The sequence below is a fragment of the Frigoribacterium sp. PhB118 genome, from assembly GCF_003751725.1.
Lineage (GTDB): Bacteria > Actinomycetota > Actinomycetes > Actinomycetales > Microbacteriaceae > Frigoribacterium.
The window spans coordinates 1-56,677 of the sequence record NZ_RKID01000005.1 but is presented as its reverse complement, the minus strand read 5'-3'; the positions used below and the strand labels follow the sequence as shown (position 1 = coordinate 56,677).

The window sequence follows — 56,677 nt, the reverse complement described above, 5'->3', positions numbered from 1 at the left end:
GGCGCCCGCCGGGTCGTTCACCGCTCCGGTCGGGGGAGGCGTCGCTCCGCCGGGACGTCCCGTGCCGGGGACGGTCGCCCCGCCCCCGGACGATCCACCACCCCCGGACGATCCGCCACCTCCGGACGATCCGCCACCTCCGGACGATCCGCCACGTGACGGCGCCTTCGCGGCGGCGGCGGCCTGGGCCTTCGCCGCGGCCTCCTGCGCCGCGTACGCCTGCTGCGCGGCGACCCCGGCCCGGTACTGCTGTTCGAGCTCCGCCGTCGAGTCCTTCAGGGCGGCGAGCTGGGCGTAGAGGTCGGTCGACCTCTGGGTGGCGCTGGCCACCTCGGCGTCCGCGGTCGCCTGCGCCGCGGCGGCCTGGTCGGCCGCGGCCTTGGCGTCGCGCGCGAGCGAGTCGCGCCGGTCGGCCGCGGTCGTCGCCTGCTCGCTGAGGGACGACACCGTGTTGCTCGCGGTCGTGGCGTCGGCGAGCACCGTCTGCCACCGGTCGCCGAGCTGCGTGAGCGAGCCCAACTGGTACAGCGCGGCCCCGGGGTCGGGCGACGTGAAGAGGTCGGTGCCCAGGGTCTGCGTGCCGCCGGTGCGGAACAGGCTGCCGGCGAGCTGGCCGGCCTCCCGCTCCGCCGTATCGGCGGTGGCCCGCGCACGCTCGGCGTCGGCCGAGAGCTCGTCCGCTCGCTGCGACGCCGCCGCGAGGTCGGATTGCGCCGCCGCGTCGGCCCGGTCGGCGAGGACCGCCTCGTCGCTGCGGTCGGACGCGGCCTTCTCGAGGCTGTCGAGCGACGCGTCGATCAGGTCGACCTGCGCCTGGGTCGCCGCGGCGTTCCCCTTCGCGGCCTCGACCTGGGCCCAGGTCGGGTACCCCGCGGCGGACGCGGCGGACGGCGCCACGAGCGTCGTCAACACGAGAGCCAAGGAGGCGCCGGTCGCCACCGCGAGGCGGCTCGCGCGACGATCCCGGCCGGACCTGTCGTGAGCACGCATGGAGACGACCCTAACGCCGTCCCCCCGGCACCGCGCCTCCCCGTCCGGGCGACACCCGCGTCGCGGACCCCGGCCGGACGGGTCCGAGTGCTAGGATCGCGCTCGGAGCAGGCCGGTACGGCTGCTGGTCACCGGTGGTGACAGGCGGAATGCCCCGACCGACGCCGAGCGTCCGGGTCGGGTGCGGGGTCCGACCGTTTCTACTGTTGGCCAGACGTGCCACCGCCTCCGTCGCGTTGTTGCACGTGCATGTCGCCATGCCGTCCACGCCGCCCGCTCCGGTACACATCGATGCCCACACGGGGCCTCGATGCAAAACAAAGAGGAGTAGCCCCCACATGGAGGGTCCAGAGATCAAGTTCGGCGAAGCCGTCCTCGACAACGGCAAGTTCGGCAAGCGCACCATCCGATTCGAGACCGGTCGTCTCGCCCAGCAGGCTCAGGGAGCCGTCGCTGCCTACCTCGACGAAGACACCATGCTTCTGTCGGCCACGAGCGCCAGCAAGAAGCCGAAGGACAACTTCGACTTCTTCCCGCTCACCATCGACGTCGAAGAGCGTTCGTACGCCGCGGGCAAGATCCCCGGCTCGTTCTTCCGCCGCGAGGGTCGCCCCTCGACCGAGGCCATCCTGGTCTGCCGCCTCATCGACCGGCCGCTGCGTCCCTCGTTCGTCGAGGGTCTGCGCAACGAGGTCCAGGTCGTCATCACGGTGCTGAGCATCGCTCCCGACGAGTTCTACGACGCCCTCGCGATCAACGCGGCCAGCGCCTCCACCCAGATCTCGGGTCTGCCGTTCTCCGGCCCCATCGCCGGTGTGCGTCTCGCCCTGATCGGTGACCAGTGGGTCGCCTTCCCCAAGGCCAGCCAGCTCGCGGACGCCGTCTTCGACCTGACCGTCGCGGGCCGTGTCGTCACCGACGCCGCCGGCAACGAGGACGTCGCGATCATGATGGTCGAGGCCGAGGCCACCGAGCACGCCTGGGGTCTCATCCAGGGCGGCGCCACCAAGCCCGACGAGGCGATCGTGGCCCAGGGCCTCGAGGCCGCCAAGCCCTTCCTCAAGCAGCTCGTCGACGCCCAGGCGACGATGGCCGCCCAGGCCGCGAAGGAGATCGCCGACTACCCGGTGTTCCTCCCCTACACCGACGAGGTGCTCGAGGCCGTCACGGCCGCCGCCGGCACCGAGCTCGCCGAGGTGTACAAGATCGCCGGCAAGATCGAGCGCCAGGACGCCGACGACGCCCTCAAGTCGCGTGTCAAAGACGCGATCGCCGCCAAGGTCGACGCGGGCGAGCTGCCCGACACGGCCCTCGGCCAGGTCGGTGCCGCCTACAAGTCGGCCACGAAGAAGGTCGTCCGCGACCGCATCCTCACCGAGCAGATCCGCATGGACGGCCGCGGCCTCGCCGACATCCGTCCGCTCGACGCCGAGGTGCAGGTCATCCCGCGCGTCCACGGCTCCGCCATCTTCCAGCGCGGCGAGACCCAGATCATGGGCGTCACCACGCTGAACATGCTCAAGATGGAGCAGCAGATCGACTCGCTGAGCCCGGTCACCAAGAAGCGCTACCTGCACCACTACAACTTCCCGCCCTACTCGACCGGTGAGACCGGCCGCGTCGGGTCGCCGAAGCGTCGCGAGATCGGGCACGGCTTCCTCGCCGAGCGCGCCCTCGTGCCGGTGCTGCCCAGCCGCGAAGAGTTCCCCTACGCGATCCGTCAGGTGTCCGAGGCCCTCGGCTCCAACGGTTCGACGTCGATGGGTTCGGTCTGCGCGTCGACCCTGTCGCTGCTCAACGCCGGTGTGCCCCTCAAGGCCCCGGTCGCCGGCATCGCCATGGGACTCGTCTCCGACACCGTCGACGGTCAGACCCGCTACGCGGCCCTGACCGACATCCTCGGTGCCGAAGACGCTCTGGGCGACATGGACTTCAAGGTCGCCGGCACGAGCGAGTTCGTCACGGCGATCCAGCTCGACACCAAGCTCGACGGTCTGCCGACCGCCGTGCTCGACGCCGCCCTCAAGCAGGCGAAGGAGGCGCGCACCGCCATCCTCGGCGTGCTCAACTCGGCGATCGACGCCCCCGACGAGATGGCCCCGACCGCGCCCCGCGTGATCTCGGTCCAGATCCCGCAGGACAAGATCGGCGAGCTGATCGGCCCCAAGGGCAAGACGATCAACGCCATCCAGGACGAGACCGGCGCCGACATCAGCATCGAAGAAGACGGAACCGTCTACATCGGTGCCGTCGACGGTCCCTCGGCCGAGGCCGCCCGCGCCCAGGTCAACGCGATCGCCAACCCGACCAACCCCGAGATCGGCGAGCAGTTCCTCGGCACGGTCGTCAAGATCGCGTCCTTCGGTGCGTTCGTCTCGCTCCTCCCCGGCAAGGACGGCCTGCTGCACATCAGCGAGGTCCGCAAGCTCGCCGGCGGCAAGCGCGTCGAGAACGTCGAGGACGTCCTCGGCGTCGGCCAGAAGATCCTCGTCGAGATCACGAAGATCGACGACCGCGGCAAGCTCTCGCTCGCCCCGGTCGTGGCGGAAGAAGCCGACACCGACTCGAGCGGAGCGACCGAGCAGTCGACCGACGAGTCCGTCGACGCGTAGTCACCGCACCACGAAGGGCCCGCCCCGACCTCGGTCGGGGCGGGCCCTTCGCCGTCCCGGCGTGGCTCCCTGGTCGCTGCCGGAGCAGGAGGCGCGTCCCCCGGATCGGGGCGGCGACACGGCGTAACGATTGGGTGCGGCGGCGGCGGAAACCGGGCGCGTGGCCGTATTCTTGATCGTGGAGGGCGAACCATACCCCATGCGATCGCACAGAGTCGCATCGGGAACTCGCGACGAGGAAGGAACGGCGTGACCGAGACGACGGCCGAGCTCGCCCGTTCTGCCACGTCCGACGTCGCCGCCGCAGCCGCCATCGCGGCCGCCGCCGCCCGGGCGTCCGCCGCCCAGCCCACCGTTCCCGTCGATCTCGGCATCATCCAGCCGCGCCGCCGTCTGGGCCTCTCCGACCTCAAGGTCTTCCCCTTGGCCCTCGGCGGCAACGTGTTCGGGTGGACGGCCGACCAGGCCGAGACGACCTCCGTGCTCGATGCCTACTTCGATCTCGGCGGCAACTTCGTCGACACGGCCGACTCCTACGCCGGGGGTCGCAGCGAGATCATGATCGGATCGTGGATGCGCTCCCGTCGATCACGCGACGACATGGTCGTGTCCACCAAGGTGGGCAAGAGCGCCGACAACCCCGGTCTGACCCCCCGCGCGATCGAGCGGGCCGTCGACGCGTCCCTCGAGCGGCTCGGAACCGACCACATCGACCTGCTCTACCTGCACGTGGACGACACCGAGGTGGCGTTCGAGCGCACCCTGCTGGCCGTCGACCACCTCATCCGGGTGGGCAAGGTCCGATGGTTCGGTGGTTCCCATCACTCGGGCAACCGCCTCTACGAGGCCCGCATCGCGGCGGGGATGCTCGGAATCGCCCCGATGGTGGCCCTGCAGAACCAGTACAACCTCCTCGACCGGTCCGAGTACGAGAAGGGCCTGGCGCACGTCGCCGCGCAGCAGCGACTCGCCGTCATGCCGCGCTTCGCCCTCGCCAGTGGGTTCCTCGCGGGCAAGTACCGTTCGCGCTCCGACTTCGCCCACAGCCCCCGTCGCCGGGCGCTCGCGAAGTACTTGTCCAAGAGGGGCCTCAGGGTCGTGCACGAGCTGGACCGCATCGCGTCCGTCCACGAGGTCTCGAGTGCTGCGATCGCGCTGGCCTGGTTGCTCGCCAAGCCGAACGTCGTGGCACCGGTGGCCAGTGCGACGAACGCCAAGCAGGTCTACGAACTCGCCCAGGCCGCGCGGGTGCAGCTCACACGCAACCAGGTCCTCGACCTCGACCGCGCCTCGGCCTGACCGCCAGGCGACGTGGTCGGCCCGTACCTGGGGGTACCCGACGACGACGTCCGCGGGGACGGCGCCACGGTGACGCGCTGCCGGGACAGCGCCCATGGTGACGTCGATGTGCTGCGTCGTCCGCCGATGACCTAGGCGGCGACGAGGAGCCGCTCCGCCGTGCGGCGCAGGGAAGCCGCCGCGGCGATGGCGTCGCCGGCGTAGGCGCCCACCTGGGCGCCGTCGAGGGCGAGGACGAGATCGTCCGCTGCGTCGCCCGGCAGGGGGTGGCCCGCGACCTTGAAGAGGGAGACCATCTCGGCCGTCAGCCACTCGCGGTGCTCGGCGATGGCGAGACGGACGGGGTGGGTCGGATCGCTGAACTCGGACGCCGCGTTGGCGAAGGCCGAGCCTCGGAACGACACGGTCTGGAGTCGGGCGCCGACCGCCTCGAGGTACGCCTCGAGGGTCGCGCGGCCCCCGTCGTGGGCCTCGACCAGGGCGGACAGCTCGGCTGCCTCGAGGTCGTGACGACCGGCGAGGTACTCGAGCACGAGGGTGTCCTTCGCGCCGAAGTGCTTGTAGAACGTCGCCTTGGTCACCGACGACTCGGCGATGAGGCGGTCGACGCCGACGACGCGGACGCCCTCGTCGTAGAACAGGCGATTGGCGGTCGTCAGGACGCGGGATCGGGCACCGGGGACGGGGGAGTCGGCGCGAGGGCGACCAGGGAGACGCTGGACGGCCGGTTGGGGGGAATCGACCGTCACAGCGTGGCTCCTTGGGACGTCTCGGCTAGAAGCCGCGTGGGGGACGCGCGCTCCGGACCTTCTGACGACGTCCGACCAGCCGCCGACGACGACCATCAGGGGGGATGGGGTCGTCGTCGGTGGTCTGACTCTAACACCGATGAGGACAAACAGAGTTGTCTGTTTGTCCTCAGAATCGTCCCCCAGTTCGGGTGCCAGCCGTCCCGTGGGGCTCACGGACTACCGCAGGGGAGGTCGCCTAGGCTCGACATGATGAACGGCCCTGTCTCCTTCCCGCTCGACGAGGTCGAGATCTCCTTCCGCGCCACGGGCGACGCGCTGGTGAGGCGCACCGTGCTGCCCTCGGGCGTCCGGGTGCTCAGCGAGCGCATGCCCGGGGCGCGCAGCACGACCATCGGCCTCTGGGTCGCGGTCGGGTCCCGTGACGAGTCGGACGCCGAACGGGGGTCGACCCACTTCCTCGAGCACCTCCTCTTCAAGGGCACCCCGACCCGGTCCGCCCTCGACATCGCGGTGTCGTTCGAGTCGGTGGGTGGCGAGCACAACGCCGCGACGGCCAAGGAGTACACCTGCTACTACGCCCGGGTGCGCGACGTCGACCTCGACGACGCGATCGACGTGCTCACCGACATGGTGACCTCGTCGACCCTCGACCCGGCCGAATTCGAGACCGAACGAGGGGTGATCCTCGAAGAACTCGCCATGGCGGAGGACGATCCAGCCGACATGGCCGGTGAGCGGCTCTTCGAGTCGGTCTTCGGCGACCACCCGCTCGGTCGTCCGATCGGGGGGTCGCCCGAGAGCATCCGTGCTGCGGCCCGCGACGACGTGGACCGGCACTACCGAGCGAACTACCGTCCGCAGGATCTCGTCGTGTCCATCGCCGGGGCGGTCGACCACGACCGAGCACTCGAGCGGTTGACGGCGGCGCTCGACCGGGCCGGGTGGCCCACCGAGTCGGCGTCGCCCGTGCCCCGTCGCGACGACGCACCCGTCGGGCTCGTCGCGGGTGAACCGCTCCAGGTGATCCGGCGTCCCCTCGAGCAGGCCACCGTCCTGCTGGGGCTGCCGGGCATCTCCGTCGGGGACGACCGCCGACCCGCCCTGGCCGTGCTGAACTCGGTGCTCGGCGGGGGCATGTCGTCTCGACTGTTCCAAGAGATCCGTGAGCGCCGTGGACTCGCCTACTCGGTCTACTCGTTCGCCCCGAGCTACTCCGACGCCGGTCTCTTCGGGCTCTATGCCGGGTGCACGCCCGCCAATGCCGGAGAGGTCGCCCGGCTCATGCTCGGCGAGCTCGAAGGCCTCGCCACCGACGGCATCACCGACGACGAGCGCCGACGAGCCCTCGGCCAACTCGGAGGGGCGGCGGCCCTTGCCCTGGAGGACAGCGACACCCGGATGAACCGCCTCGGTCGGGCCGAGATCTCGACGGGTGAGTTCGTCGACCTCGACACGTCCCTCGCCCGGGTCGAGGCCGTGACGTCCGACGACGTCCGGACGTTGGCGGACCGTCTCCTCTCCGGCCCCTTGTCGACCGTGCTGGTGGGCGAGGTCGACGAGACGTCCTTCCCGATCCCGATCCCGACGACGACGTCGGGAGCGACCCCTCAATGAACCAGGAGACGACGGTGTCCCATTACCTCTACCTCGTCCGGCACGGCGAACAGCAGGACGCCGAGCACGGACTGCCCGACGGTCCACTGAGCGAACGGGGCAAACGCCAGGTGCGCCTCCTCGCCGAGCGCCTCGGGGGAGTCCCCTTCGACGCAGCGTGGCACTCCCCGCTCGAGCGCGCCGAAGAGACGGCCGCGATCATGACCGAGCGCATGCCGGCCCTCGAGTCACAGCCGTCGACCCTCCTCTTCGACTGCGTGCCGTCCGGTCCGACGGCCGACATGCCGTCGTCCTACAAGCCGTTCTTCGGCGGGGTCACGGACGAGCAGATCGAGGCCGGGCAGGCCCAGATGTCCGACGCGGTCGCCGAGTGGCTCACCCCGGCCCGAGAGGACCGCCACGATCTCCTCATCACGCACAACTTCGTGATCGGGTGGTTCGTCCGCGAGGTGTTCGGAGCGCCGGACTGGCGGTGGATGGGCGTCAACCAGGCCAACGCCGGGCTGACGATCATCCGGGTGCGATCGGCGAAGCCGCCGGAGCTCGTGACGCACAACGACCTCGGGCACCTGCCCGTCGAGCTGCGCACCGGCCTTCCGGTCGAACAGCCCTTCTGAGGTCTTCGTCCGCCGGAGGCACCGCCCTCAGGCGGTCCCGCGCGGGTCCTCTGCCCGGACGGCCTTGCCGTACCACGTCGTGGCGTTCGGGTTCGCGTTGTAGGGCTCGATCGTCGCGTACCCCGCGCTGCGGTAGAGCCCTCCGGCAGCCGCCAGGCTGTCGTTCGTGTCGAGCACGATCTCGTCGGCCCCGAATGTGGACGCCCGACGTTCGAGTTCGTCCAACAAGGCCCGACCGAGACCCAGTCCCCGGCCCGCGGGACGCACGTAGAGGTGCTTGACCTCGTACCGCACGGCCCCCGAGGCCGAGGGGGCGATGAGTCGGATGCCGCCGCACGCGGTCGGCTCGGAGGCCCGGCCCGCGTCGGCCGGTTCTGCCTCGACGACGACGAACACGCCGCTCCGCGGCACGAAGGCCGTGGCGTCGGGCAGGGTCGTCGTGTACGTGCCCTGTGCCGAGGGGAAGGTGCTCTCGCGCTCGGTGAAGTACTCGGTCAGGAGGGCGGCGGCATCGGGGGAGGAGACGCTCGTCTCGCGGAACCTGGGCATGCCGTCCATGCTAGGTCGCGGCGCGGCCCGGTCCGTCGTGGTGCCCCCGGTAAGTTGGACGGCATGACTTCGCGCATCGCCGTGGTGGGAGCCACCGGCACCCTCGGTTCGTTCATCGTCGACCTCGTCGAGCGCACCCCGGGGCTCGAGCTCCACGCCGGTCTCTCGTCCCGCGACGATCTCGACGACGTCCTCGGGGCCGACCTCGTCGTCGACGTCACGCACCCTGCCGTCAGTCCGGGGATCGTCGAGCACGTCGTCCGCGCGGGCATCCCGGTGCTCGTCGGGACCTCGGGCTACAACGCCGAACGCCTGGCCCGTCTCTCGACGGTCGTCTCCGACGCGGACGGCCCCGGCGTCCTGGTGGTGCCGAACTTCTCGATCGGTTCGGTGCTCGCGACGCGGTTCGCCACCCTCGCGGCGCGCTTCTACGAGTCCGTCGAGATCGTCGAGGCGCACCATCAGGGCAAGGTCGACTCGCCGTCGGGCACGGCCGTGCGCACGGCGGAACTCATCGCCGAGGCTCGTCGGGACCTCGGCCCGGTGTCGGCCCCGCACGCGGACCAACGGGCCAGGGGTCAGCAGGTGGCGAGTGTGCCGGTGCACAGCATGCGCCTGCGCGGCGTCGTCGCGAGGCAGGAGGTCGTCTTCGGCGGTGACGGCGAGACCCTCACTCTCACGCACGACACGCTCTCGCAGCGCGCGTACGAGAAGGGGCTCCTCGTCGCCATCGAGGCCACCCCGGGCGTGACCGGGGTCGTCGTGGGGCTCGACGCCGTCCTGCCCCTCGAATCGTGAAGGGGCGTGCGGCCGCGCTCCTGATGGCGCTGCTCCTGCTCCTCTACGTCGTGCTGGTCGGTCAGCGGGCCGTCCTCTTCCTGTCGACGGGCGAACCGGTCGCCATCGCGCTCGGCGTCGCCCTGCTCGTCCTCCCCCTCCTGGGACTGTTCGCCCTGGTGGTCGAGCTGCGCTTCGGTCTGCGTACGCAGCAGATCGTCGGGCAACTCGCGGCCGAGGGCGGATTGCCGGTCGACGACCTGCCACGGCGTACCTCCGGTCGGTACGAGCGCGAGGCGGCCGACGCGGCGTTCCCCGCCTACAAGACGGCCGTCGAGGCGGCACCCGACGACTGGCGCGCGTGGTTCCGCCTGGGCCTGGCCTACGACGCCTGCGGTGACCGCCGACGAGCTCGTCAGGCCCTGCGCTGGGCCATCAAGCTCCGGCGCGAGACGGCCGGCTGAACCCGCCCACCCGAGTCGTGCGCGTGCTCAGAGCGCGTCGACGAACGCGGTCAGCGCGTCCTCGACCGTGCGGTGCCTGAAGGTGAAGCCGTCGCGCTCGAGCACCTCGGGCACGACCTGCTGGCTCGGCAGCAGCATCTCCCGCCCGGCCTCCTGCATGGCGGTCGAGATGACGGCCTCGGGAACGCCCAGCAGGTAGGGACGGTGCAGGTCGGCCGCCAGGGTGCGCGTCACGAGGTCGCTCGTCGCCGGCGTGGGGCCGACCAGGTTCACGGGTCCCGAGACGGACGACGTGAGGAGGTGCACGATCGCGGCGGCCTCGTCGTGCAGGCTGATCCAGGGCCAGAACTGGTCACCGGTGCCGAGTCGTGAGCCGAGCCCCAGCTTGGTGAGCGGCAGCAGGGGCTTGAGCGCGCCTCCTCCGGGGCCGATGACGATGCCGGTCCGCAGCATCACGACGCGCGTGGCCTCGGGGGCCCTCCGGGCGGCGGCCTCCCAGGCGACGACGACGTCGCTCAGGAACCCCTCACCCCGGCCGCTCGACTCGGTGAGTCGTTCGCCGGGCCGATCGCCGTAGACGCCGACGGCCGAGCCGCTGAGGAACGTCGAGGGCGCCGTGGACGCCGCCGCCATGCCGTCGACGAGCGTCGACGTCGCGGCCAGACGTGACTCGAGGATCTCGCGCTTGTACCCGGCCGTCCAGGGCAGACGACCCAAGGAGGCGCCGGCCAGGTTCACGACGGCGTCCGCGCGGGCGATCAGGTCGTGGTCGACGATGCCGGCGCTGGGCACCCAGGTGTACTCGTCGTCGGCCCGGGGTTCGCGACGCACCAGCGAGAGCGGACGGTGGCCTGCCTCGCGCAGCTGGCGGGTGAGTTCGGTGCCGATCATGCCGCTGGCGCCGGAGATCAGGACGGTGAGTGCGTCGGTCATGGGGACACCGTATTCCGGCCCGCTGGGGGAGCGTCCGCCGGTGGCGCGGGCGCTTCCCGTCGGGAGCGCCCTGCGAGGTAGAGTCGACGCCGTGCCCGAGACCGAAGCCACCCCCGCCGTGCCCGCCGACAAGACCCCCGAGTTCCGTTCCGACGTCACCGTCGAGCTGGTCCGCTCGAGTGCCCACGACTCCGACGTGCTGTTCGCGGCCCGGGTCTCCACCATGGGCGAGCTCACACTCGACGGCGCGCAGGCGTCGGCCGACGGGGCCCAGGCGACCAAGGGTGCCGGCCTGATCAACTACCTGATGCGCGACCGTCACGGCTCGCCGTTCGAGCACAACTCGATGACCTTCTACGTGCAGGCGCCGATCTTCGTCTTCCGCGAGTTCATGCGTCACCGCATGGCCAGCTACAACGAAGAGAGCGGTCGTTACCGCGAGCTGAACCCGGTCTTCTACGTCCCCGCTCCCACGCGCAACCTGCAGCAGGTCGGCAAGCCCGGCGCCTACGACTTCCTGCCCGGCACACCCGAGCAGTCCGCGCTGGTCGACGAGGCCACCCGCGCCGCGTCGGTGCAGGCGTTCGAGGCCTACCAGCGCATGCTGGACGCCGGCATCGCCCGCGAGGTCGCGCGGATCGTGTTGCCGTTGAACATCTACTCGTCGATGTACGTGACCGTGAACGCACGGTCCCTGATGAACTTCCTGAGCCTCCGGACGAAGCGCGAGGGCACCCACTTCCCGTCGTTCCCGCAGCGCGAGATCGAGATGTGCGCCGAGAAGATGGAAGACCTCTGGGCCGAGCTCATGCCCCTCACCTACGCGGCGTTCGGGGCGAACGGGCGCGTCGCCCCCTGACGGCCGTCCTCGCCGACGCGACCGGCGCCTCCTGACCGGGGCGTCCGACGCCTCACGAGGAGGTCGGGCCCGACGCGAGCCAGTACGCTGGAGGGCGTGTCGAACATCAGCAACCCCTTCGGTCAGGTCCTCGTCGCCCTCGTGACGCCGTTCACCGCTGACGGCGAGGTCGATTGGCCTGCTGTCGAGAAGCACATCGACGACTGCATCAGCGCCGGGGCCGACGGCATCGTCGTCACGGGCACGACGGGCGAGACCAGCACGCTGACCGACCCCGAGAAGCTCCGACTCGTCGAGGTGGGCAAGTCGGTCGCCGCAGGCCGGGCCAAGATCATCACGGGTGGCGGGTCGAACGAGACGGCGCACGCCATCCAGCTCTACAAGGCCAGCGAGAAGGCCGGCGCCGACGGCGTCATGATCGTCACGCCTTACTACAACAAACCCACGCAGGCCGGTGTGCTCACGCACTTCCGCATGATCGCCGACGCGACCGACCTGCCGGTCATCCTGTACGACATCCCGGGCCGCACCGGCATCCCGATCAGGTACGAGACCCTGCTCCGGGCCGCCAAGCACCCGAACATCGTCGCCGTGAAGGACGCCAAGGGCGACTTCGCCGAAGTCAGTCGCGTCCTGAACCAGACCGACCTCCTCTACTTCTCGGGCGACGACGCCAACGTGCTGCCCCACCTCGCCATCGGCGCCTCGGGCCTCATCGGCGTCACCGCGAACATCGCCGCGGCGCCGTACCGCACCATCGTCGACGCCGTGAACGCCGGCGACCTGCACACCGCGACCGAGGCGCACCAGATGCTCGAGCCGCTCGTGCGCGCCGTCATGACGCACGTGCCGGGCACCGTCGCGGCGAAGTACATCCTGCATGGCCTCGGTCGCATCTCGAGCCCCCGCGTGCGCCTCCCCCTGGTCGGCCCGGAAGACAGCGAGGCCGCCCTGATCGAGGACGAGCTGTCGCACGTGGGCTCGATCCCCGGCCTCGACCTCAGCCGCTTCCGGCCCGACCGCAACGCGGCGGCCGGCGGTGCGCTGCCCAAGGTGCACGGCACCACGCGCTGACCTCCTGATCCCCGCCGACGACGACGTCGGCCGCAGACCTCCCGCACAGAGGGGCACGAGCCCCACGCCAACCGAAGGAACAGATGCCCACGACAATCCACGCCCCCCGAGAACTCGCCAAAGGCACGCTCCGCGTGATCCCGGTCGGCGGGCTCGGCGAGATCGGCCGCAACATGACGGTCTACGAGATCGACGGCAAGCTGCTCATCGTCGACTGCGGAGTGCTCTTCCCCGAAGAGCACCAGCCCGGCGTCGACCTGATCCTGCCCGACTTCTCGCCCATCCGTGATCGCCTCGACGACATCCTCGCCGTCGTGCTGACGCACGGCCACGAGGACCACATCGGCGCCGTGCCCTACCTCCTGCGTCTCCGCAAGGACATCCCGCTGATCGGTTCGCAGCTGACGCTCGCGCTGATCGAGGCGAAGCTCAAAGAGCACCGCATCACGCCTTACACCCTGGCCGTCAAAGAGGGTGGGCGCGAGTCGCTCGGGCCGTACGACCTCGAGTTCATCGCGGTCAACCACTCGATCCCGGACGCTCTCGCCGTCGCCATCCGCACGTCGGCCGGCACCGTGCTGCACACCGGCGACTTCAAGATGGACCAACTGCCGCTCGACGACCGCATCACCGACCTCCGGGCGTTCGCCCGCCTCGGTGAAGAGGGCGTGGACCTCTTCCTGCCCGACTCGACGAACGCCGACGTGCCCGGGTTCACCGCGCTCGAGCGGGACATCGGGCCCGTGCTCGACGACGTGATCCGCCGGGCTCCGCGTCGCGTGGTCGTCGCGAGCTTCTCCAGCCACGTGCACCGCGTCCAGCAGGTGCTCGACGCGGCTCACGCCAACGGCCGCCGCGTGGCCTTCATGGGCCGCTCGATGGTCCGCAACATGGGCATCGCGGCCGACCTGGGGTACCTCAAGGTGCCGGACGGCGTCCTGATCGACGCCAAGAAGGCCAAAGACCTTCCCGACGACCGCATCGTCTACATGAGCACCGGGTCCCAGGGCGAGCCGATGGCCGTCCTCGCCCGCATGGCGAACCTCGAACACCAGATCGAGATCGGCGCGGACGACACGATCATCCTCGCGTCGAGCCTGATCCCCGGCAACGAGAACGCGGTCTACCGCGTCATCGACGGCCTCACCAAACTCGGGGCTAAGGTCGTCCACAAGGGCAACGCCAAGGTCCACGTCTCGGGGCACGCCTCCGCCGGCGAGCTGTTGTACTGCTACAACATCCTGCGGCCGAAGAACGTCATGCCCGTCCACGGCGAGCACCGGCACCTGTACGCGAACGCGGCGTTGGCGGTCCGGACCGGCGTGCCGCAGAAGAACACCATCCTCGGCGAGGACGGCATCGTCGTCGACCTGCGCGACGGAGTCGCCGAGGTCGTCGGCCAGCTCGACATCGGTTACGTCTACGTCGACGGCTCGACCGTCGGCGAGATCACCGACGCCGATCTCAAGGACCGCCGCATCCTGAGCGAAGAGGGCTTCATCTCGGTCTTCATCGCGATGGACGCGTCCACGGGCCGTGTCGTGGTCGGACCCGAGATCCAGTCGCGTGGCTTCGCAGAAGACGAGCGGGTGTTCGACGACGTCAAGCCCAAGATCATCGCGGCCCTCACCGAGGCGGCGGAGAACGGCACGCGCGACACGCATGCCTTCAGCCAGGTCGTGCGGCGCACGGTCGGTCGCTGGGTGAACACGCAGCACCGTCGTCGTCCGATGATCGTGCCGGTGGTCATCAGCGCCTGACGCGCAGGCACACGACGACGGCCCACGGGAGACCCCGTGGGCCGTCGTCGTACCCCGGGCGCGAGGCCGGCACTCTGATGGTCCTCGAGGAGGACATCGCGGGCCCGCAGTCATCCTCGGGGGTGAGGCGGCGACACCCGGCGCGTCGATACGGTGACGTCTGACACGTCAGTACATCGACCGGGGGTAGCCGTGCGCATCGCCAAAGTCTGGGTCTTCCCGATCCTGCGCATCCTGATCTTCGTCGCCATCGCGGCGGCACTCGTCAAGCTCGCGTTCTTCGCGGCGCCGGCCGTCGGCGACGACACCGTCGCCGTGCCGACCGGCGAGCTCGTCGAACCACAGGTCGCCGTGGCCGTCGGCACCATCACGAACGACGTGGTGGTGGACGCGAGCGTCGTCGCCGACCCCGCGGCTCCCGTGCCCGCGACGCTGGCGGGCACGGTCACCGGCGTCGACGTCGTCAAGGGACAGGCGGTCGCGGCGGGGGACCGACTCGCGACGCTCCGGTCCGAGACGCCGCAGGAGCCCCTGGTGGCCGCCGACGGCACCGTGACCGAGCGCAAGCCGATCGTCAAGACGGCCGTCATCACGGCACCCGTGGCCGGGACGATCTCGGCCGTCGCGGTGATCAAGGACCAGACGGTCGTCGTGGGTGACGCGGTCGCGCAGGTCGCGCCTCCCACCTTCCACGTGACGGGGTCGCTCGCCGCGGACCAGCTGTACCGTCTCGTCAGCCGCCCGACCGAGGGTTCCGTCGCGATCACCGGGGGACCGGCACCGTTCCCGTGCACGGCGCTCACCGTCGGGGGGAGCACCTCGTCGTCCGCCGGGCCGGACGACGGCGGGGACGCCGGGGCGCCGACGGGGGACTCGTCGGGCCAGAGCGTCTCCTGCGTCGTGCCGGGCGACGTCACCGTGTTCAGCGGACTCGCCGCCAGGCTGACCATCCCTGCCGGTGTCGCCACCGACGTCCTGACCGTGCCCCTCACGGCCGTGGAGGGCGCGGCGGGCAAGGGCGTCGTCTCGGTCGTCGGAGCGGACGGTTCCACCGAGGAGCGCGACATCACGCTCGGCATCAACGACGGCACGATCGTCGAGGTCACGGGTGGCCTCGCCGAGGGCGACCAGGTGCTCGAGTTCGTCCCGGGTGCCGCCGCCGCACCACAGGGCGACTGCGTCGACCCGGCCACGGGCGCGGACCTCTGCGGCTGATGGCGCTGATCAGGCTCGAGGCGGTCACCAAGACGGTGCCCCTCTCCGACGACCGGACGCTGGACATCCTGACCGGCGTCGACCTCGAGGTCGACGCCGGCGAGCACGTGAGCATCGTGGGTCGTTCGGGGTCGGGCAAGTCCACGCTGCTCAACATCCTCGGGCTCATCGACGAGCCCACCACGGGGACGCACTGGTTCGACGACGTCGACGTACGCTCGATCCGGCGCGGACGGCGCGACCGGCTGAGGGGTGCCCAGGTCGGGTTCATCTTCCAGCAGTTCAACCTGCTCCAGGGGCGCTCGGCCCTCGAGAACGTCATGACCCCCCTGCTCTACTCGTCGGGTTCCGAGTTCTGGCGTCGCCGGTCCATCGCGGGCGAGATGCTCGAGCGCGTGGGTCTCGGTCACCGGGCCGACTCCATGCCCCATCGCCTGTCGGGTGGCGAACAACAGCGCGTCGCGATCGCCCGCTCGCTCGTGCGACGGCCGCGCGTCATCCTCGCCGACGAACCCACCGGCGCCCTCGACGTCGAGACGGGCGCCGGGGTGATGACGCTGCTGGACGGCATCGCGACCGAGAACGAGGCCGCCCTGGTCACCATCACCCACGACCTGGCCGTCGCCGCCCGGGCCTCGAGGCACTACCAGCTCGACACCGGTGTCCTCTCGGCGTCGGTCGACGGAGCTCTCGGAACACCGACGTCGACGTCGTCGTCTGCCGCGTCGACGTCGTCCTCGCGGGACGAGGTCGACGCGTGAAGCGTGTGGTGGCCGACGTGGTGGGGGCTTTCGCCGAGGCCTGGGCCGAACTGCGCGTCAACAAGCTCCGCGTGCTGCTCAGCCTGATCGGGGTCGCAGTCGCCGTCGCGGCCCTGACCGGCGTGGTCGCCCTCGGCGGGCTCGCCGAGCAGTCCTCCCGCGAGAACGCGGAGCGGTTCGGTGGCCGTCCCGCGAACTATTACGTCAACGCCTACTCCAACGGTGCCACGTCGCCGAGCACCGAGGCGATCGCGGACGCCTTCGCCACGACGACGGCACGCTACGGAATCGAGCAGACCAGCCGCGTCGTGTACGGCAATCGAGCCGTCCAGCTGCCGGACGGAGTGACCGAGGTCGGGGCCGTCACGGTCGACGTCCCCTACGGCGAGATGCACCGGGTCGTCATGACGGAGGGGTCGTGGTTCACCGACGGGGACGCGTCACGTCTCGCGCCGCCCGTCATCGTCAACGAGGTGCTCTGGGGGCAGCTCGGTTCCCCACCGTTGTCGTCGCATCCGACCCTGCTGGTCCGAGGGGCGGATTCGGCGACGCTCGTCGTCACCGGAGTCTCGGCCGCGACCGAGTACGACGGTCCGCAGATGTACCTTCTGCCGATCACCGACCACGACCTCGCCCTGGCGAGCTACGGCGCCGAGACCCCGCAGTACGAGATGTGGCTGCCGCCCGAGACCAGCGATGCCCTGAGTGCTCAGGTGGCGTCCGACATGGGGGCCAGCCTCGGCGACGACGTGCAGGTCGACGTGTCGCGACAGGACTACGCCGCAGGCGGCGACGCCGACCCCTTCGGTCCCATCAAGCTGATCATCACCGGGGTCGGTGTGCTGGTGTTGTTGCTGGGCGGTCTCGGCCTCGTCAACATCGCGCTCGTGACCGTCCGTCAGCGCATCCGCGAGATCGGCGTGCGCCGGTCCTTCGGGGCCACGGCTCCTCGGGTCTTCTTCTCGGTCATGCTCGAGAGCGTCGTCGGCACGGTCGTCGCGGGAGCCGTCGGCGTGATGGTGGCCGTCCTGGTCGTCGAGAACCCGACGGTCCAGGGCTTCATCGCGCAGGGCGCCGTCAGCGATCTCCCGCCGTTCCCGGTCGAGGCGGCCCTGATCGGTCTGGCGTCGGCCACGGCGATCGGAGCGGTGGCCGGTCTCCTGCCTGCTCTCGTGGCGATCCGCGTCAAGGTGATCGACGCCATCCGCTACTGACACACACCGGAGCACCTCCGGCCGCTGTCCGTGCCGAGAGGTACCTTGGAGCCCATGGCCACGCCCACCAAGTCGACCGCGCGCGCTCGCTCGTCGTCGCGAGCGTCGCAGACCTCCGGCGTCACCAACGCGACCAAGAAGCTGCCCGCTTCCCGTCAGCCCGACCCGGTCCCCGACGGCCCAGGGCCGTTCGTGGCGGCGTGGATGGGGCTCGCGCACCTGACCGGGGGCGCGTTCCGGCTCCTGGGCAAAGAGTCCCTGGCGAAGGACGAGCGGCGAGACGGCGTGCCGTTCCTGCTCGTGCTGCTGGCGATCGCCGGGGCCGTCGTCGAGTGGCTCAACCCGACCAGCCCCCTCGCGGTCGGCTTCGACGCCTACACGTTCGGCGGGCTCGTGGGGCGCGTGGCCTACGCCCTGCCGGTCATCATGATCCTCTTCGCGGGCTGGCTCTTCCGGCACCCGGCGTCCGTCCACGACAACACCCGCATCGGCATCGGACTGGGCCTGTCCATCGTCTCGATCAGCGCTCTGTGCCACATCTTCGGAGGGCAACCCGAGGCCGCTGCCGGGCTCCGGGCCCTCGCCACCGGTGGCGGCGTGCTGGGTTGGGTCGTGGCGTCCTGGCTCGTCGCTCTCGCCACCGAGTGGGTCGCGGTCCCTCTCGTCGTCATCTTGCTGGCGTTCTCGCTGCTCATCATCACCAAGACGCCGCCGAACCGCATCCACCGCCGTCTGGGCGAGCTCTACTCCTACCTCTTCGGCGAGACGACCTCGGCTGCGGACGGGGCCGACGCCGATCCCGACCTCGTCGACCTGGCAGAGTCCGAGTCGTTGCCCTGGTGGCGGCGGAACAAGGACCAGCGCGAGGAGGACCCCGCATACGACACCCCACTCGTGAAGGCGGACGAGTCGTCCGCCACCGAGCCGTCCGGACGACGTCGACGGAAGAAGCCCGTCTTCGAGCCGAGCGTGGACGACGCGGGCAGCGCCGCCGCGGCGGGTGCGGCAGGCTCCGCCGCGCCGACGACGGCTCCGACCGACGTCTTCTCCGCCGACCTCCTCGGCGACCTCGATCGGGCAGAGGACGCCGTCCGTGCCCAGGGGTTCGACGTCCCGTCCGTTCAGCCCACCGCGTCGACCACGGTGCTCCCGGTCGTCCCGGTCGTCCCGGCCGAGCCCGTCGGCGAGAGCGACGCAGCGGCCGACTTCCTGGCGGTCGACCCCGACGAGGCGGCACCGCCCTCTCTCGACGAGGTCGACGACGGTGCCGAGAGCGCCCCGTATCGCCTCCCCGCTGCCTCGAGCCTGTCGGTCGGCGAGCCCGCGAAGGCCCGCAGCGAGGCGAACGACGCGATCGTGGCCGCCATCAGCCAGGTGCTCGACCAGTTCAACGTCGACGCCAAGGTGACCGGCCTCAAGCGCGGTCCGACCGTCACGCGGTACGAGATCGAACTCGGTCCCGGCGTCAAGGTCGAGCGGGTCACCGCCCTGACCAAGAACCTCGCCTACGCGGTGGCCTCCAACGAGGTCCGCATCCTGTCGCCGATCCCCGGCAAGAGTGCGATCGGCGTCGAGATCCCCAACACCGACAAAGAGATCGTCGCCCTCGGCGACGTCCTGCGGTCCTCAGCGGCGAGCAAGAGCGTCCACCCGCTCACGATCGGCGTCGGCAAGGACGTCGAGGGCGGCTACGTCGTGGCCAACCTGGCCAAGATGCCGCACCTGCTCGTGGCCGGCGCCACCGGGTCGGGCAAGTCCAGCTTCATCAACTCGATGATCACCTCGTTGCTGATGCGCGCCAAGCCGACCGACGTCCGCATGGTGCTGATCGACCCCAAGCGGGTCGAGCTCTCGATCTACGCCGGCGTGCCGCACCTGATCACGCCCATCATCACGAACCCCAAGAAGGCCGCCGAGGCCTTGCAATGGGTCGTCAAAGAGATGGACATGAGGTACGACGACCTCGCCAGCTTCGGCTTCCGGCACATCGACGACTTCAACCGCGCCGTCGTCGGTGGCGAGATCGTCCTCCCCGTCGGCAGTCAGCGCAAGCTCAAGCCGTACCCCTACCTCCTCGTGGTCGTCGACGAGTTGGCCGACCTCATGATGGTGGCTCCGCGCGACGTCGAGGACAGCATCGTCCGCATCACCCAGCTGGCCCGTGCGTCCGGAATCCACCTCGTTCTCGCGACGCAGCGCCCCTCGGTCGACGTCGTGACCGGACTCATCAAGGCGAACGTCCCCTCGCGCTTCGCGTTCGCCGTCTCGAGCGTCACCGACTCGCGGGTGATCCTCGACCAGCCCGGGGCCGACAAGCTCATCGGTCAGGGCGACGGGCTGTTCCTCCCCATGGGTGCTTCCAAGGCCATGCGCGTCCAGGGCGCCTGGGTTCAAGAGAACGAGATCGCCCAGGTCGTGGCCCACGTCACCCGCCAGGCGCGACCCGACTACCGTCCCGACGTCGCCGCGGTGGTCGAGAAGCGCGAGATCGACGGTGACATCGGCGACGACCTCGAGTTGCTCCTCGCGGCTGCCGAGCTCGTGGTCAGCACGCAGTTCGGTTCGACGTCGATGCTCCAGCGCAAGCTGCGCGTCGGGTTCGCCAAGGCCGGCCGCCTGATGGACCTCATGGAGTCGCGAGACATCGTCGGTCCGTCCGAAGGGTCGAAGGCTCGCGACGTGCTCGTCACCACCGAGCAGCTCCCCGGTGTGCTCGCGAAGCTGCGCGGGGGTGACGCGGCCTCCGACGCCGGCGCCGGCCGCGCCTCCTCGGGGTCCTCTTCCGCCGCGCGCGCCGACGCCGGTGACTACGACGGCGATCCGGTCGAGGCCATGACCCGTGGGTACGCCGAGGACGACGACGCCGGCAGCGAAGACGCCTGGCACCTGACCGGCAGGGAGTAGACCATGAGCCACGACGACGCCTCCCGCCCGACGGCAACACGCTCGGCCTTCTCGTTCCGAGGGCGGGTGGCCTCGAGAGGGCCCGGGCCCGCCAGCACCGGCAACATCGCGAACGTGATCACCGTCGTGCGCATACTCATGGCGCCGCTGTTCATCGCCTGGTTGCTGATCGACGACGGGGCCGACGGCTCACTCCGCGTCTGGGCCGCTGCCCTGTTCGTCGTCGCGATCCTCACCGACAGCCTCGACGGCATGCTGGCCCGTGGCCTCGACCTCGTGACCGACTTCGGCAAGATCGTCGATCCGATCGCCGACAAGGTGTTGATCGGTGGCGCACTCGTCTCGCTCACCATCCTCGGTGAGCTGCCGTGGTGGGTCACGGCCCTCATCCTCGTCCGCGAGGTCGGCATCACCGTCTACCGCTTCGCCGTCTTGCGTGACCGGGTGATCCCGGCCTCCCGCGGCGGCAAGGTCAAGACCGTACTGCAAGCCGTCGCGGTGACGCTGGCGCTCTTCCCCTTCTGGAACGTCGTCGGAGAAGGCATGCACTGGGTCAACGGCGTGCTCATGACGGCGGCCACGGTCGCCACCCTCGTCTCCGGGGCGGACTACCTGCGCGTGGCGATGAAGCACGGACGAACCTCTGCATGACCGTGGCTGCCGACCTCGTGGCCGAGTTGACGAGCAGGGGGCTGACGGTCGCCGTCGCCGAGTCCCTCACCGGCGGTGCCCTGGTCGCCGAACTCGTGTCCGTGCCCGGAGCCTCGGCCGTCGTCCTGGGCGGGGTGGTCGCTTACCAGACAGAGCTCAAGCACACGCTCCTCGGGGTCGATCCAGGACTGCTCGCACGACACGGACCCGTGCATCCCGACGTCGCCGCGTCCATGGCCGTCGGGGTTCGGGATCGGTTGGCCGCAGGCGGTCACCCAGCCGACATCGGTCTCGCGACCACCGGCGTCGCCGGTCCCGACCCCCAGGGCGGTCACGCACCCGGAACGGTCTTCGTCGGTCTGGCGGTGCCCGGTGACGTCCGCGTCGCCGAGCTCTCGCTCGCGGGCGATCGGCAGGCCATCCGAAACGCCACCGTCTCCGAATCCCTCGCAGCACTCGATCGATGGCTGGTCGAGACGAGGGAATAGCCGGCGTTTCGGTCTCGTTACATCTCTCGAGTTCACAACAGGTGCACAGTCCCCGATGGCTACAGTCGTGGTCAGTCGGTCCGAGCACCACCCGCCGTCCCCCATCTGCAACCATCCCGGCAGATGGGTCGTCCCCGAAGGAGGGTCCCATGGTCCTGGTACGTCAAGAAATCGGCGACGTCCTTCGCGACTTCCGTCTGCAGAAGGGTCGCACGCTCCGTCAGGTCGCGAGCAAGGCCAGCGTCGCCCTCGGTTACCTCAGCGAGGTCGAGCGGGGTCAGAAAGAAGCGAGTTCCGAGATCCTCGCGTCCGTCGCGGACGCCCTCGAGACGCCCATCTCGGTCATCATGCGCGAGGTCGGTGACCGCATGGCCGTCATCGAGGGGCTGAACCCGATCCCCGACACGCTTCCGGACGACCTCGTCGCCGAGTTCGACTCCGACCTCGCGGTCCGCTGACCGTCCTTCGTCGCCACGAACGCCCCCGGCTCCCGCCGGGGGCGTTCGTCGTCCGGGGTACCCTCGCCTGATGCGCAAGAGCGAGTTCGCCCGGGCCGTCGAGGACGAGTTCGGAGAAGCCTACGGTCGGGTGGTCACCCGGGATCTCGTGATCCAGTCGCTCGGTGACAGGACCGCCGACCAGGCGATCGCGCAGGGCGAGTCACCCCGCGACGTGTGGCTCGCCCTCTGCGACGCCGAGGGCGTCCCCATGGGCCGTCGCCACGGTGTGGGGTTGCCCGAACCGACGGACTGAGGCGCAGTCCGGTCGGGCGTGTGTTCGACACGCCGAGGCCGATGGGTCGAACACCTGTTCGGACGGATGGTAGCGTCCTCCACAAGGACGTGGACGAGCGAGTTCTGTACGTCGGGCCCCCACCGCCACTGCGATGTCGGAGGTGGCCCGTAGCGTTTCTCGCATCGACGTCCCGCGTCACCGGCACATGCCGGCGACACCAGCCTTGTCGTAGCGACGACGACCTTGCACCACCGGTCGGCGTCGACGCGACAGCCTACAGGCGCACGGACGACCACCACGAAGGAGAACGACATGCCCTCAGTTGAAAACCGCGAGAAAGCACTCGAGACGGCTCTCGCCCAGATCGACCGCCAGTTCGGCAAGGGCGCCGTCATGCGCCTCGGCAGCGACGAGCGTGCTCCCGTGGCGGTGATCCCCACCGGCTCGATCGCCCTCGACGTCGCTCTCGGCATCGGTGGCATCCCTCGTGGCCGCATCGTCGAGATCTACGGTCCCGAGTCGTCCGGTAAGACGACCCTGACCCTGCACGCCATCGCGAATGCCCAACGCAACGGCGGCATCGCTGCGTTCATCGACGCCGAGCACGCTCTCGACCCCGAGTACGCCAAGAAGCTCGGCGTCGACATCGACGCGCTGCTGGTCTCGCAGCCCGACACGGGTGAGCAGGCTCTCGAGATCGCCGACATGCTCGTCCGTTCGGGGTCGATCGACCTCGTCGTCATCGACTCGGTCGCCGCGCTCGTGCCGCGTGCCGAGATCGAGGGTGAGATGGGCGACTCGCACGTCGGTCTGCAGGCTCGACTCATGTCACAGGCATTGCGCAAGTTGACCGGTGGGCTCAGCCAGACCGGCACCACGATGATCTTCATCAACCAGCTGCGCGAGAAGATCGGTGTCTTCTTCGGCAGCCCCGAGACGACGGCCGGCGGAAAGGCGCTCAAGTTCTACGCGTCCGTACGTCTCGACATCCGCCGCATCGAGACGTTGAAGGACGGTACCGACGCGGTCGGCAACCGCACCCGCGTCAAGGTCGTCAAGAACAAGATGGCTCCGCCCTTCAAGCAGGCCGAGTTCGACATCCTCTACGGTGTAGGCATCTCGCGCGAGGGCAGCCTCATCGACTTCGGTGTCGAGCACGGCATCGTCCGCAAGTCGGGTGCCTGGTACACGTACGAAGGCGACCAGCTCGGTCAGGGTAAAGAGAACTCGCGCAACTTCCTCATCAAGAACGCCGCCATCGCTCAAGAGATCGAGCAGAAGATCCTCGCCAAGCTCGGAGTCGGTGGTGCCAAGCCCGTCGAAGCGCCCGTCGAGTCGATCGAGGCCAAGATCGCCGCTCGCAAGGGCGCATGACCACGCGCGACGACGACGCCACGGGGGCGGGTCCCGCTGTCGACGGCGTCGACAGCGGGCGGCTCGCGCCGGTCACGCCCCTCTTCGGTGTTGCAACCGGATCGTCGACGTCCGGCGAGAGGGTCGCTCCAGCGGCTTCGGACGCTCCGTCCCACGATTTCGAAGCCGTCCTGACGGCCATCAGCGCCCACTGGGTCGGCGACGCGTCCCCGCTGGCCTCGGAGGCCGACCACCCGTCCGCGCGAGGTTCTCGGGCGGGCGCGGCCGGTCGGCCCAAGGCCACCGGGTTCGACGATCAGCCCGATGACGGGCCGGAGGACCTCGACGCGCAGAAGCGACGGGCGGAGAACGTCAGCCTGCACGCCCTCTCGCGCCGTGGTGTGTCCTCTCACGAGATGGAGAAGCTGCTTCTCTCGCGTGACCTCGATGAATCGGTCGTCGCCGACGAGATCGCTCGGCTCGAGCGGGTGGGCCTGCTCGACGACAGCGAACTGGCCGCGACCCTGGTCCGGTCGAAGCAAGAGCGCAAGGGGCTGGGCCGCGGGGCCGTCACGTCCGAACTCCGCGCCCGTGGAATCGATCCGTCGATCATCGACGAGGCGCTGTCCGACACGGACGACGACGAAGAGCAAGAACGTGCCGACGAATGGGCTCGCAAACGGGCCGGTTCGTTGCGCGGGCTCGACCGCGAGACGGCGGAGCGTCGTCTCAACGGGTACCTGATGCGCCGCGGGTACCGGTCCGAGGTCGTGCGTCGTGCCATCGAGAAGGCCCTGCCTCGGGGTGGCAGCGGTCGGGGCGGCGTCCGCTTCGAGTGATCGGCTCGGGGGTGGCGGCGATCTACACTGAGTCACCATGACGACGGTCGCCACCACCAGCATCCCCTCGCCCGTCGACGGCCCGGCCCGCACGTACGAGGTCCGTACCTTCGGGTGCCAGATGAACGTGCACGATTCGGAGCGGTTGAGTGGTTCACTCGAGGCGGCCGGCTACGTGGCCGCCGACGGAGCCGAGGCCGACATCGTCGTCATCAACACCTGCGCAGTACGCGAGAACGCCGACAAGAAGCTCTACGGGACCCTGGGGACCCTCGCCGGCCTGAAGAAGAAGCACGAAGGCATGCAGATCGCCGTCGGCGGGTGCCTGGCCCAGAAAGACAAGGACGTCATCCTCGACAGGGCGCCGTGGGTCGACGTCGTCTTCGGTACGCACAACATGGGTGCCCTGCCCACGCTGCTCGAACGCGCGCGGCACAACGACGAGGCCCAGCTCGAGATCCTCGAAGCGCTCGACGTCTTCCCTTCGACCTTGCCGACCAAGCGCGAGTCCACGCACAGCGGCTGGGTCTCGATCTCGGTCGGCTGCAACAACACCTGCACCTTCTGCATCGTCCCTTCGCTCCGAGGCAAGGAGAAGGACCGCCGCCCCGGCGACATCCTCGCCGAGGTCGGGGCGCTCGTCGACGACGGGGCCGTCGAGGTGACGCTGCTCGGGCAGAACGTGAACTCGTACGGTGTCGAGTTCGGCGATCGACTCGCCTTCGGCAAGTTGCTGCGGGCCGTCGGCGCGATCCCCGGGCTCGAGCGGGTGCGCTTCACCAGCCCGCACCCGGCGTCCTTCACCGACGACGTCATCGCCGCCATGGCCGAGACGCCCGCTGTGATGCCCCAGTTGCACATGCCCCTGCAATCGGGGTCCGACCGGGTGTTGCGGGCCATGCGACGCAGCTACCGCAGCGAGAAGTTCCTCGGCATCATCGATCGTGTGCGCGCGGCCATGCCCGACGCCGCGATCAGCACCGACATCATCGTCGGGTTCCCCGGCGAGACCGAGGACGACTTCGCCGAGACCCTCCGGGTCGTCGAACGATCCCGGTTCGCCTCGGCGTTCACGTTCCAGTACTCGGTGCGCCCCGGGACACCCGCGGGCGAGATGGCCGACCAGATTCCCAAGGCCGTCGTCCAAGAACGGTTCGAGCGGTTGACGGCCGTTCAGGACCGCATCTCGGCCGAAGAGAACCGTCGCCAGGTCGGGCGTCCCGTCGAGGTCCTCGTGGCCACCGGCGAGGGGCGGAAGGACGCCTCCACCCACCGTCTCTCGGGTCGCGCCGAAGACAGCCGTCTCGTCCACTTCGAGGTGCCGACGGGTGCTGCCGTTCCGCGACCCGGCGACGTCGTCAGCGTGAGGATCACCGACGCCGCGCCGTTCTACCTGCTCGCCGATGCGGTCGAGGGGCCCGAATCCCTCTACGAGGTCCGTCGCACGCGCGCGGGTGATGCCTGGGACGCCGCGCAGGCCGCCTCGTGCGGGGTGCCGTCCGGGGGCGACGCGACCCGCGCCTCCTCGGCTCGGCCGGCGAGGGTGAGCCTCGGTCTGCCCACGCTGCGGGTGGCGACGACGCCGATCTACAGCACGACCGACGACCTCCGCTGACGTGCTGGTCGCGATCGTCGGAGCGACGGGCACGGGGAAGTCCGCCTTCTCGCTGGACCTCGCCGAGGCACTGTCGGCCCGGGGCGAGACGGTCGAGATCGTCAACGCGGACGCCATGCAGCTCTACCGGGGCATGGACGTCGGCACGGCCAAACTGCCGGTCGCCGAACGGCGAGGCTTCGCGCATCATCTCCTCGACGTCCTCGACGTCACCGACGAGGCGAGCGTCGAATGGTATCAACGCGAAGCCAGGGACCTCATCGACGGCATCGTCGCGCGCGGGGCGGTGCCGGTCCTCGTCGGTGGGTCCGGGCTCTACGTCTCGAGCGTGTTGTTCGACTTCCGGTTCCCCGGCACCGACCCTGCGATCCGGAGTCGCTACGAGGCGATCGCCGACGAGCAGGGGCCAGGGGCGCTGTACGACTTGTTGAGAGAGCGTGATCCGGCGTCCGCCACGTCGATCGGGCCCTCCAACGCCCGACGTCTCGTCCGGGCGCTCGAGGTCGGGGACCTCACCGGCCGTCCCCTCTCGGGAACGCTGCCCGAGAAGTCGTCACCGTGGCGGCCGTCGATCGTCTTCGGCGTGGCCGAGGAGCGCCCCGTGCTCGTCGAACGTCTCGACCGACGCGTCGACCAGATGTGGCGAGACGGCCTCGTCGACGAGGTGCGGGGTCTGCTTACCCTCGGGCTCGAGCGAGGGGTCACGGCGAGCCGGGCGATCGGTTACGCGCAGGCCGTCGCCCAGATCCGGGGTGAGCTCGGCGAGGGGGACGCCATCGATGCCACGGCAGCCCTCACCCGTCGCTACGCCCGCCGCCAGGCGAGCTGGTTCCGCCGGTACGACGACGTCGAGTGGTCCCGCTCGGGCGACGCCCAGGCGGTCGACCGGGCCGTGGCTAGAATCCTGGGGTGACCACCACGCTGCAGTTCACCAAGGGGCACGGCACGGGCAACGACTTCGTCTTGTTCACCGATCCCGATGCGGGCACCGACCTGAGCCCTGCCATGATCCGGGCCCTGGCGGACCGGAGGTTCGGGGTGGGCGGGGACGGGGTCATCCGTGCGGTCCGCACGGCGGCGTTGTCCACCGAGGCGGGCCTGCTCGAGACCGAGCCCCGCGCCGAGTGGTTCATGGACTACCACAACGCCGACGGCAGCCCGGCCGAGATGTGCGGCAACGGCATCCGTGTCTTCGCGCGCTACCTCCTCGAGCGGGGGCTGGTCCAGCTGGGCGAGGACGACGTGCTCGTCGTCGGCACACGGGCCGGCGCGCGTGAGGTGCGTCGTGACGGCACGGGCTTCCGCGTCGACCTGGGGCCGTGGAGGCTCGGCGACGACGATCCGGTCGTGCGGGCGCGCGAGCTGCACGCGGCGCGTCCCGGCCTGCCGATCTCGGTGGGCAACCCCCACGTGGTGGTGGCACTCGCCGGCGACGACGAACTGGACGGTCTCGACCTGACCTACGTGCCGATCGTCGACCCGGCCCCGGCCGACGGGGCGAACGTCGAGTTCGTGGTCCCGGCGGACCCGCTCGTGGTCGACGGGCTGGGTCGCATCCGCATGCGTGTCCACGAGCGGGGCAGCGGCGAGACCCTGTCGTGCGGCACCGGTGCGGCAGCGGCCGCCCTGGCGACGCGGTACTGGGCAGGAGCCTCGGCACCCGAGGCCTGGTTGGTCGAGGTCCCCGGCGGCGTCGTGGGCGTGTCGGTGAGTCATCACGCCGATGGTGAGCACGTCTCGCTCAGTGGGCCGGCCGAACTGGTCTTCACCGGCGCGCTCGAGCTCTGAGCCGCGCCGGGGGCGGCGTCCAGACCTCGGCGAGAAGTCCGATCAGTCGGCGTCGGTGAGTCGCTCGGCGCGCAGTATCCGGTATCCCTTGCTGGTGGAGGCGCGGGTCACGTCCACGACGCCGGTCATGGTCTCGTTCATCCAGCGCTGCAGGGAGTCGGCCCCCAGGTTCTTCTGCACGACCAGCCACGCGTCCGACCCCGCGTCGAGGCGGGGGAGCCACCGTTCGAGCAGGGAGTGCAGCTCGGCCTTGCCGACCCGGATCGGCGGGTTCGACCAGATCGTCGCGAAGCGCAGATCGTCGGGAACACCGTCGGGGGTCACGGCGTTGACGTTCTCGAGGCCGACCGACCGCGCGTTCTCGCGCACGAGGTCGAGCACTCTCTCGTTCACGTCGACGGCCCAGACCGTCGCGTCGGGTGACGACAACGCGAGGCTCAGTGTGATGGGGCCCCACCCGCACCCGACGTCCAACAGATGGCCCGCCCTCGGCGGCGTCGGCGTGCCCCCCAGCAGGACCGAGGTGCCCGGGTCGACGCGGCCGGGGCTGAAGACGCCGGCAGCCGTGGTCAGGGTCAGCTCCCGGCCCGCGAGGACGACCTCGATCGTCCGGGGCTTGGCCGCGCTGCCGGGCTGGGGGGAGAAGTAGTGCTCGCTGGCCATGGTCGCCAACCTACCGAACATCGGGCAGGGCCTCGCTCCCTGCTCTCCGCACACCGAAAGGGTTAGTATCACCCCGATGACAGACCACACCACGACCCCGCTCGATCCGGAGCGGAACGACCAGCCCGACGACGTCGTCGCGCGCGTGCTCGATCGTGCGGCCCAGAGGGCATCCGGCTACACCGTCTTCTCGCCGGCTCAGGCCATCCAGACCCGCTCGTTGCACCACGACGGCGACTCCGACGGCGATCAGTCCGAGCGCGACGACCGCCAGGCCCTCCGCCGCGTGGCGGGCCTGTCGACCGAACTGCAGGACGTCACCGAGGTCGAGTACCGCCAGTTGCGCCTCGAGAACGTCGTCCTGATCGGCGTCTACTCGCAGGGGTCGATGGCGGATGCCGAGAACTCCCTCCGCGAGCTCGCTGCCCTGGCCGAGACGGCGGGGGCGGTCGTGCTCGACGGACTGCTACAGCGACGGCCGAACCCGGACCCGAGCACCTACCTGGGCAAGGGCAAGGCCGAAGAACTGCGCGGAACGGTCGCGGCCCTCGGCGCCGACACCGTCATCGCCGACACCGAGCTGGCCCCCAGCCAGCGACGGGCCCTCGAGGACGTGGTCAAGGTCAAGGTGATCGACCGCACGGCCGTCATCCTCGACATCTTCAGCCAGCACGCCAAGAGCCGGGAGGGCAAGGCGCAGGTCGAACTGGCCCAACTCGAGTACCTCCTGCCCCGTCTCCGCGGTTGGGGCGAGTCGATGTCCCGCCAGGCCGGTGGACAAGTCGGAGGCGCGGGTGCCGGAATGGGCAGCCGCGGGCCCGGTGAGACCAAGATCGAGCTCGACCGGCGCCGCATCCACACCCGCATGGCCCGGCTCCGCAAGCAGATCAAAGAGATGAAGCCTGCCCGCGACGCCAAGCGGGCCAACCGTGACCGCAACGAGGTGCCCACCGTCGCCATCGCCGGATACACGAACGCCGGGAAGTCCAGCCTCCTGAACCGGTTGACGAGCGCGGGCGTCCTCGTCGAGAACGCGCTGTTCGCGACCCTGGACGCGACGGTCCGCAAGAGCGTGACGGCCGACGGTCGTCCCTTCACGTACGCGGACACCGTCGGATTCGTGCGGAACCTCCCTCACCAGCTGGTCGAGGCATTCCGATCGACGCTCGAGGAGGTCGAGGCGTCCGACGTCATCGTGCACGTCGTCGACGGGTCGCACCCCGACCCCGCCGCCCAGCTCGCCACCGTCCGTGACGTCATCGCCGAGGTCGACGGTCGTGACATCGCCGAGATCGTCGTCTACAACAAGAGCGACCTCGTCGACGACGACCAGCGTCTCGTCTTGCTCGGGCTCGAGCCGACGGCGGTCTTCGTCTCGGCACGGACGGGTGAGGGCATCGACGAGCTGCTCGCCCGCATCGCAGCCGTCCTGCCCGAACCCGAGATCGAGCTCGACCTGTTGGTGCCGTACGACCGCGGCGACGTCGTCTCCCACCTCCACGACTCGGGCCGCATCGTCAGCACGGACTACGAAGAAGAGGGCACCCGCGTCCACGCGCGTGTCTACCCGAGTGACGTCGCCGGGCTCACGCCCTACGTGGCTCCCGTGGGCGTGGGGCGCTGACGCCGAGCCGCACGTCCTCGAACGACGAAGCGCCGACCACCTGTGGTGGTCGGCGCTTCGTCGTTCGCGGGGCGGGTCGCCACCGTCGAGAAGAGATCAGACGGAGCGCAACACGGCGACGACCTTGCCGACGATCTGCGCATGGTCGCCGACGATGGGTTCGAACGCGCTGTTCCGGGGAAGCAGCCAGGTGTGGCCGTCTCGCTGGCGGAACACCTTGACGGTTGCTTCGTCGTCGAGCATGGCCGCGACGATGTCGCCGTTCTCGGCGTCCTGCTGCTGCCGCACGACGACCCAGTCCCCGTCGCAGATGGCCGCGTCGATCATCGAGTCGCCGACCACCCGCAACATGAACAGTTCGCCCTTGCCGACGAGTTGACGCGGCAGGGGCATCACGTCCTCGATCTGCTGCTCGGCCGTGATGGGGATGCCGGCGGCGATCCGTCCGACCATGGGGACGTGAGCAGTGTCGCCGTCGTCACTCGTCGTGAAGACGGTGGCCGGGGCGACCGCCGGCGCCGTCGCGTCCACGAGGACCTCGAGGGCTCGGGGTCGGTTCGGGTCACGGCGGATCTTGCCGGCGAGTTCGAGCTGATTCAACTGGTGCGTGACGCTCGACAGGGACTTGAGGCCGACGGCGTCGCCGATCTCGCGCATGCTCGGGGGATACCCGCGGTGTCCGATGCTCTCGGTGATCGCGGCGAGGATCGACGCCTGCTTCGCCGTCAACTCCTTGCGGGGGAGGACGCCCGGATCGAGCGGACGGGGGGCGTCGGTGGCCGCCTGCGGGGTGCGCTTCGGGTCGCTCATGGGTCTCCTGCCGTCGATGTCGGTGGCCCCTGTTTGACTCCTACCACCGATCGAAACCGTATCCGATCGGGCGGTGTCGACAAAACACATGTTCGAGTGTGTCGCGTTATCGCTTCCCGATCTACAGCGATTCCCTCCTGTGATACCCGTCGCTGGGGTTGAAAGCCTCGGCAATCGAATGTATGTTCGGAACACGTCTTCGTGCCCGGCATTCCCGGCCGAGTGCCGGGTACGAACTCGTCCCCTGTCTTCCACGGTGAAAGGACCACCTCATGAGCATCACCTCAGCATCAGCAGTTGCGTCCCCCGTCGACTCGACCCGAGTCGTGCGCACGCGTCTGCGCATCACCCGGCGGGGCCGCGCGGTCGTCGCCGCGCTCGTCGCGGTCCCGCTCGTCGTCGTGGCGGGTGCGCTCGTCCTCAACGGTGGCGGCGCCGTCGCGTCCGACACGACGGGTCGCGCGGACTTCCAGCACGTGACCGTCGACGGCGGCGAGACGCTCTGGCAGGTCGCGTCAGAGATCGACCCCGACGCCGATCCTCGCGACGTCATCGCCGACCTCGTCTCGCTCAACAACCTGCCGAGCGCCGAGGTCTCCGCCGGGCAGAGCCTCGCCGTCCCCGCTCAGTACGCTCGCTGAACTGCCGTCGTCGACGAGGTGGGTGGTCCGGTCCACGGCCATCGTGTTCGTTCGGTGGCGACCGACCCGACACACCGCCGGCCCGCCCGTACGATGGTGGGGTGTCCTTCAGTCTCGACGACCTGCCCATCCGTGACGACCTCCGGGGGCTGACGCCCTACGGCGCTCCCCAGAAAAAGGTCCCGGTCGCTCTCAACGTCAACGAGAACACGCATCCCATCCCCGAGGACGTCGCTCGCGACATCGTCGAGTCGGTGGCCCGGGCGGTCCTCGACGTCAACAGGTACCCCGATCGTGAGTTCACGACGCTGCGCGACTCGCTGGCGGCCTACCTCGGGCACGATCTGACCCGCGACAACATCTGGGCGGCGAACGGCTCCAACGAGGTCATCCAGCAGCTCCTCCAGGCCTTCGGAGGCCCAGGCCGCTCCGTCCTGGGGTTCCCCCCCACGTATTCGATGCACTCGATCATCGCCACGGGCACCGGCAGCCGGTGGATCGAGGGTCGTCGTGACGAGGGGTTCCGCATCTCGCCCGAGACCGCGGTCTCCGAGATCGAGCGCACCCGTCCCGACATCGTCTTCTTCTGCGGTCCGAACAACCCCACGGGCACCCCTCTCGATCTCGCCACGATCGAGGCTGCCTACGACGCGACGGACGGCATCGTCTTCGTCGACGAGGCCTACGCCGAGTTCATGCCGGCCGACCAGCCGACGGCACTGACCCTCCTGGCCGGCCGCGAACGTCTGGTCGTGTCCCGCACGATGAGCAAGGCGTTCGCGTTCGCCGGTGCCCGGGTCGGCTACCTGGCCGCGCACCCGGCCGTGGCCGACGCGCTGCGTCTGGTGCGCCTCCCGTACCACCTCTCGTCCCTGACGCAGGCGGCGGCCGTCGCAGCGCTCTCGCACGCGAGCGAGATGCTCGCCATGGTCGACGACATCAAGGCCCAGCGTGATCGCATCGTGCACGAGTTGACCGAGCTCGGGTACGAGCCGTGGCCCACCTGGTCGAACTTCGTCCTCTTCGGTGGGGTCGACGATCCGACCGACGTCTTCGAGCGCCTGCTCGAGCGGGGCGTCATCGTCCGCAACCTGGGCATCCCGAACCACCTGAGGGTCAGTGCGGGCACCGAGGCCGAGACCACCGCGTTCCTCGAGGCGCTCCGCGACATTAGGCTCTCTTCGTGACCGAGACGACCCGCGCCGCCCGTACCGCTTCCCTCTCGCGCGAGACGAGCGAGTCCAGCATCGCCCTCGCCCTCGACCTCGACGGTTCGGGCCGATCGACGATCGACTCGTCGGTGCCGTTCTTCGACCACCTCCTGACGGCGTTGTCGAAGCACTCCCTGATCGACCTCGAGGTCACCGCGAAGGGCGACACGCACATCGACGTCCACCACACCGTCGAAGACATCGGCATCACGTTCGGCACCGCGCTGAAGCAGGCGCTCGGCGACAAGTCGGGCATCTCGCGCTACGGTGACGCGCTCGTCCCGCTCGACGAGGCCCTCGTGCAGGCGGTCGTCGACGTGTCGGGGCGTCCGTACCTCGTCCACACGGGCGAGCCGGAGGGGTTCGAGTACCACCTCATCGGCGGGCACTTCACCGGCTCGATGGTCCGCCACGTCTTCGAGGCCATCACCTTCCACGCCGGCATCACCGTCCACGTCCGCGTGCTGGGCGGGCGTGATCCGCACCACATCGCCGAGGCCGAGTTCAAGGCGTTCGCCCGGGCGCTCCGCCAGGCGGTCCAGCCCGACCCGCGCGTCAGTGGCATCCCGTCGACGAAGGGCGCCCTGTGAGCGGCGCGCGTCCCTCCGTCGTCGTCCTCGACTACGGCAGCGGCAACGTCCACTCGGCCGTCAAGGCGCTCGAGTTGGCGGGTGCCGACGTCGAGTTGACGTCCGATCGCGCCCGGGTGCAGGCGGCCGACGGCCTCTTCGTCCCCGGTGTCGGCGCGTTCGCAGCCGTCATGAGCCAGCTCGAGTCCGTGCGAGGTGGCGAGCTGATCGACCGACGGCTGGCCGGCGGGCGTCCGGTCATGGGCATCTGCGTGGGCATGCAGGTCTTCTTCGAGGGCGGCGTCGAACGCGGCAACAGCACCGGTGGCCTCGGGGCGTGGCCCGGGGTGGTCGACGAACTGAAGGCTGACGTCCTGCCGCACATGGGCTGGAACACCGTCGACGTGCCCGAGGGCAGCGTGCTCTTCGACGGGGTGGCCGACGAGCGGTTCTACTTCGTCCACTCGTTCGCCGCACAAGAGTGGTCCCTCGACGTGATCCGACCCTTCGCCGAACCGCACGTCACGTGGGCCGACCACGGCGGCCGTTTCGTCGCCGCCGTCGAGAACGGCCCGCTCTGGGCGACGCAGTTCCACCCCGAGAAGTCGGGCCGGCCGGGCATCCGGCTGCTCTCGAACTGGCTCGGCACCCTCTGACCCCGGCGCGACCGACCCGATCGCGCCCCCTGACCCTGCGGTGCCCGGCGCCGTGAGAGAGACGACATGAGCGAGTTCTGCACCACCCCCGCCCTGACCCTGTTCCCCGCCGTCGACGTGGCGGGCGGTCAGGCCGTGCGCCTGACCCAGGGTGAGGCCGGCAGCGAGACGAACTACGGCGACCCGGTCTCGGCAGCCGACGACTGGGCGAGCCAGGGCGCCGAATGGCTGCACCTGGTCGACCTCGACGCCGCCTTCGGGCGCGGAGACAACCGCGCCGTCATCAAGAGGGTCATCAAGCAGGTCAAGGGCGTCAACGTCGAGCTCAGCGGTGGCATCCGCGACGACAAGTCCCTCGAGGACGCGTTGAGCACCGGCGTGAAGCGCATCAACCTCGGCACCGCGGCCCTCGAGAACCCCCAATGGGCCGCCCACGTCATCGCCGAGTACGGCGAGGCGGTGGCCGTCGGGCTGGACGTCCGGGGCACCACGCTGGCGGCGCGGGGTTGGACCGAAGAGGGCGGCGATCTCTGGACCGTCCTCGCCCGGCTCGAAGAGGCCGGCTGTGCGCGGTACGTCGTGACCGACGTGACGAAGGACGGCACGCTCCAAGGCCCCAACGTCGACCTGTTGCGTCGGGTGATGGAGCACACCGATCGTCCGGTGATCGCCTCGGGGGGCATCTCGAGCCTCGACGACCTCGTGGCCCTGCGTGAGCTCGTGCCGCAGGGGCTCGAGGGCGCCATCGTCGGCAAGGCGCTCTACTCGGGAGCCTTCACCCTCGGCGCAGCCCTCGACGTCGCGTCGAACTGATGGCGACCGCGCCGGGCGGACCGGGGCACGCACACGACGATCCCGGTCCCGGCGGAGACAGTGCCGGGCGGCCGTGGGCCGGGCGCACCTTCGACCATCACGACACGGCGCACGCCGGAGACGACGGGTCCGCCGACCCGGTCCTGCTCGACGCCCTCCTCGGGTTCCGCGAGGGGCGGCTCGGAGAGAGCGACGTCGTCGACGCCCTCCGTCCGGCGCGCCTGCTCGTGCCGCTGGTCGCCGTGGCGGGGGACGAAGGTCTCGACGACCACGGTCGCCGTGTCGACAAGACGCAGGAGCTCTCCATCGTCACGGTCTCGGGTCCGGATGGCCGGGACGTGTTGCCGGCCTTCACCTCGGTCGAGACCTTGACGCGGTGGCGCCCCGCTGCCCGACCGGTGCCGGTGGAGGCTCGGCGCGTGGCCCTCGCGGCCGCCTCGGAGTCGACCGACCGCATCGTGGTCGACCCCGGATCGATCACCGAGTTCGGTCTGCGTCGTCCGGCCGTCTGGGCCGTCGCGCAAGACCTCCCGTGGGTGCCGAGCCACCATGACGAAGACGTCCTGCGCGCGTTCCTCGACGCGTCACGTGACGAGGAGGCGCTGGTCAGCCTGGTCGTCGCGCCCGGCTATCGAGACGCCCGGCTCGGTGCCCCCGAGATCGTCGTCCAGCTGGGCGTGGCGCCGGGTCTGGACCGCGACGCCCTGCACGCGCTGCTGCAGCGACTGCAGGCGGCCTGGGCCGCAGATCCGGTGATCGCCGACCGGGTCGACAGCATGTCGGTGAAGGTCGTCCCGGGCTGAGGAAGAGCCGTCCGTCAGGGTGCCGGAGCCGGACGCGCGGTTCGGGGGACGCGCGGTTCAGTTGACGGGGCCGGTGTACTTCTCGCCGGGGCCCTGGCCGATCGCGTCGGGGATGGCCGACGCTTCACGGAAGGCGAGTTGCAGCGACCGCAGGCCGTCGCGGAGCGCCCGGGCGTGCTGGTCGCCGATCTCGGGTGCGCTGGCGGTCACGAGTCCGGCGAGGGAGGTGATGAGCTTGCGGGCCTCGTCGAGGTCGGTCTGTCGCTGCGGATCGTCGGCCAGGCCGACCTTCACCGCGGCGGCGCTCATCAGGTGGACGCAGACGGTGTTGATGACCTCGACCGCGTTGACGTCGGCGATGTCACGGGCGGCGTCGTCACCGAAGTGCAGATCGTCCTCGAACCGCGCCGTCGCGGGGGAGGTGTCGGGCGACGTGGCCGGTGCCGGATCGCCGAAGCGGGCATCGGGAATGGGTGCGTCGTCGGGGGAGTGGCTCACGAACTGATCCTCTGCTAAACTCGTCCAGGCTCGGAGCGTCTGCTCCGTGCGAAAGTGGAGATTCTCCCACCCGCGCTTGACCGTTAGACAAGGTTACCGGGTTGTTGGCACCCCGTTCGATCAGCACCACCGTTCCACCTCGGTCCTCGTCAGAGGCCTCGGGCAGACGGCGACCGAGCAGCCAGGGTGCGGTGTGATGTGTCGTCAGACGGTGCCCGCACGAAACTCCTCTTTCTCTGGTGAGGCCGTCCGGCCCCGCCAGATGCAGAAATGACGACAGAGGAGTTCCGCATCAGCGATCCCCGTACGAACGACCGTATCCGCGTCCCCGAGGTCCGCCTCGTCGGGCCCGCAGGTGAGCAGATCGGCGTCGTTCCCATCGCCATGGCCCTGCGTCTCGCCGCAGAGGCCGAGCTCGACCTGGTCGAGGTGGCCCCCAACTCGAAGCCTCCCGTGGCCAAGATCATGGATCACGGAAAGTTCAAGTACGAGGCTGCGCAGAAGGCGAAAGAAGCCCGTCGCAACCAGGCGAACACGATCCTCAAAGAGGTCCGTTTCCGCCTGAAGATCGACAAGCACGACTACGAGACGAAGCGCAAGCGCGCCGAGGGCTTCCTCCAGGGCGGCGACAAGGTCAAGGCCATGATCCTGTTCCGTGGTCGCGAGCAGTCGCGTCCCGACCAGGGTGTCCGCCTGCTCCAGCGCTTCGCCGAAGACGTCTCCGAGTGGGGCAGCGTCGAGTCGACGCCCACCATCGACGGCCGCAACATGGTGATGGTCATCGGCCCGCACAAGAACAAGTCCGAGGCCAAGGCCGAGGCAGAAGCTCGCAAGGCGGCCAACAAGCCGCCGAAGCACCCGACGTCCGACGAGGTCCCGGCCGACGCACCGGCCGAGCGACCGACAGAAGAAAGTAAGTAAGACATGCCCAAGCAGAAGACCCACTCCGGCGCCAAGAAGCGCTTCAAGGTCACCGGTTCCGGCAAGATCATGAAGCAGCAGGCTGGCATGCGCCACAACCTTGAGGTGAAGAGCGCCAAGCGCAAGGCTCGCCTGAACCAGGACCAGGTGCTCGCTCCCGCCGACGCCAAGGTCGCCAAGAAGCTTCTCGGTCACTGACCGCTGACACGAACATAGAGGAACAAGAAAATGGCAAGAGTCAAGAGAGCGGTCAACGCCGCCAAGAAGCGTCGCGTCATCCTCGAGCGTGCCGAGGGTTACCGCGGTCAGCGTTCGCGCCTGTACCGCAAGGCCAAAGAGCAGGTCACGCACTCGCTCGTCTACTCGTACCGTGACCGTCGTGCGCGCAAGGGCGAGTTCCGTCGTCTGTGGATCCAGCGCATCAACGCCGCGTCGCGTGCGAACGGCCTGACCTACAACCGCCTCATCCAGGGTCTGTCCCTGGCCGGCGTCGAGGTCGACCGTCGCATCCTGGCCGAGCTGGCCGTCAACGAGCCCGCCACGTTCGCGTCGCTCGTCGCCACCGCCAAGGCCGCGCTGCCCGCCGACACCTCGGCCCCCAAGGTCGCCGCGTAGTCGCACCCGCACCACCCTCGAGGCCCGACGGCCCGACACCCACCCCGGTGTCGCCGTCGGGTCTCGTGCGTCCGCGGCAGGCGGTGGTCCTCGTGCGGCATCATGGACGGGTGCCCCACGACTCCCTGCTCGACAATCCCCGTTCACCCCGAGTCCGGGCGGTGGCCAAGCTCTCGAAGCGCGACGCTCGCACCGAGACCCGCACGTTCCTGCTCGAAGGGCCGCAGTCGGTCGGTGAGGCCCTGGCCTTCCGGCCCGAGCTGATCGTCGAACTCTTCGGCACCCCGACGGCTCTCGAGCGTTACCCCGAGGTGGCGGTCGCCGCCGAGGCGGAGGGCATCGACGTCCAGTTCGTCACCGAGCCGGTGCTCGAGGCCATGGCCGACACGGTCACGCCACAGGGCATCGTCGCCGTCTGTCGGCAGTTCCCCACGTCGGTCAAGGACGTCTTCGCCGCCGAGCCGAAGCTCGTCGTGATCCTCGAGGAAGTCCGCGACCCCGGCAACGCGGGCACCATCATCCGGGCCGCGGACGCCGCGGGTGCCGACGCCGTCATCATGACCGGTCGCAGCGTCGACCTCTACAACCCCAAGGTCGTCCGGTCCACGACGGGTTCGCTTTTCCACGTGCCGGTCGCCGTGGGCGTCGAGTTGCCGGCGATCGTCGACCGGTGTCGTGAGATCGGCCTCCAGGTGCTCGCCGCCGACGTCAAGGGAGACGACCTGCTCGCCGCCCGCACCGAGGGCGTGCTCGCCGAGCCGACCGCCTGGCTCTTCGGCAACGAGGCCCGAGGTCTCACCGACGCCGATCTCGCGCGTGCCGACCGCGCCCTGGTCGTGCCCATCTACGGTCACGCCGAATCGATGAACCTCGCGACGGCGGCCTCGGTGTGCCTCTACGAGAGCGCCTTCGCCCACCGCAGCTAGCGCCTCCTCGTCCCGCAGGAGGCGCGGGTCGGGCCGTGCGCTCTCGTCGCGGTGGGACGCGTCGTTTCGTTTTCATTAAGAATCCACTGTGAATTTGACCCCGACCTGGGGGTCTGTTTGTGTGGGCGCATGGAACCCCTCGTCGTGGTCGACCACGTCAACAAGCACTTCGGTGACCTCCACGTCCTGAAGGACATCACCACGACGGTGGGCAAGGGTGAGGTGGTCGTCGTGATCGGCCCAAGCGGTTCGGGCAAGTCGACCCTCTGCCGGGCGATCAACCGCCTCGAGACCATCGACGACGGCGTCATCACGATCGACGGCACGCGTCTGCCCGAAGAAGGTGCGGCTCTCGCCCGCCTCCGCGCCGACGTCGGCATGGTGTTCCAGAGCTTCAACCTCTTCTCGCACAAGACCATCCTCGAGAACGTCATGCTGGGCCAGCTCAAGGTGCGGAAGCGCACCAAGGCCGAGGCGCGCGAGCGGGCGATGCAGTTGCTCGAGCGGGTCGGCGTCGCGAACCAGGCCGACAAGATGCCGTCCCAGCTCTCGGGCGGGCAGCAGCAGCGTGTCGCGATCGCCCGGGCACTGGCGATGGACCCCAAGGTGATGCTCCTGGACGAGCCCACCAGCGCACTCGACCCCGAGATGATCACCGAGGTGCTCGACGTCATGGTGCAGCTCGCGAAGGACGGCATGACGATGATCGTCGTCACCCACGAGATGGGGTTCGCGCGCAAGGCCGCCGATCGCGTCGTCTTCATGGCCGACGGTCAGATCGTCGAAGAGGCGACGCCCGAGAAGTTCTTCACCGACCCCCAGTCGACCCGCGCCCAGGACTTCCTCGCGAAGATCCTCACGCACTGAGCGGGCGCGGCCGAGTCCGCGACCCGTTCCCCGGCACCCGAACAGCCGGCCCACGACACCCGATCGCCGCCCGGCGTCCGGGTCACCCAGCAAGGAGATCAGAATGCGACTCAGCAAGGGATTCGTCGCCGTAGCCGCAGCAGCCGCCGTGGTCCTCGGCCTCTCGGCCTGCACCGACTCGTCGGCCCCGGCCGTCGACGTCGAGACGCCGGCCGACTTCGCCGAAGGCAGCACCATGGCCCGCCTCGCCGACGCCGGTGAGATCACCATCGGCACCAAGTTCGACCAGCCGCTGTTCGGCCTGGCCAACCCCGACGGCGTGCCCGAGGGCTTCGACGCCGAGATCGGCAAGCTCGTCGCCGCGAAGCTCGGCATCGAAGCCGACAAGATCACGTGGGTCGAGACCGTCTCGGCCAACCGCGAGCCGTTCATCCAGAACGGCCAGGTCGACCTCGTCATCGCGACCTACACGATCAACGACGATCGCAAGAAGGTCGTCTCGTTCGCCGGCCCGTACTACACGGCTGGTCAAGACCTGCTCGTGCTCGACGGCAACCCCGAGGGGATCGAGTCCGCCGACGACCTGGCCGGCAAGAAGGTCTGCACCGTCAGCGGCTCGACCAGCGAGAAGAACGTGGCCGAGTACACCACCGACATCCTCGCCACCGACACGTACTCGAACTGCCTCGAGCCCCTCCGCACCGGTGCGGTGTCGGCCGTGACGACCGACAACGTCATCCTGGCCGGCCTCGCCGACCAGAACGAGGGCGAGTTCGAGGTCGTGGGGGAGACCTTCACCGAGGAGCCCTACGGCATCGGTCTGGCCCTCGACGACACCGACTTCCGCATGTTCGTCAACGACACGCTCCAGGACGCCGAGGACGACGGCACCTGGGACGAGCTGTGGGAGAAGACCGCGGGCAAGGTGCTCGACACCCCGACGCCCCCCACGATCGACCGCTACTGACACCGCGCGGGCACCCGGGGCGACCAGCCCCGGGTGCCCGCGTCCTGCCCCGACCGAAGGACCCTGTTGAACCCCTTGGACGTCATCCCCGGCTTCGACGCCGTGACCGACAACTGGCCCCGCTTCTGGGACGGCTTCGTCACGACGCTCCAGCTGCTCGTTCTGTCGGGCCTCGGGGCCCTCGTGATCGGTTTCTTCGTCGCGGCACTGCGCATCTCGCCCGTGGCGTCCTTCCGCACGTTCGCGACGGTCTACACCGAGGCGCTGCGCAACATCCCGCTCACGCTCGTGCTCTTCTTCTGCGCCTTCGTCCTGCCGTACCTCGGAGTCGACTTCGGCACGTACTTCCCGTTGGCCGTCATCGGCTTGACCGCGTACACCTCGCCGTTCGTCGCGGAGGCCATCCGGTCGGGCATCAACGGCGTCCCCGTCGGGCAGGCCGAGGCGGCCCGCAGCATCGGCCTCGGCTTCGGCCAGACGCTCGGCCACGTGATCCTCCCGCAGGCCATGCGCATGGTCGTGCCCCCGCTGATCAACGTCTTCATCGCCCTCACCAAGAACACCTCGGTGGCCGGTGGTTTCTTCGTGGCCGAACTCTTCGCCGCGGGACGCTACATCGCGAACGATCGCGGTGACGCCGTCATCACCACGCTGCTCGCCGTGGCGTTCTTCTACCTGCTCGTCACCATCACGCTCGGCCGTCTCGCCGCCGTGGTCGAGAAGAAGGTCGCAGTCCTCCGATGAGCACCTCCGTCCTCTACGACGCCCCGGGGCCGAGGGCCCGCCGCACCTCGCGGATCATCTCGGTGGTCGGCGTCGTGCTCGTCCTGGCCCTGGTCGCCTACCTCGTCTACCTCCTCGGACGCCCCCGCATCAGCGCGAACGGTGCCGAGAGTCCCGGCGTGCTCGACGCGTCGCGGTGGGACATCCTCGGTGACCTCGCGCTCTGGCGGGCGATCGGTCGGGGTTGGTTGGCGACCATCCAGGCCGCGGCCGTCGCGTCGGTCCTCGCGGTGGTCATCGGCGTCCTCTTCTCGTTCCTCCGGACGGCGCGGTCCGCCTGGGTGCGCGTCCCCACGACGGTGCTGCTCGAGTTCTTCCGCGGCATGCCCGTCCTGCTGATGATGCTGTTCATCCTGTTGGTCTTCTCGACCGGGGCCTTCTGGGCCGTGGTCGCGGCGCTGGCGGTCTACAACGGGGCGCTCATCGGCGAGGCGCTGCGCGCGGGCATCGCCTCGCTGCCGCGGGGGCAACGCGAGGCCGGCCTCGCGATCGGGCTCACCCCGATCCGCACGCGCTTCGCCATCGAGTTCCCCCAGGCCTTCCGTCAGATGCTGCCGATCATCCTGGCCCAGCTCGTCGTCCTCTTGAAGGACACCTCGCTCGGCTACATCGTCGGCTACGTCGAACTGACCCGGAGCGGTCTCACGCGTCTGGGCACCTACTACGGCAGCACGTACACGTTCACCCTCTTCGCGGTCGTCCTCGTCGTCTACCTCGCCACGAACCTCCTGCTCTCGTGGGTCGTCCGCGTCGTCGACCGACGGACGGGGCGGCGTGCGGTCGTCGCCAAGCGCCCGGGCACGCCGAAGGACCCGGGCATGTTCGGACGCGGTGGCCGCTACGAGTCCGACCACGTGTCGGGCCGCGCGACCTGACCCGGTCCGTCCACCCGATCCCAGCCCGCGCCTCCTCGTCCGTCACGACCAGGAGGCGCGGGTCGCCTCCCAACGATCGCTAAGCTTGGTTCTCGTGTCAGACTCCGTCCCCCTCTCCGAAGACGCCGTCGCGTCGGCGGTCGACGCCGCCCTCGCGGCGATCGCCACGGCGGCCACCGTCGCCGAGCTCAAGACCGCCCGTGCCCAGCACGTCGGCGAGGCCTCGGTGCTGGCCCGCCTGAACGCCGGTCTGCGCGATCTGCCGAACGACCAGAAGGCCGCGGCGGGCAAGCTCGTCGGTCAGGCCCGGGGCCGGGTCGGTCAGGCCGTCGCCACGCGCGAGGCCGAGTTGGCCGTGATCGAGGAGTCCGCGCGGCTCGAGGCCGAGGCCGTCGACGTCACGGCTCTGCCGTCGCGCCGTCGTGCCGGAGCCCGCCACCCCTTGACCTTGCTGCAAGAGCGCATGGCCGACCTGTTCGTCGGCATGGGGTGGGAGGTCAACGAGGGCCCCGAACTCGAGCACGAGTGGTTCAACTTCGACGCCCTGAACTTCGACGCCGACCACCCGGCCCGAGCCATGCAGGACACGTTCTTCGTCGACCCCGTCGACCGTCACCTGGTGTTGCGCACGCACACGTCGCCGGTGCAGATCCGCACGCTCCTCTCGAAAGAGCTGCCGGTCTACAACGTCGCGCTGGGCCGGGTGTTCCGCACCGACGAGCTCGATGCGACGCACACGCCCGTCTTCACCCAGCTCGAGGGCATCGCCGTCGACGAGGGCCTCACCATGGCGCACCTGCGCGGAACCCTCGAGCACCTCGCCCGCTCGATGTTCGGCGCCGAGGCGCAGATCCGGCTGCGCCCCAACTACTTCCCCTTCACCGAGCCCAGCGCCGAGATGGACGTCTGGCAGCCGAACGCCAAGGGCGGCGCACGGTGGGTCGAGTGGGGCGGTTGCGGGATGGTCAACCCGAACGTGCTGCGGGCGGCCGGCATCGACCCCGAGCGCTACCAGGGTTTCGCCTTCGGCATGGGCATCGAGCGCACCCTCCAGTTCCGCAACGACCTCAACGACATGCGCGACATGGTCGAGGGTGACGTCAGGTTCAGCGAGCAGTTCGGGATGGTGGTCTGATGCGGGTTCCGCTGAGTTGGCTCGGTGAGTTCGTCGAGTTGCCGGGCGACGTGTCGCTCGAGAGCGTCCACGCCGCCCTCGTGTCGGTCGGGTTCGAAGAAGAAGACGTCCACGTCGGCGACGTGACCGGGCCCCTCGTGGTCGGTCAGGTGCTCGAGTTCACGCCCGAGCCGCAGAAGAACGGCAAGACGATCAACTGGTGCCAGGTCGCCGTGGGCCCGAACGCCTCGACCGAGCCCGATGACGTCCGCGGCATCGTCTGCGGTGCCCACAACTTCGTCGTCGGCGACAAGGTCGTCGTGTCGTTGCCCGGTGCGGTTCTGCCCGGGCCGTTCCCGATCGCCGCCCGCAAGACCTACGGGCACGTCTCCGACGGCATGATCGCCTCGTCCCGCGAGCTCGGCCTCGGCGACGAGCACGACGGCATCCTCGTCCTCTCGTCGCTCGGTCTCGATCCCGAGGTCGGCACGGACGCGATCGCGCTGCTCGGCCTCGACGAGGCCGCGGTCGAGATCAACGTGACGCCCGACCGCGGCTACGCCTTCAGCATCCGGGGGGTGGCCCGCGAGTACTCGCACGCCACCGGGGCGACCTTCCGCGACCCCGCGTCGCTCGTCTCTCCGACCCCGTCGTCCGGCTTCCCGGTCGTCGTGGACGACCAGGCCCCCGTGCGCGACCGGGTCGGCGTGCAGACCTTCACCACCAAGGTGGTCCGCGGCATCGACGCGACCGGTCCGACCCCTCCGTGGCTCGCGTCGCGCTTGCGGTTGGCGGGGGTCCGCAGCATCTCGCTGCCGGTCGACGTCACGAACTACGTCATGTTCGAGCTCGGCCAGCCGATCCACGGCTACGACCTCGACAAGGTCAGCGGTGGCCTCTCGGTCCGCCGGGCCGCACCGGGCGAGCGCCTCGAGACCCTCGACGGCCAGGTACGCGACCTGCACGCCGAGGACCTCGTGATCGCCGACGAGTCGGGTGCCGTCGGCCTGGCCGGCGTCATGGGCGGCGCCTCGACCGAGATCGGCGCGACCACGACCGACGTCCTCGTCGAGGCCGCGACCTTCGACCCCACGTCGATCGCCCGCACCGCCCGCCGCCACAAGCTGCCGAGCGAGGCGTCCAAGCGCTTCGAGCGCGGTGTCGACCCGCAGGTGGCCGAGGCAGCCGCCCAGCGCGTGGTCGACCTCCTCGTCGAGCTCGCCGGCGGCACGTCCGACGCGCTCGGGTCACGGTGGGACGCCTCCACCCCTCCCGACACGATCACCCTGCCGGTCGATCGAGCCGCCCGCCTCATGGGCGTCGACTACACGGACGACGAGGTCTCCGGTGCCCTCACGGCCATCGGGGCGAGCGTCGAGCGAGCTGGTGACGACTGGCTCGTGACCCCGCCGACCTGGCGCAGCGACCTGGTCGACTCCGCGTCGCTCGTCGAAGAAGTCGCTCGCATCACGGGTTACGACCGCATCCCCTCCGTCCTGCCCGTCGCCCCGGCCGGTCGTGGGTTGTCGCGCGAGCAGCAGCTGCGTCGGCAGGTGTCGAACGGGCTCGCCGCGGCCGGCTCGACCGAGGTCGCCGCGTACCCGTTCGTCTCCTCGGCCCAGAACCTCGCCTTCGGCTCGGCCGACGGCACCGGGCTGCCCGCCGTCCGACTCGCCAACCCCCTCGACTCGGCGGCGCCCGAACTCCGTCGGTCACTGGTGCCGGGGCTGCTCGAGGTCGCCCGTCGCAACCTCGGTCGCGGTCTCGTCGACCTCTCGGTGTTCGAGGTGGGCACGGTCTTCCTGCCTGACGAGGGCGTCGTCTACGGCAGCGACGAGGTCCCCTTCGGGGCCGCCCGCCCCGACGACGCCACGCTGGGCGCCCTCGCCGACGCCCTGCCGCTCCAGCCGCGACACCTCGGCCTCCTGACGGTCGGCACGGTCGTCGATCGCGCCCCTGGGCAATCCGCCGTCCCGGCGTCCCTCGCCGACGTGCTCGACGCCGTGCGCGTCGCGGCGTCGGCCGTGGCCGCCGAGGTCACCTTCCGACAGGCCCGGCACGTCTCGCTGCACCCGGGCCGCACGGCCGAGGTGCTCGTCGGCGACGAGGTCGTGGGCATCGCGGGCGAGCTGCTGCCCAGCGTGGCAGCCGAGCTCGACCTGCCCCGGGTGGTCGCCGTGGCCGAGCTCGACCTCGACCGCCTGATCGACCTCGCCGTCGCCGAGCCGGCCACCTCGGCCCTCTCGTCCTACCCCGCGGCGACCCAAGACCTCTCCCTCGTGGTGGGCGTCGACGTCCCCGCGGGCGACGTGCTCGCGACCGTGCGCGAGGGTGCGGGCCAACTGCTCGAGACGGTCCGGCTTGTCGACGACTACCGAGGTGCCGGGTTGCCCGACGCGACGAAGTCGCTCACCTTCGCCCTGCGCTTCCGGGCCGGAGACCGCACCCTCACCGCCGCCGAGGCCTCCGAGGCCAAGTCCGGCTCCGTCCGCCTGGCCGGCGAGCGATTCGGGGCGGCGCTCCGCGACTGACACTCGCCCGGCGCCGCCGCCCCTGATCCCAGGCCGAATTCGAACATTAGGGTGGACGCATGCCTTTCTCCGTTGCCGTGGCCGGCGCGAGTGGTTACGCCGGTGGTGAGCTCCTGCGCTTGCTGGCCGAGCATCACGACTTCGAGGTGCAGACCGTCACCGCGTTCCAGAACGCCGGTCAGCCACTCCTCGCGGTCCAGCCGCACCTGCGCTCGTTGGCGCACCTGACCCTGGTCGACACGACGCCCGAAGCCCTCTCGGGGCACGACGTCGTGTTCCTCGCCCTGCCCCACGGCAAGTCGGGGGCGATCACCGCCCAGTTGCCCGACGACACGCTCGTCGTCGACTGTGGTGCCGACCACCGGCTGACCGACGAATCCGCCTGGCAGGCGTTCTACGGTGGCGAGTTCTACGGAGCCTGGTCGTACGGCCTGCCCGAACTCGTCCTCGGTGACACCCCGGATCGCCAGCGCGACGTCCTGGTCGGGGCCAAGCGCATCGCGGTGCCCGGCTGCAACGTCACCGCGGTGACCCTGGGGCTGGCCCCCGGCGTCCAGGCGGGCGTCGTCGAGACCGCCGACATCGTGACCGTGCTGGCCGTCGGTCCGTCCGGGGCGGGCAAGGCGCTCAAGACCCACCTGTTGGCCAGCGAGTTGATGGGGTCGGCGTCGGCCTACGGGGTGGGCGGCAGCCACCGGCACATCCCCGAGATCCAGCAGAACCTCCGGGTGGCCGGCGCGACGGAGGTGAACGTCTCGTTCACCCCGGTGCTCGTGCCGATGGCGCGGGGCATCCTCGCCACGACGACGGCGCGTCTCGCCCCGGGCGTCACCGCCCACGACGTGCGATCCGCCTGGCAGCAGGCCTACGCGAACGAGCCCTTCGTGCACCTGCTGCCGGACGGCGAGTTCCCGCGGACGGCCGACACGATCGGTGCCAACACCGCCCTGATCGGACTCGCCGTCGACGAGGCCGCCGACCGCGTCGTCGTGGTCACCGCCCTCGACAACCTCGTGAAGGGCACGGCCGGTGCCGCCGTCCAGTCCGCCAACATCGCGCTCGGCCTGCCCGAGACCACCGGCCTCGGCCAGAACGGAGTCGCCCCGTGAGCGTCACCGCAGCAGCCGGTTTCGAGGCCTCCGGCGTCGTCGCCGGCCTCAAGAGCTCGGGCGCGCCGGACGTCGCCCTGGTCGTCAACCGAGGTCGCAGCACGGCTGCAGCGGCCGTCTTCACCAGCAACAGGGCCAAGGCGAACCCCGTCCTGTGGTCCCAGCAGGTCATAGCCGACGGTCGCGTCGACGCCGTCGTCCTCAATTCCGGAGGCGCGAACTGCTTCACGGGAGCCTTCGGCTTCCAGACGACGCACTCCACGGCCGAGACCGTGGCCGCCGCCCTCGGCCTGTCGGCGACGGACGTCCTCGTCTGCTCGACGGGCCTCATCGGCGTCGGCGACCAGACCTTCCGCGACAAGGTGCTGAGCGGCTCCACGGCCGCGGCCGACGCCCTGTCGGTCGACGGCGGCCTCGATGCCGCCACGGCGATCATGACGACCGACACCAAGCCCAAGCAGGCCGTCGTCTCGGGTGACGGCTGGGTCGTCGGCGGAATGGCCAAGGGTGCGGGCATGCTCGCCCCCGGACTCGCCACGATGCTCGTCGTGCTCACGACGGACGCCGACGTCGACGCGTCCGGTCTCGATTCCGCACTCCGCGAGGCGACCCGGGTCACCTTCGACCGTCTCGACTCGGACGGCTGCATGTCGACGAACGACACCGTCGTGTTGTTGGCCAGCGCCGAGTCCGGTGTCGCGCCTCCTGCCGGCGACTTCGCGGCGGCGGTCACGGCGCTCTGTGCCGACCTCGCCGAGCAGTTGCAGGCCGACGCCGAGGGTGCCTCGCACGACATCCGCATCGAGATCGTGGGGGCGGCATCCGACGACGACGCCGTCGAGGTGGGCCGTTCGATCGCTCGCAACAACCTCTTCAAGGCAGCCGTCTTCGGCAACGACCCCAACTGGGGCCGCGTGCTCGCCGCCATCGGCACCACGTCGGCCGAGTTCGACCCGTACGACGTCGACGTGACCATCAACGGCGTCCGCGTCTGCCACGCCGGGGCACCCGATCGGCCGAGCGACGACGTCGACCTGACGCCCCGGGCGGTCCACGTGCTCGTCGACCTGAAGACGGGGCCGGTCGAGGCGACCATCCTGACGAACGATCTCACGCACGACTACGTGCACGAGAACAGCGCGTACTCCAGCTGATGGGCGTCCACACGAGCACCGGTGCGACGGCGGCCGACGAGCAGGAGCTCGCGGCGGTCAAGGCCTCGACCCTGATCGAGTCCCTGCCCTGGCTGAAGCGCTTCTCTGGCAAGGTCGTCGTCGTGAAGTTCGGCGGCAACGCCATGGTCGACGACGCCCTCAAGCAGGCGTTCGCCGAGGACATGGTCTACCTGCGGTACGCCGGGTTGCACCCGGTGGTCGTCCACGGCGGGGGGCCACAGATCTCGGCCGCCCTCGACGCCGCCGGCATCGAGAGCGAGTTCCGGGGCGGTTACCGCTACACGTCGACCGAAGCGATCTCGGTCGTGCGCGACGTCCTGGCCGGCGAGGTCAACCGCGAGATCGTCGACCTGATCAACGAGCACGGCGACCTGGCCCGCGGTGTCTCCGGCGAGGGCTCGACCTTGTTCGAGGGTCGCAAGCGCGGTGTCGTGGTCGACGGCGAGACCTTCGACCTGGGACACGTGGGCGACGTGACACACGTCGACCCGTCGTCGGTGCTGGTCGAGATCGAGGCGGGGCGCATCCCCGTGGTGTCGTCGATCGCGACGAACACGATCGATCCCGAGCACGCCCTCAACGTCAACGCCGACGCGGCGGCGGGGGCCCTGGCCATCGCCCTCGGTGCGGCCAAGCTCGTCGTCCTGACCGACGTCGCCGGGCTCTACGCCGACTGGCCGAACCGCGACTCGCTCGTCGAGGCCATCACGGTGTCGGCCCTCACCGACATGCTCCCGACCCTCGAGTCGGGCATGATCCCCAAGATGCGCGCCTGCCTCGACTCGGTCGTCGGTGGCGTCGGAGGAGCGACCATCATCGACGGTCGCATCCCGCACTCGATCCTCCTCGAGGTGTTCACCCAACGCGGGTCGGGCACCGAGGTGGTTCCCGACGACCGGGCGGCGTCGACCGGCGCCCCCGTCGTCACCTCGTTCGGCACCCCCGCCGGCGAGATCGTCACCACCAGGGGCACCGCCCCGGGTGGCCCTGCCGCCAGCGGCACCGACACGAAAGGACAGTCGTGACCATGATCCAGACCCAAGGCGGTACCTGGCAGCGCCGATTCGGCGACTCGATGATGCGTTCGCTGTCCACTCCGAAGGTGATGCTCGACCGCGGCGAGGGCTGCCAGGTCTGGGACGTCGACGGCAAGCGTTACCTCGACTTCCTGGCGGGCATCGCCGTGAACGCCCTCGGACACGCCCACCCGGTGCTCGTCGAGGCGCTCACCGAGCAGGCGAGCAAGCTGATCCACGTCTCCAACTACTTCGCGACGGCCCCGCAGGTCGAGCTCGCCGAACGGCTGACCCGCATCAGCGGCGCCGGCGAGCGTGGGCGCGTCTACTTCGGCAACAGCGGAGCCGAAGCCAACGAGGCCGCGGTCAAACTGGCCCGCCTCAACCGCGGTGACGGCTCGCGCACCCGCATCCTCGCCCTGCAGAACTCGTTCCACGGGCGCACCATGGGCTCGCTCGCGCTGACCGGCAAGCCGGCGCTGCGCGAACCGTTCGAGCCGATGATGCCCGGGGTCGAGCACATCGACACGACCGTCGAGGCACTCGAGGCGGCCCTCGACGGTACGGTGGCCGCCCTGTTCGTCGAGCCGATCAAGGGCGAGGCCGGCGTCGTCGACCTGCCCGAGGGCTACCTCGAGCGTGCCCGCGAACTCACCACGAAGCACGGGGCCCTGCTGATCCTCGACGAGATCCAGACCGGCATCGGCCGGACCGGCTCGTGGTTCGCCTTCCAGCAGCACGACATCGTCCCCGACGCCATCACCGTCGCCAAGGGCATCGCCGGGGGAGTCCCCATCGGCGCGCTCATCACCTTCGGCGACACGTCCGACCTGTTCGAGGCCGGTCAGCACGGCAGCACCTTCGGCGGCAACCCGCTCGCCACCGCCGCGGCCAACGCCGTGCTCGGCGAGATCGAGTCGAGCCAGCTCGTGCTCAACGCGATCGTCCGGGGCGACCAGCTCCGCGCGGCCGTCGAGTCGATCGGTTCGCCGCTCGTCCGCGAGATCCGCGGCAACGGCCTCCTGATCGGCCTGGGGCTGGCGCAGCCCGTCGCGGCGCAGGTCGCCGCCGACGCCCTCGAGGCCGGCCTCATCGTCAACGCCCCCAACGACTCGAGCATCCGTCTCGCGCCTCCCCTGATCGTCGGTGACGACGAGATCGCCGAGTTCACCCAGATCATGACCACCGTCCTGAAAGGCCTCGAATGACCCGCCACTTCCTCCGGGACGACGACCTGACCACCGCCGAGCAGCTCGAGGTGCTCGATCTCGCCGACGAACTCAAGCGCGACCGTTGGTCCCAGCGCCCGCTGGCCGGTCCGCAGACCGTCGCCGTCATCTTCGACAAGTCGTCGACCCGTACCCGGGTCTCCTTCGCGGTCGGCATCGCCGACCTCGGCGGCAGCCCGCTGATCATCGCCACCGCGAACAGCCAGCTCGGCGGCAAGGAGACCCCGTCCGACACGGCGCGCGTGCTCGAGCGCATGGTGTCCGCCATCGTCTGGCGCACCTACGCGCAGTCCGGCCTCGAAGAGATGGCGGCGGGGACGACCGTGCCCGTCGTCAACGCGTTGAGCGACGACTTCCACCCGTGTCAGCTGCTCGCCGACCTGCAGACCATCCGCGAGAAGAAGGGCACGCTCGCCGGCCTCTCGGTGGCCTTCGTCGGTGACGGGCGCTGCAACATGGGCCAGTCGTACCTGCTGGCCTGCGCGACCGCGGGCATGCACGTCCGCATCGGTGCCCCCGAGGGCTTCCTGCCCGACCCGACCGTCGTGGCCGACGCCGAGGCGATCGCCGCGCGGACGGGTGGCTCCGTGCTCGTCACGACCGACGCGGTCGAGGCCGTCGCCGGGGTCGACGTCGTCGTGACCGACACCTGGGTCTCGATGGGCAAGGAGGACGAGAAAGACGAACGGGTCGCCGTCTTCGGATCGTTCAAGGTCGACCAGGCGTTGATGGCCCAGGCCGACCCCGACGCGATCTTCCTGCACTGTCTCCCCGCCGACCGCGGGTACGAGGTCACGGCCGACGTCATCGACGGCCCGACCAGCGTCATCTGGGACGAGGCCGAGAACCGGCTGCACGCCCAGAAGGCTCTGCTCACCTGGCTGTTGGCCCGCTGAGCACCCCCACCACCTCACACACACGTAGCCACACCCACACCACTCAAGGAGAACCATGGCGGAACGCGTCGTCCTCGCATACTCAGGAGGCCTCGACACCTCGGTCGGCATCGGCTGGTTGGCCGATGCCACCGGAAAAGAGGTGGTCGCCCTCGCCGTCGACGTCGGACAGGGCGGAGAGGACATGGAAGACATCCGACAGCGTGCCCTCGACTGCGGTGCGGTCGAATCGGTCGTCGTCGACGCCAAAGAAGAGTTCGGCACCGACTACCTGATGCCGGCCCTCAAGGCCAACGCGCTGTACCAGAAGACCTACCCGCTGGTGTCCGCCCTCAGCCGTCCGCTGATCGCCCGCCACCTGGCGTCGGTCGCGAAGGAACTGGGTGCGAACAGCGTGGCCCACGGGTGCACCGGCAAGGGCAACGACCAGGTCCGCTTCGAGGCGGCCGTCGCGGCCCTCGCCCCCGACCTGACGAGCATCGCCCCGGTCCGTGACCTGGCCCTCACCCGCGACAAGGCGATCGTCTACGCGGAAGAGCACGCCCTTCCCATCCGCCAGAGCGCCAAGAACCCCTACTCGATCGACAAGAACGTCTGGGGCCGCGCGGTCGAGACCGGGTTCCTCGAGGACCCCTGGAACGCTCCCATCGAGGACCTGTACGAGTACACGCAAGACCCGGCCGTCGTCAAGGACGCCGACGAGGTCGTCATCACCTTCGAGGCCGGAGTCCCGACGGCGATCGACGGCGTGGCGTTCACCCCGCTGGGCATCGTCGAGCGCATGAACGAGCTCGCCGGCAAGCACGGCGTCGGCCGCATCGACGTCGTCGAGGACCGGCTCGTCGGCATCAAGAGCCGCGAGGTCTACGAGGCCCCCGGCGCGATGGCGCTGATCGCCGCGCACGAGGCGTTGGAGGCCCTGACCATCGAGCGCGACCTCGGCCGGTACAAGCGTGGAGTCGAGGCCGAGTGGTCCAACCTCGTCTACGACGGCCTGTGGTTCTCGGGTCTCAAGCGGTCGCTCGACGTCTTCATCGACGACACGCAGAAGTACGTGTCGGGCGAGATCCGTCTCAAGCTGCAGGGCGGGCGCGCGGTCGTCACCGGTCAGAAGAGCGACGCGAGCCTCTACGACTTCGACCTCGCGACCTACGACACGGGAGACACCTTCGACCAGTCCCTGTCGAAGGGCTTCATCGAGATCTGGTCGCTGCCCAGCAAGATCTCGGCTCGTCGCGACCTGGCCCACGGGGCGTGACCGACGCGAGCGGGCTCGGCGAAGGGTCGGGCAAGAACGAGCGAGCAGGCGAGGCGGGCGCCCTCTGGGGCGGCCGCTTCGCCTCCGGGCCGTCCGCCGAGCTCGCCGCGCTCAGCAAGTCCACGCAGTTCGACTGGCAGCTGGCCTCGTACGACATCGCCGGGTCGCGGGCACACGCCAGGGCTCTGGCGGCGGCGGGATACCTCGACGCGTCCGAGCTCGAGGCCATGCTGTCGGCGCTCGACCGGCTCGAGTCGGACGTGCTCGACGGCACGTTCACCGCGGCCGAGACCGACGAGGACGTGCACTCCGCCCTCGAGCGGGGCCTCATCGGCATCGCCGGCGCCGAGCTCGGCGGCAAGCTCCGGGCGGGGCGTAGCCGCAACGACCAGATCGCGACGCTGGTGCGCTTGTACCTGCGCGACCACGCCCGCGTCATCGGTCGGCAGGTCGTCGACCTGGTCGACGCGATCGCCGGTCAGGCGACGGCCCACCCGTCGGCCGTGATGCCCGGCCGGACGCACCTCCAGCACGCGCAGCCGGTGCTGTTGGCGCACCACCTCCTCGCCCACGCCTGGCCTCTGGTCCGCGACCTCGAGCGCCTGCGCGACTGGTCGCGTCGGGCCGGTGCTTCGCCGTACGGAGCGGGTGCCCTCGCGGGTAGCTCGCTGGGGCTCGACCCGCTCCTCGTGGCGACCGATCTGGGTTTCGACCGCACGACCGAGAACTCGATCGACGCGACGGCCAGTCGTGACGTCGTGTCGGAGTTCGCGTTCGTCGCGGCGTCCATCGGCATCGACCTCTCGCGGCTGGCCGAAGAGATCATCCTCTGGAACACCCGCGAATTCGGCTTCGTCCGTCTGCACGACGCGTTCTCGACCGGGTCGAGCATCATGCCGCAGAAGAAGAACCCCGACATCGCCGAGCTCGCGCGCGGCAAGTCGGGGCGGCTCATCGGCAACCTGACGGGTCTGCTCGCGACGCTCAAAGGGCTGCCGCTGGCCTACAACCGAGATCTCCAGGAAGACAAGGAGCCGGTGTTCGACTCGGTCAGCCAGCTCGAGGTGTTGCTCCCGGCGTTCACGGGCATGGTGGCGACCCTCGATTTCGACGAGGTCCGCATGGCCGAGCTCGCGCCGCAGGGATTCTCACTCGCGACCGACGTCGCCGAGTGGCTCGTCCGTCAGGGGGTCACGTTCCGCGACGCACACGAGATCAGCGGCGAGCTGGTGCGGTTCTGTGAACAGCACGACCTCGAGCTGCACGAGCCCACCGACGAGCAGTACCGGTCCGTCTCGGCGCATCTCACGCCCGAGATCCGCCCCGTCCTGACGGTCGAGGGCTCGATCGCCAGCCGTCGAGGGGCCGGGGGCACGGCTCCCGAGCGGGTCGCCGAGCAGCTCGCGCAGCTGACCGAGCAGATGCGCCACCTGGTCCGGTCCCTCGCCCCGGCGGCAGCGTGACCCGTCCACGACCGGGCGCTCGCGACGACCGGCCGGCCCGTGCCTGGGTGGTCCCCGTCGTCGTCGCGATCGCCGTGGCGGTGCTCGTCGCCGTCGCGGTGATCGCGGTCGCCAGTGGTCAGCGCTTCTTCTGAACGAGATGATCGCGGTGAGCACGGGGGAGTGGTGACGACGACACCCGACGACGACGTGCTCGCGGCACTGCTGGCCGAACCGGCGCTGGCCGTCGCGCCGCGCCTCCTGGGCTCGGTCTTCTGGTCGGGCGGCGTCGGCATCCGCCTGACCGAGGTCGAGGCGTACCACGGTCAGGGGCAGGACCCCGGCTCGCATGCGCACCGGGGCCGGTCGGCGCGCAACGACAGCATGTTCGAACGCGGCGGAACGCTCTACGTGTACCTGTCCTACGGCATCCACCGCTGCGTCAACATCGTGTGCGGGCCCGAGGGCTTCGCGTCCGGTGTCCTCTTGCGTTCGGGCGAAGTGGTGGCCGGCGTCGACGAGGTCCGGGCGCGTCGGACGACGTCGCGGACGTCGGCCGATCTCGCCCGAGGTCCCGGCCGCCTCGGCTCCGCACTCGGCATGGAGCTCGGCGACGACGGCTCACGCCTCGTCGCCGACACCCCCGGTCAGGAGGCGCGGTTCCGTCTTCGCCTCCCATCCGCACCGGTCGGCCCGATCGCCGCCGGCCCGCGTGTCGGTGTGTCGGGTCACGCCGGTGGCGCCGCGTTCCCGTGGCGGTTCTCGCTCGAGGGTGATCCCTCGGTCTCCCCGTACCGCGCCGCCGTCTCGCGACGACGCGGTGGGGCGTGAAGACGGTGACGGAGGCCGCTGGTACCGTTTCCGACGTGACCAGTGAAACGACTGCAGACGTCCTGGCCGCCCAGAGCAACGACCCCTCGTTCGACGACGTGTGGGACGAGATGCAGTGGCGCGGCCTGGTGCACGTGTCGACCGATGCCGACGCCCTCAAGACCCTTCTCGCCGGTGCGCCGATCACGTACTACTGCGGTTTCGACCCGACGGCCCCCAGCCTCCACCTCGGCAACCTCGTGCAGTTGCTCACCATGCGCCGCCTGCAGCTCGCCGGTCACCGGCCGCTGGGACTCGTGGGCGGGTCCACCGGCCTCATCGGCGATCCACGCCCCACCGCCGAGCGGGTGCTCAAGACGCCCGAGCAGACGGCTGAGTGGGTCGACCGCATCCGCGTCCACGTCGAGAAGTTCCTCTCGCCCGACGGTGACAACGGTCTCCGAGTGGTGAACAACCTCGACTGGACGTCTCCGCTCAGCGCCATCGAGTTCCTGCGCGACATCGGCAAGAACTTCCGCGTCAACACCATGCTCAAGAAAGACGCCGTGGCCGCGCGTCTCAACTCCGACGCCGGCATCAGCTACACCGAGTTCAGCTACCAGATCCTCCAGGGCCTCGACTTCCGCGAGCTCTACCGCAGCTACGACTGCGTCCTGCAGACCGGCGGCAGCGACCAGTGGGGCAACCTCACCAGTGGCACGGAACTCATCCGCCGCACCGAAGGCGTCTCGGTCCACGCGATCGGCACGCCGCTGATCACCAACACCGACGGCACCAAGTTCGGCAAGAGCGAGGGCAACGCGGTCTGGCTCGACGCCGAGTTGACCAGCCCGTACGCGATGTACCAGTTCTGGCTCAACACCGACGACGCCGACGTCGTCCCTCGGCTCAAGGTCTTCACGTTCCTCTCGCGTTCCGAGATCGAGCGGCTCGAGAGCGCCGTCGCCGACGAACCCTTCCGTCGGGAGGCGCAGCGAGCGTTGGCCTGGAACGTCACGTCCCTGGTCCACGGCACCTCGGCCACGCAGTCGGCCATCGACGCAGCCGCGGCCCTCTTCGGACAAGGAGACCTCGCGGTCCTCGACCCGCGGACTCTCGCCAGTGCCATCGCCGAGTTGCCGGCGGCCGAGGCCGATGCGTCGACCACGATCGCTCAGGCGTTGGTAGACACCGGACTCGTCGCGTCGTTGGGTGCCGCCCGCCGGGCAACGGCGGAGGGTGGCGTCTACGTGAACAACACCCGGGTCGAGAACGGTGATGCTCTGGTCGCCGACTCGAGACTCGACGGGGGAGTCGTCGTGCTCCGTCGCGGTAAGAAGACGCTGGCCGGCGTCACCGTCAAGGTCTGACCCCGAATCGACCTCAGGACGACGGAAGCCCGTTCCCTCGTCGAGGGGGCGGGCTTGACGTCATCCCACGGCAAGGAATGCACGCGGCTGGCCATGTCTGCAGGGCTTCAGTCACGCGACACGCCCGGGATGCCCAGACATTTGGAGGTGCGACCGGTGAGCTGTGTAAAGTAATCCGAGTCAGCCCAAAGGTGCGGCGGAACGGCTAGGACAGCGACCAGAAATGGTTCTAATCCGGAGTTCCCCGGCCTCAAGTGGTGACATCCTCCCCGAAGCCAAGTCGTTTACGGCTTGCGATTCGTGTGGTAGGGTTTCAAATCCATCCTCTGGTCAACACCAGGTGCTGTTCCTCAACTTTGAGGGCCGGAAATCGAGTCGTTCCGACTTGGTCCATCAGGATGGTACGGTTCCACAGCAGCTTCGAGCGAGGGTCTTTCCGACCGGGCCTCGAGTGCGTTTGGTCCTTGAGAACTCAACAGCGTGCACATTGTCAAATGCCAAATTATACCCTGGCATTGCTTGTGGCCTCATCTTTGGTGGGGTTGTGAGTGGTGTTTAGGTTTCTTTGAGATTGATGGACAACAACAATCGTCAGATTGTTTTGTTCTTTAGTCAGCATCAA

Annotated in this window: 56 protein-coding genes (1 of these 56 cut by a window edge); 49 read left to right on the top strand and 7 right to left on the bottom strand. The window is 69.8% G+C overall.

The features are described 5' to 3' along the window. A protein-coding gene (locus tag EDF21_RS16540; RefSeq protein ID WP_148053713.1) for a hypothetical protein crosses the window boundary here: on the bottom strand, positions 1-990 show its 5' portion. 279 nt of this gene lie to the left of the window's left edge; only the first 990 of its 1,269 coding nucleotides appear in the window; it begins with the start codon at positions 988-990; the stop codon falls past the left edge of the window. 338 nt (positions 991-1,328) lie between these two features. Between EDF21_RS16540 and EDF21_RS14105 the strand changes: the two genes are divergently transcribed. Beyond that, on the top strand, positions 1,329-3,602 hold the full coding sequence (locus tag EDF21_RS14105) for a polyribonucleotide nucleotidyltransferase (RefSeq protein WP_056048130.1): 2,274 nt from the start codon (positions 1,329-1,331) through the stop codon (positions 3,600-3,602). A 249-nt stretch (positions 3,603-3,851) separates the two neighbouring features. Beyond that, positions 3,852-4,901, top strand: a complete 1,050-nt coding sequence (locus tag EDF21_RS14100; RefSeq protein WP_233568517.1) for an aldo/keto reductase — start codon at positions 3,852-3,854, stop codon at positions 4,899-4,901. A 131-nt stretch (positions 4,902-5,032) separates the two neighbouring features. Here EDF21_RS14100 and EDF21_RS14095 read toward each other — a convergent pair whose 3' ends face one another. Continuing rightward, positions 5,033-5,650, bottom strand: coding sequence for a TetR/AcrR family transcriptional regulator (locus tag EDF21_RS14095; protein WP_123571792.1), 618 nt, complete (start codon positions 5,648-5,650; stop codon positions 5,033-5,035). 252 nt (positions 5,651-5,902) lie between these two features. Between EDF21_RS14095 and EDF21_RS14090 the strand changes: the two genes are divergently transcribed. Both EDF21_RS14090 and EDF21_RS14085 read left to right on the top strand, forming a co-directional pair. Continuing rightward, positions 5,903-7,267, top strand: a complete 1,365-nt coding sequence (locus EDF21_RS14090; RefSeq protein ID WP_123571791.1) for a pitrilysin family protein — start codon at positions 5,903-5,905, stop codon at positions 7,265-7,267. 14 nt (positions 7,268-7,281) lie between these two features. Continuing rightward, on the top strand, positions 7,282-7,884 hold the full coding sequence (locus tag EDF21_RS14085; RefSeq protein WP_056049062.1) for a histidine phosphatase family protein: 603 nt from the start codon (positions 7,282-7,284) through the stop codon (positions 7,882-7,884). Between the two features lie 27 nt (positions 7,885-7,911). On the opposite strand, the gene EDF21_RS14080 is transcribed toward EDF21_RS14085, so the two are convergent. Next, the gene (locus tag EDF21_RS14080; RefSeq protein WP_123571888.1) at positions 7,912-8,433 is read right to left on the bottom strand and encodes a GNAT family N-acetyltransferase; all 522 of its coding nucleotides are present in this window, start codon (positions 8,431-8,433) and stop codon (positions 7,912-7,914) included. A gap of 63 nt (positions 8,434-8,496) precedes the next feature. Here EDF21_RS14080 and dapB point away from each other — a divergent pair, with 63 nt between their 5' ends. Together dapB and EDF21_RS14070 are read left to right on the top strand one after the other, a co-directional pair. Then, on the top strand, positions 8,497-9,231 hold the full coding sequence (gene dapB, locus EDF21_RS14075) for a 4-hydroxy-tetrahydrodipicolinate reductase (RefSeq protein WP_056048121.1): 735 nt from the start codon (positions 8,497-8,499) through the stop codon (positions 9,229-9,231). 23 nt (positions 9,232-9,254) lie between these two features. Next, on the top strand, positions 9,255-9,674 hold the full coding sequence (locus EDF21_RS14070) for a tetratricopeptide repeat protein (protein WP_123571887.1): 420 nt from the start codon (positions 9,255-9,257) through the stop codon (positions 9,672-9,674). A 27-nt stretch (positions 9,675-9,701) separates the two neighbouring features. On the opposite strand, the gene EDF21_RS14065 is transcribed toward EDF21_RS14070, so the two are convergent. Further along, a complete protein-coding gene (locus EDF21_RS14065) occupies positions 9,702-10,607 on the bottom strand; it encodes a TIGR01777 family oxidoreductase (protein WP_123571790.1) in 906 nt (301 codons plus the stop codon). A gap of 91 nt (positions 10,608-10,698) precedes the next feature. Here EDF21_RS14065 and thyX point away from each other — a divergent pair, with 91 nt between their 5' ends. The 16 genes from thyX (at position 10,699) to dapF (ending at position 27,863) form a co-directional block, all read left to right on the top strand. Then, a complete protein-coding gene (thyX, locus tag EDF21_RS14060; RefSeq protein ID WP_233568516.1) occupies positions 10,699-11,466 on the top strand; it encodes an FAD-dependent thymidylate synthase in 768 nt (255 codons plus the stop codon). A 96-nt stretch (positions 11,467-11,562) separates the two neighbouring features. Next, positions 11,563-12,540, top strand: a complete 978-nt coding sequence (dapA, locus tag EDF21_RS14055; RefSeq protein WP_123571789.1) for a 4-hydroxy-tetrahydrodipicolinate synthase — start codon at positions 11,563-11,565, stop codon at positions 12,538-12,540. Positions 12,541-12,623: 83 nt separating this feature from the next. Then, on the top strand, positions 12,624-14,300 hold the full coding sequence (locus EDF21_RS14050) for a ribonuclease J (protein ID WP_043596674.1): 1,677 nt from the start codon (positions 12,624-12,626) through the stop codon (positions 14,298-14,300). A 192-nt stretch (positions 14,301-14,492) separates the two neighbouring features. After that, positions 14,493-15,515 (top strand): hypothetical protein, encoded by a 1,023-nt coding sequence (locus tag EDF21_RS14045; RefSeq protein WP_056048114.1) that lies wholly within the window; start codon positions 14,493-14,495, stop codon positions 15,513-15,515. Further along, positions 15,515-16,276 carry an ABC transporter ATP-binding protein gene (locus EDF21_RS14040; RefSeq protein WP_123571788.1) on the top strand — a complete coding sequence of 254 codons (762 nt, stop codon included), beginning with the start codon at positions 15,515-15,517 and terminating at the stop codon, positions 16,274-16,276. Before EDF21_RS14045 ends, EDF21_RS14040 begins: the two co-directional genes overlap by 1 nt. Next, complete coding sequence (locus EDF21_RS14035) at positions 16,273-17,490, top strand: ABC transporter permease (RefSeq protein WP_123571787.1); 1,218 nt, start codon at positions 16,273-16,275, stop codon at positions 17,488-17,490. The genes EDF21_RS14040 and EDF21_RS14035 overlap by 4 nt, the downstream gene beginning before the upstream one ends. A 54-nt stretch (positions 17,491-17,544) precedes the next feature. Beyond that, positions 17,545-20,394 (top strand): DNA translocase FtsK, encoded by a 2,850-nt coding sequence (locus EDF21_RS14030; RefSeq protein WP_123571786.1) that lies wholly within the window; start codon positions 17,545-17,547, stop codon positions 20,392-20,394. Between the two features lie 3 nt (positions 20,395-20,397). After that, complete coding sequence (gene pgsA, locus EDF21_RS14025) at positions 20,398-21,045, top strand: CDP-diacylglycerol--glycerol-3-phosphate 3-phosphatidyltransferase (protein WP_123571785.1); 648 nt, start codon at positions 20,398-20,400, stop codon at positions 21,043-21,045. Next, positions 21,042-21,533, top strand: coding sequence for a CinA family protein (locus tag EDF21_RS14020; protein ID WP_056048098.1), 492 nt, complete (start codon positions 21,042-21,044; stop codon positions 21,531-21,533). Before pgsA ends, EDF21_RS14020 begins: the two co-directional genes overlap by 4 nt. Positions 21,534-21,682: 149 nt before the next feature. Beyond that, a complete protein-coding gene (locus EDF21_RS14015; RefSeq protein WP_043596680.1) occupies positions 21,683-21,991 on the top strand; it encodes a helix-turn-helix domain-containing protein in 309 nt (102 codons plus the stop codon). Positions 21,992-22,061: 70 nt separating this feature from the next. Continuing rightward, entirely contained in the window at positions 22,062-22,286 is a 225-nt protein-coding gene (locus EDF21_RS14010; protein ID WP_056048094.1) for a DUF3046 domain-containing protein, read from the top strand. A gap of 294 nt (positions 22,287-22,580) precedes the next feature. Beyond that, positions 22,581-23,642 (top strand): recombinase RecA, encoded by a 1,062-nt coding sequence (gene recA, locus EDF21_RS14005; protein WP_056048091.1) that lies wholly within the window; start codon positions 22,581-22,583, stop codon positions 23,640-23,642. Next, positions 23,639-24,460, top strand: a complete 822-nt coding sequence (locus EDF21_RS14000) for a regulatory protein RecX (protein ID WP_123571784.1) — start codon at positions 23,639-23,641, stop codon at positions 24,458-24,460. Before recA ends, EDF21_RS14000 begins: the two co-directional genes overlap by 4 nt. A 37-nt stretch (positions 24,461-24,497) precedes the next feature. Beyond that, positions 24,498-26,075, top strand: coding sequence for a tRNA (N6-isopentenyl adenosine(37)-C2)-methylthiotransferase MiaB (gene miaB / locus EDF21_RS13995; RefSeq protein ID WP_123571783.1), 1,578 nt, complete (start codon positions 24,498-24,500; stop codon positions 26,073-26,075). 1 nt (position 26,076) lies between these two features. After that, entirely contained in the window at positions 26,077-26,988 is a 912-nt protein-coding gene (miaA, locus tag EDF21_RS13990; RefSeq protein ID WP_123571782.1) for a tRNA (adenosine(37)-N6)-dimethylallyltransferase MiaA, read from the top strand. Beyond that, positions 26,985-27,863, top strand: a complete 879-nt coding sequence (dapF, locus tag EDF21_RS13985) for a diaminopimelate epimerase (protein ID WP_056048080.1) — start codon at positions 26,985-26,987, stop codon at positions 27,861-27,863. The genes miaA and dapF overlap by 4 nt, the downstream gene beginning before the upstream one ends. A gap of 42 nt (positions 27,864-27,905) precedes the next feature. Here the strand turns inward: dapF and EDF21_RS13980 are convergent, their stop codons facing one another. After that, positions 27,906-28,526 (bottom strand): class I SAM-dependent methyltransferase, encoded by a 621-nt coding sequence (locus tag EDF21_RS13980; RefSeq protein ID WP_123571781.1) that lies wholly within the window; start codon positions 28,524-28,526, stop codon positions 27,906-27,908. Positions 28,527-28,602: 76 nt separating this feature from the next. Between EDF21_RS13980 and hflX the strand changes: the two genes are divergently transcribed. After that, positions 28,603-30,150: a GTPase HflX gene (gene hflX, locus EDF21_RS13975; protein ID WP_123571780.1), complete on the top strand. Its 1,548-nt coding sequence runs from the start codon at positions 28,603-28,605 to the stop codon at positions 30,148-30,150. A 96-nt stretch (positions 30,151-30,246) separates the two neighbouring features. Here hflX and lexA read toward each other — a convergent pair whose 3' ends face one another. Then, positions 30,247-30,960: a transcriptional repressor LexA gene (gene lexA, locus EDF21_RS13970; RefSeq protein ID WP_123571779.1), complete on the bottom strand. Its 714-nt coding sequence runs from the start codon at positions 30,958-30,960 to the stop codon at positions 30,247-30,249. Between the two features lie 272 nt (positions 30,961-31,232). On the opposite strand from lexA, the gene EDF21_RS13965 reads away from it, so the two are divergent. From EDF21_RS13965 to EDF21_RS13940, 6 genes are all read left to right on the top strand, one after another. Further along, positions 31,233-31,601, top strand: coding sequence for a LysM peptidoglycan-binding domain-containing protein (locus EDF21_RS13965; RefSeq protein WP_123571778.1), 369 nt, complete (start codon positions 31,233-31,235; stop codon positions 31,599-31,601). Between the two features lie 101 nt (positions 31,602-31,702). Beyond that, on the top strand, positions 31,703-32,788 hold the full coding sequence (locus EDF21_RS13960) for a histidinol-phosphate transaminase (protein ID WP_056048069.1): 1,086 nt from the start codon (positions 31,703-31,705) through the stop codon (positions 32,786-32,788). Further along, entirely contained in the window at positions 32,785-33,402 is a 618-nt protein-coding gene (gene hisB / locus EDF21_RS13955; RefSeq protein ID WP_056048065.1) for an imidazoleglycerol-phosphate dehydratase HisB, read from the top strand. Before EDF21_RS13960 ends, hisB begins: the two co-directional genes overlap by 4 nt. Then, positions 33,399-34,037, top strand: a complete 639-nt coding sequence (hisH, locus tag EDF21_RS13950; RefSeq protein ID WP_123571777.1) for an imidazole glycerol phosphate synthase subunit HisH — start codon at positions 33,399-33,401, stop codon at positions 34,035-34,037. Before hisB ends, hisH begins: the two co-directional genes overlap by 4 nt. 66 nt (positions 34,038-34,103) lie before the next feature. Then, positions 34,104-34,850: a bifunctional 1-(5-phosphoribosyl)-5-((5-phosphoribosylamino)methylideneamino)imidazole-4-carboxamide isomerase/phosphoribosylanthranilate isomerase PriA gene (gene priA, locus EDF21_RS13945; RefSeq protein ID WP_123571776.1), complete on the top strand. Its 747-nt coding sequence runs from the start codon at positions 34,104-34,106 to the stop codon at positions 34,848-34,850. Beyond that, entirely contained in the window at positions 34,850-35,653 is an 804-nt protein-coding gene (locus EDF21_RS13940; protein WP_123571775.1) for an SseB family protein, read from the top strand. Before priA ends, EDF21_RS13940 begins: the two co-directional genes overlap by 1 nt. A gap of 57 nt (positions 35,654-35,710) precedes the next feature. Here the strand turns inward: EDF21_RS13940 and EDF21_RS13935 are convergent, their stop codons facing one another. After that, entirely contained in the window at positions 35,711-36,043 is a 333-nt protein-coding gene (locus tag EDF21_RS13935) for a DUF1844 domain-containing protein (RefSeq protein ID WP_043596743.1), read from the bottom strand. Between the two features lie 378 nt (positions 36,044-36,421). Here EDF21_RS13935 and infC point away from each other — a divergent pair, with 378 nt between their 5' ends. From infC to tyrS, 20 genes are all read left to right on the top strand, one after another. Then, a complete protein-coding gene (infC, locus tag EDF21_RS13930; protein ID WP_082060163.1) occupies positions 36,422-37,072 on the top strand; it encodes a translation initiation factor IF-3 in 651 nt (216 codons plus the stop codon). Positions 37,073-37,075: 3 nt separating this feature from the next. Further along, positions 37,076-37,270, top strand: coding sequence for a 50S ribosomal protein L35 (gene rpmI, locus EDF21_RS13925; protein WP_043596704.1), 195 nt, complete (start codon positions 37,076-37,078; stop codon positions 37,268-37,270). A 30-nt stretch (positions 37,271-37,300) separates the two neighbouring features. Continuing rightward, positions 37,301-37,687 carry a 50S ribosomal protein L20 gene (gene rplT / locus EDF21_RS13920; RefSeq protein WP_043596706.1) on the top strand — a complete coding sequence of 129 codons (387 nt, stop codon included), beginning with the start codon at positions 37,301-37,303 and terminating at the stop codon, positions 37,685-37,687. A gap of 125 nt (positions 37,688-37,812) precedes the next feature. Then, positions 37,813-38,613 carry an RNA methyltransferase gene (locus EDF21_RS13915; RefSeq protein WP_123571886.1) on the top strand — a complete coding sequence of 267 codons (801 nt, stop codon included), beginning with the start codon at positions 37,813-37,815 and terminating at the stop codon, positions 38,611-38,613. A gap of 129 nt (positions 38,614-38,742) precedes the next feature. After that, entirely contained in the window at positions 38,743-39,480 is a 738-nt protein-coding gene (locus EDF21_RS13910; RefSeq protein WP_043596708.1) for an amino acid ABC transporter ATP-binding protein, read from the top strand. A gap of 103 nt (positions 39,481-39,583) precedes the next feature. Continuing rightward, complete coding sequence (locus EDF21_RS13905) at positions 39,584-40,447, top strand: glutamate ABC transporter substrate-binding protein (protein WP_056048049.1); 864 nt, start codon at positions 39,584-39,586, stop codon at positions 40,445-40,447. A 75-nt stretch (positions 40,448-40,522) separates the two neighbouring features. Then, on the top strand, positions 40,523-41,191 hold the full coding sequence (locus EDF21_RS13900) for an amino acid ABC transporter permease (protein WP_043596711.1): 669 nt from the start codon (positions 40,523-40,525) through the stop codon (positions 41,189-41,191). Then, positions 41,188-42,105: an amino acid ABC transporter permease gene (locus EDF21_RS13895; RefSeq protein WP_082452458.1), complete on the top strand. Its 918-nt coding sequence runs from the start codon at positions 41,188-41,190 to the stop codon at positions 42,103-42,105. The genes EDF21_RS13900 and EDF21_RS13895 overlap by 4 nt, the downstream gene beginning before the upstream one ends. A gap of 94 nt (positions 42,106-42,199) precedes the next feature. Continuing rightward, entirely contained in the window at positions 42,200-43,240 is a 1,041-nt protein-coding gene (gene pheS / locus EDF21_RS13890; RefSeq protein WP_056048045.1) for a phenylalanine--tRNA ligase subunit alpha, read from the top strand. Continuing rightward, positions 43,240-45,750 (top strand): phenylalanine--tRNA ligase subunit beta, encoded by a 2,511-nt coding sequence (gene pheT / locus EDF21_RS13885; RefSeq protein WP_123571774.1) that lies wholly within the window; start codon positions 43,240-43,242, stop codon positions 45,748-45,750. Before pheS ends, pheT begins: the two co-directional genes overlap by 1 nt. Positions 45,751-45,809: 59 nt before the next feature. After that, entirely contained in the window at positions 45,810-46,859 is a 1,050-nt protein-coding gene (argC, locus tag EDF21_RS13880; RefSeq protein WP_123571773.1) for an N-acetyl-gamma-glutamyl-phosphate reductase, read from the top strand. Next, positions 46,856-48,013, top strand: coding sequence for a bifunctional glutamate N-acetyltransferase/amino-acid acetyltransferase ArgJ (gene argJ, locus EDF21_RS13875; protein ID WP_123571772.1), 1,158 nt, complete (start codon positions 46,856-46,858; stop codon positions 48,011-48,013). The genes argC and argJ overlap by 4 nt, the downstream gene beginning before the upstream one ends. Then, positions 48,013-49,059 (top strand): acetylglutamate kinase, encoded by a 1,047-nt coding sequence (argB, locus tag EDF21_RS13870; protein WP_123571771.1) that lies wholly within the window; start codon positions 48,013-48,015, stop codon positions 49,057-49,059. The genes argJ and argB overlap by 1 nt, the downstream gene beginning before the upstream one ends. 2 nt (positions 49,060-49,061) lie before the next feature. After that, a complete protein-coding gene (locus EDF21_RS13865) occupies positions 49,062-50,258 on the top strand; it encodes an acetylornithine transaminase (protein WP_123571770.1) in 1,197 nt (398 codons plus the stop codon). Then, the gene (gene argF / locus EDF21_RS13860) at positions 50,255-51,175 is read left to right on the top strand and encodes an ornithine carbamoyltransferase (protein WP_123571769.1); all 921 of its coding nucleotides are present in this window, start codon (positions 50,255-50,257) and stop codon (positions 51,173-51,175) included. Before EDF21_RS13865 ends, argF begins: the two co-directional genes overlap by 4 nt. A 55-nt stretch (positions 51,176-51,230) precedes the next feature. Next, positions 51,231-52,433, top strand: coding sequence for an argininosuccinate synthase (locus EDF21_RS13855; RefSeq protein ID WP_056048027.1), 1,203 nt, complete (start codon positions 51,231-51,233; stop codon positions 52,431-52,433). Next, a complete protein-coding gene (gene argH / locus EDF21_RS13850) occupies positions 52,430-53,896 on the top strand; it encodes an argininosuccinate lyase (protein WP_123571768.1) in 1,467 nt (488 codons plus the stop codon). Before EDF21_RS13855 ends, argH begins: the two co-directional genes overlap by 4 nt. Next, the gene (locus EDF21_RS16915) at positions 53,893-54,030 is read left to right on the top strand and encodes a hypothetical protein (RefSeq protein ID WP_173152279.1); all 138 of its coding nucleotides are present in this window, start codon (positions 53,893-53,895) and stop codon (positions 54,028-54,030) included. The genes argH and EDF21_RS16915 overlap by 4 nt, the downstream gene beginning before the upstream one ends. 31 nt (positions 54,031-54,061) lie before the next feature. Then, entirely contained in the window at positions 54,062-54,706 is a 645-nt protein-coding gene (locus EDF21_RS13845) for a DNA-3-methyladenine glycosylase (RefSeq protein WP_199736386.1), read from the top strand. Positions 54,707-54,816: 110 nt separating this feature from the next. Further along, a complete protein-coding gene (gene tyrS / locus EDF21_RS13840; protein ID WP_123571885.1) occupies positions 54,817-56,055 on the top strand; it encodes a tyrosine--tRNA ligase in 1,239 nt (412 codons plus the stop codon). Positions 56,056-56,677 lie beyond the last annotated feature (622 nt).

Coding starts and splice junctions, on each gene's coding strand:
- EDF21_RS14105 (WP_056048130.1), top strand. CDS start 1,329: ATGGAGGGTCCAGAGATCAAGTTCGGCGAAGCCGTCCTCGACAACGGC.
- EDF21_RS14090 (WP_123571791.1), top strand. CDS start 5,903: ATGAACGGCCCTGTCTCCTTCCCGCTCGACGAGGTCGAGATCTCCTTC.
- EDF21_RS14080 (WP_123571888.1), bottom strand. CDS start 8,433: ATGCCCAGGTTCCGCGAGACGAGCGTCTCCTCCCCCGATGCCGCCGCC.
- dapB (WP_056048121.1), top strand. CDS start 8,497: ATGACTTCGCGCATCGCCGTGGTGGGAGCCACCGGCACCCTCGGTTCG.
- EDF21_RS14070 (WP_123571887.1), top strand. CDS start 9,255: ATGGCGCTGCTCCTGCTCCTCTACGTCGTGCTGGTCGGTCAGCGGGCC.
- EDF21_RS14065 (WP_123571790.1), bottom strand. CDS start 10,607: ATGACCGACGCACTCACCGTCCTGATCTCCGGCGCCAGCGGCATGATC.
- EDF21_RS14050 (WP_043596674.1), top strand. CDS start 12,624: ATGCCCACGACAATCCACGCCCCCCGAGAACTCGCCAAAGGCACGCTC.
- EDF21_RS14040 (WP_123571788.1), top strand. CDS start 15,515: ATGGCGCTGATCAGGCTCGAGGCGGTCACCAAGACGGTGCCCCTCTCC.
- EDF21_RS14030 (WP_123571786.1), top strand. CDS start 17,545: ATGGCCACGCCCACCAAGTCGACCGCGCGCGCTCGCTCGTCGTCGCGA.
- pgsA (WP_123571785.1), top strand. CDS start 20,398: ATGAGCCACGACGACGCCTCCCGCCCGACGGCAACACGCTCGGCCTTC.
- EDF21_RS14020 (WP_056048098.1), top strand. CDS start 21,042: ATGACCGTGGCTGCCGACCTCGTGGCCGAGTTGACGAGCAGGGGGCTG.
- EDF21_RS14015 (WP_043596680.1), top strand. CDS start 21,683: ATGGTCCTGGTACGTCAAGAAATCGGCGACGTCCTTCGCGACTTCCGT.
- EDF21_RS14010 (WP_056048094.1), top strand. CDS start 22,062: ATGCGCAAGAGCGAGTTCGCCCGGGCCGTCGAGGACGAGTTCGGAGAA.
- recA (WP_056048091.1), top strand. CDS start 22,581: ATGCCCTCAGTTGAAAACCGCGAGAAAGCACTCGAGACGGCTCTCGCC.
- EDF21_RS14000 (WP_123571784.1), top strand. CDS start 23,639: ATGACCACGCGCGACGACGACGCCACGGGGGCGGGTCCCGCTGTCGAC.
- miaB (WP_123571783.1), top strand. CDS start 24,498: ATGACGACGGTCGCCACCACCAGCATCCCCTCGCCCGTCGACGGCCCG.
- EDF21_RS13980 (WP_123571781.1), bottom strand. CDS start 28,526: ATGGCCAGCGAGCACTACTTCTCCCCCCAGCCCGGCAGCGCGGCCAAG.
- hflX (WP_123571780.1), top strand. CDS start 28,603: ATGACAGACCACACCACGACCCCGCTCGATCCGGAGCGGAACGACCAG.
- lexA (WP_123571779.1), bottom strand. CDS start 30,960: ATGAGCGACCCGAAGCGCACCCCGCAGGCGGCCACCGACGCCCCCCGT.
- EDF21_RS13965 (WP_123571778.1), top strand. CDS start 31,233: ATGAGCATCACCTCAGCATCAGCAGTTGCGTCCCCCGTCGACTCGACC.
- priA (WP_123571776.1), top strand. CDS start 34,104: ATGAGCGAGTTCTGCACCACCCCCGCCCTGACCCTGTTCCCCGCCGTC.
- EDF21_RS13940 (WP_123571775.1), top strand. CDS start 34,850: ATGGCGACCGCGCCGGGCGGACCGGGGCACGCACACGACGATCCCGGT.
- infC (WP_082060163.1), top strand. CDS start 36,422: ATGACGACAGAGGAGTTCCGCATCAGCGATCCCCGTACGAACGACCGT.
- rpmI (WP_043596704.1), top strand. CDS start 37,076: ATGCCCAAGCAGAAGACCCACTCCGGCGCCAAGAAGCGCTTCAAGGTC.
- rplT (WP_043596706.1), top strand. CDS start 37,301: ATGGCAAGAGTCAAGAGAGCGGTCAACGCCGCCAAGAAGCGTCGCGTC.
- EDF21_RS13910 (WP_043596708.1), top strand. CDS start 38,743: ATGGAACCCCTCGTCGTGGTCGACCACGTCAACAAGCACTTCGGTGAC.
- EDF21_RS13905 (WP_056048049.1), top strand. CDS start 39,584: ATGCGACTCAGCAAGGGATTCGTCGCCGTAGCCGCAGCAGCCGCCGTG.
- EDF21_RS13895 (WP_082452458.1), top strand. CDS start 41,188: ATGAGCACCTCCGTCCTCTACGACGCCCCGGGGCCGAGGGCCCGCCGC.
- pheT (WP_123571774.1), top strand. CDS start 43,240: ATGCGGGTTCCGCTGAGTTGGCTCGGTGAGTTCGTCGAGTTGCCGGGC.
- argC (WP_123571773.1), top strand. CDS start 45,810: ATGCCTTTCTCCGTTGCCGTGGCCGGCGCGAGTGGTTACGCCGGTGGT.
- argB (WP_123571771.1), top strand. CDS start 48,013: ATGGGCGTCCACACGAGCACCGGTGCGACGGCGGCCGACGAGCAGGAG.
- EDF21_RS13865 (WP_123571770.1), top strand. CDS start 49,062: ATGATCCAGACCCAAGGCGGTACCTGGCAGCGCCGATTCGGCGACTCG.
- argF (WP_123571769.1), top strand. CDS start 50,255: ATGACCCGCCACTTCCTCCGGGACGACGACCTGACCACCGCCGAGCAG.
- EDF21_RS13855 (WP_056048027.1), top strand. CDS start 51,231: ATGGCGGAACGCGTCGTCCTCGCATACTCAGGAGGCCTCGACACCTCG.
- tyrS (WP_123571885.1), top strand. CDS start 54,817: ATGCAGTGGCGCGGCCTGGTGCACGTGTCGACCGATGCCGACGCCCTC.